General features: G+C 72.9%; 50 protein-coding genes (2 of these 50 cut by a window edge). 36 read left to right on the forward strand and 14 right to left on the reverse strand.

Annotated elements, in window-relative coordinates; translation table 11 throughout:
- Positions 1-33, reverse strand: partial view of a cytochrome b/b6 domain-containing protein gene (locus tag SCK26_RS25195; RefSeq protein WP_318203591.1) — the 5' portion only. Its footprint begins 1,227 nt before the window's first position; the window shows 33 of its 1,260 coding nt (coding positions 1-33); its start codon is at positions 31-33; the stop codon falls past the left edge of the window.
- 402 nt (positions 34-435) lie between these two features.
- Here SCK26_RS25195 and leuS point away from each other — a divergent pair, with 402 nt between their 5' ends.
- The 8 genes from leuS (at position 436) to holA (ending at position 11,899) form a co-directional block, all read left to right on the forward strand.
- Positions 436-3,318: a leucine--tRNA ligase gene (gene leuS / locus SCK26_RS25200; RefSeq protein WP_318203592.1), complete on the forward strand. Its 2,883-nt coding sequence runs from the start codon at positions 436-438 to the stop codon at positions 3,316-3,318.
- A 186-nt stretch (positions 3,319-3,504) separates the two neighbouring features.
- The gene (locus SCK26_RS25205; protein ID WP_318203593.1) at positions 3,505-4,236 is read left to right on the forward strand and encodes a hypothetical protein; all 732 of its coding nucleotides are present in this window, start codon (positions 3,505-3,507) and stop codon (positions 4,234-4,236) included.
- A gap of 72 nt (positions 4,237-4,308) precedes the next feature.
- On the forward strand, positions 4,309-5,154 hold the full coding sequence (locus SCK26_RS25210; RefSeq protein ID WP_318203594.1) for a DegV family protein: 846 nt from the start codon (positions 4,309-4,311) through the stop codon (positions 5,152-5,154).
- A gap of 128 nt (positions 5,155-5,282) precedes the next feature.
- Positions 5,283-6,518, forward strand: a complete 1,236-nt coding sequence (locus SCK26_RS25215) for a ComEA family DNA-binding protein (RefSeq protein WP_318203595.1) — start codon at positions 5,283-5,285, stop codon at positions 6,516-6,518.
- The gene (locus SCK26_RS25220; protein WP_318203596.1) at positions 6,515-9,184 is read left to right on the forward strand and encodes a ComEC/Rec2 family competence protein; all 2,670 of its coding nucleotides are present in this window, start codon (positions 6,515-6,517) and stop codon (positions 9,182-9,184) included. The genes SCK26_RS25215 and SCK26_RS25220 overlap by 4 nt, the downstream gene beginning before the upstream one ends.
- Positions 9,185-9,371: 187 nt before the next feature.
- A complete protein-coding gene (locus SCK26_RS25225; RefSeq protein WP_318203597.1) occupies positions 9,372-10,253 on the forward strand; it encodes a YceI family protein in 882 nt (293 codons plus the stop codon).
- A 323-nt stretch (positions 10,254-10,576) separates the two neighbouring features.
- Positions 10,577-10,822: a hypothetical protein gene (locus SCK26_RS25230; RefSeq protein ID WP_318203598.1), complete on the forward strand. Its 246-nt coding sequence runs from the start codon at positions 10,577-10,579 to the stop codon at positions 10,820-10,822.
- A gap of 87 nt (positions 10,823-10,909) precedes the next feature.
- The gene (holA, locus tag SCK26_RS25235) at positions 10,910-11,899 is read left to right on the forward strand and encodes a DNA polymerase III subunit delta (protein WP_318203599.1); all 990 of its coding nucleotides are present in this window, start codon (positions 10,910-10,912) and stop codon (positions 11,897-11,899) included.
- 336 nt (positions 11,900-12,235) lie between these two features.
- On the opposite strand, the gene rpsT is transcribed toward holA, so the two are convergent.
- Complete coding sequence (gene rpsT / locus SCK26_RS25240) at positions 12,236-12,502, reverse strand: 30S ribosomal protein S20 (protein WP_145878540.1); 267 nt, start codon at positions 12,500-12,502, stop codon at positions 12,236-12,238.
- Positions 12,503-12,727: 225 nt separating this feature from the next.
- On the opposite strand from rpsT, the gene lepA reads away from it, so the two are divergent.
- The 4 genes from lepA (at position 12,728) to hemW (ending at position 20,003) form a co-directional block, all read left to right on the forward strand.
- Positions 12,728-14,602, forward strand: coding sequence for a translation elongation factor 4 (gene lepA, locus SCK26_RS25245; protein WP_318203600.1), 1,875 nt, complete (start codon positions 12,728-12,730; stop codon positions 14,600-14,602).
- Between the two features lie 260 nt (positions 14,603-14,862).
- Positions 14,863-16,737 (forward strand): long-chain fatty acid--CoA ligase, encoded by a 1,875-nt coding sequence (locus SCK26_RS25250; protein ID WP_318203601.1) that lies wholly within the window; start codon positions 14,863-14,865, stop codon positions 16,735-16,737.
- 157 nt (positions 16,738-16,894) lie between these two features.
- Entirely contained in the window at positions 16,895-18,715 is a 1,821-nt protein-coding gene (locus SCK26_RS25255) for a SpoIIE family protein phosphatase (RefSeq protein WP_318206091.1), read from the forward strand.
- A gap of 55 nt (positions 18,716-18,770) precedes the next feature.
- The gene (hemW, locus tag SCK26_RS25260; protein WP_318203602.1) at positions 18,771-20,003 is read left to right on the forward strand and encodes a radical SAM family heme chaperone HemW; all 1,233 of its coding nucleotides are present in this window, start codon (positions 18,771-18,773) and stop codon (positions 20,001-20,003) included.
- A gap of 91 nt (positions 20,004-20,094) precedes the next feature.
- On the opposite strand, the gene SCK26_RS25265 is transcribed toward hemW, so the two are convergent.
- Both SCK26_RS25265 and SCK26_RS25270 read right to left on the reverse strand, forming a co-directional pair.
- Positions 20,095-20,910, reverse strand: a complete 816-nt coding sequence (locus SCK26_RS25265; RefSeq protein WP_318203603.1) for a DUF3097 domain-containing protein — start codon at positions 20,908-20,910, stop codon at positions 20,095-20,097.
- Between the two features lie 68 nt (positions 20,911-20,978).
- Entirely contained in the window at positions 20,979-21,701 is a 723-nt protein-coding gene (locus SCK26_RS25270) for an MBL fold metallo-hydrolase (RefSeq protein WP_318203604.1), read from the reverse strand.
- 161 nt (positions 21,702-21,862) lie between these two features.
- On the opposite strand from SCK26_RS25270, the gene hrcA reads away from it, so the two are divergent.
- From hrcA to SCK26_RS25355, 17 genes are all read left to right on the forward strand, one after another.
- Positions 21,863-22,879, forward strand: a complete 1,017-nt coding sequence (gene hrcA / locus SCK26_RS25275) for a heat-inducible transcriptional repressor HrcA (RefSeq protein ID WP_318203605.1) — start codon at positions 21,863-21,865, stop codon at positions 22,877-22,879.
- Positions 22,880-24,016 (forward strand): molecular chaperone DnaJ, encoded by a 1,137-nt coding sequence (gene dnaJ, locus SCK26_RS25280; protein ID WP_318203606.1) that lies wholly within the window; start codon positions 22,880-22,882, stop codon positions 24,014-24,016.
- Positions 24,017-24,205: 189 nt separating this feature from the next.
- The gene (locus SCK26_RS25285) at positions 24,206-25,294 is read left to right on the forward strand and encodes a nitronate monooxygenase (protein WP_318203607.1); all 1,089 of its coding nucleotides are present in this window, start codon (positions 24,206-24,208) and stop codon (positions 25,292-25,294) included.
- Positions 25,291-26,028, forward strand: a complete 738-nt coding sequence (locus SCK26_RS25290; RefSeq protein WP_318203608.1) for a 16S rRNA (uracil(1498)-N(3))-methyltransferase — start codon at positions 25,291-25,293, stop codon at positions 26,026-26,028. Before SCK26_RS25285 ends, SCK26_RS25290 begins: the two co-directional genes overlap by 4 nt.
- Positions 26,029-26,048: 20 nt before the next feature.
- Complete coding sequence (locus SCK26_RS25295; RefSeq protein ID WP_318203609.1) at positions 26,049-26,441, forward strand: VOC family protein; 393 nt, start codon at positions 26,049-26,051, stop codon at positions 26,439-26,441.
- Positions 26,442-26,497: 56 nt separating this feature from the next.
- Positions 26,498-29,764, forward strand: a complete 3,267-nt coding sequence (locus tag SCK26_RS25300; RefSeq protein WP_318203610.1) for a S41 family peptidase — start codon at positions 26,498-26,500, stop codon at positions 29,762-29,764.
- An 88-nt stretch (positions 29,765-29,852) separates the two neighbouring features.
- Positions 29,853-30,206 carry a histidine triad nucleotide-binding protein gene (locus SCK26_RS25305; protein ID WP_318203611.1) on the forward strand — a complete coding sequence of 118 codons (354 nt, stop codon included), beginning with the start codon at positions 29,853-29,855 and terminating at the stop codon, positions 30,204-30,206.
- A gap of 6 nt (positions 30,207-30,212) precedes the next feature.
- Positions 30,213-31,118, forward strand: coding sequence for a ribonuclease Z (locus SCK26_RS25310; protein ID WP_318203612.1), 906 nt, complete (start codon positions 30,213-30,215; stop codon positions 31,116-31,118).
- 20 nt (positions 31,119-31,138) lie between these two features.
- Entirely contained in the window at positions 31,139-32,143 is a 1,005-nt protein-coding gene (locus SCK26_RS25315; RefSeq protein WP_318203613.1) for an adenosine deaminase, read from the forward strand.
- A gap of 196 nt (positions 32,144-32,339) precedes the next feature.
- The gene (locus tag SCK26_RS25320; protein WP_318206092.1) at positions 32,340-33,230 is read left to right on the forward strand and encodes a 5-dehydro-4-deoxyglucarate dehydratase; all 891 of its coding nucleotides are present in this window, start codon (positions 32,340-32,342) and stop codon (positions 33,228-33,230) included.
- Positions 33,231-33,232: 2 nt separating this feature from the next.
- Positions 33,233-34,522, forward strand: coding sequence for a glucarate dehydratase family protein (locus SCK26_RS25325; RefSeq protein WP_318203614.1), 1,290 nt, complete (start codon positions 33,233-33,235; stop codon positions 34,520-34,522).
- Between the two features lie 92 nt (positions 34,523-34,614).
- On the forward strand, positions 34,615-35,772 hold the full coding sequence (locus SCK26_RS25330) for a carbohydrate kinase family protein (RefSeq protein WP_318203615.1): 1,158 nt from the start codon (positions 34,615-34,617) through the stop codon (positions 35,770-35,772).
- A gap of 129 nt (positions 35,773-35,901) precedes the next feature.
- Positions 35,902-36,984 carry a PhoH family protein gene (locus SCK26_RS25335; RefSeq protein ID WP_318203616.1) on the forward strand — a complete coding sequence of 361 codons (1,083 nt, stop codon included), beginning with the start codon at positions 35,902-35,904 and terminating at the stop codon, positions 36,982-36,984.
- A 12-nt stretch (positions 36,985-36,996) separates the two neighbouring features.
- The gene (gene ybeY / locus SCK26_RS25340) at positions 36,997-37,494 is read left to right on the forward strand and encodes an rRNA maturation RNase YbeY (RefSeq protein ID WP_318203617.1); all 498 of its coding nucleotides are present in this window, start codon (positions 36,997-36,999) and stop codon (positions 37,492-37,494) included.
- Positions 37,495-37,503: 9 nt separating this feature from the next.
- The gene (locus SCK26_RS25345; protein WP_318203618.1) at positions 37,504-38,805 is read left to right on the forward strand and encodes a hemolysin family protein; all 1,302 of its coding nucleotides are present in this window, start codon (positions 37,504-37,506) and stop codon (positions 38,803-38,805) included.
- On the forward strand, positions 38,802-39,161 hold the full coding sequence (locus tag SCK26_RS25350; protein WP_318203619.1) for an MmcQ/YjbR family DNA-binding protein: 360 nt from the start codon (positions 38,802-38,804) through the stop codon (positions 39,159-39,161). Before SCK26_RS25345 ends, SCK26_RS25350 begins: the two co-directional genes overlap by 4 nt.
- A 48-nt stretch (positions 39,162-39,209) precedes the next feature.
- The gene (locus SCK26_RS25355) at positions 39,210-39,563 is read left to right on the forward strand and encodes a cytidine deaminase (protein ID WP_318203620.1); all 354 of its coding nucleotides are present in this window, start codon (positions 39,210-39,212) and stop codon (positions 39,561-39,563) included.
- 116 nt (positions 39,564-39,679) lie between these two features.
- On the opposite strand, the gene SCK26_RS25360 is transcribed toward SCK26_RS25355, so the two are convergent.
- On the reverse strand, positions 39,680-40,018 hold the full coding sequence (locus SCK26_RS25360; protein WP_318203621.1) for a P-II family nitrogen regulator: 339 nt from the start codon (positions 40,016-40,018) through the stop codon (positions 39,680-39,682).
- Positions 40,015-41,322 (reverse strand): ammonium transporter, encoded by a 1,308-nt coding sequence (locus SCK26_RS25365; protein ID WP_318203622.1) that lies wholly within the window; start codon positions 41,320-41,322, stop codon positions 40,015-40,017. Before SCK26_RS25365 ends, SCK26_RS25360 begins: the two co-directional genes overlap by 4 nt.
- 174 nt (positions 41,323-41,496) lie before the next feature.
- Between SCK26_RS25365 and era the strand changes: the two genes are divergently transcribed.
- Positions 41,497-42,450, forward strand: coding sequence for a GTPase Era (gene era / locus SCK26_RS25370; RefSeq protein ID WP_318203623.1), 954 nt, complete (start codon positions 41,497-41,499; stop codon positions 42,448-42,450).
- A gap of 3 nt (positions 42,451-42,453) precedes the next feature.
- Here era and SCK26_RS25375 read toward each other — a convergent pair whose 3' ends face one another.
- From SCK26_RS25375 to SCK26_RS25385, 3 genes are read right to left on the reverse strand one after another with little or no spacing between them, the layout of a single operon-like run.
- Positions 42,454-43,770 carry a GH1 family beta-glucosidase gene (locus SCK26_RS25375; RefSeq protein WP_318203624.1) on the reverse strand — a complete coding sequence of 439 codons (1,317 nt, stop codon included), beginning with the start codon at positions 43,768-43,770 and terminating at the stop codon, positions 42,454-42,456.
- 43 nt (positions 43,771-43,813) lie between these two features.
- On the reverse strand, positions 43,814-44,080 hold the full coding sequence (locus SCK26_RS25380; RefSeq protein ID WP_318203625.1) for a protealysin inhibitor emfourin: 267 nt from the start codon (positions 44,078-44,080) through the stop codon (positions 43,814-43,816).
- Between the two features lie 20 nt (positions 44,081-44,100).
- Entirely contained in the window at positions 44,101-45,171 is a 1,071-nt protein-coding gene (locus SCK26_RS25385) for a M4 family metallopeptidase (RefSeq protein ID WP_318203626.1), read from the reverse strand.
- A gap of 342 nt (positions 45,172-45,513) precedes the next feature.
- Between SCK26_RS25385 and leuA the strand changes: the two genes are divergently transcribed.
- The 4 genes from leuA (at position 45,514) to SCK26_RS25405 (ending at position 50,377) form a co-directional block, all read left to right on the forward strand.
- Positions 45,514-47,235: a 2-isopropylmalate synthase gene (leuA, locus tag SCK26_RS25390; protein ID WP_318203627.1), complete on the forward strand. Its 1,722-nt coding sequence runs from the start codon at positions 45,514-45,516 to the stop codon at positions 47,233-47,235.
- A 163-nt stretch (positions 47,236-47,398) separates the two neighbouring features.
- On the forward strand, positions 47,399-48,094 hold the full coding sequence (locus SCK26_RS25395) for a TerB family tellurite resistance protein (protein ID WP_318203628.1): 696 nt from the start codon (positions 47,399-47,401) through the stop codon (positions 48,092-48,094).
- 50 nt (positions 48,095-48,144) lie between these two features.
- On the forward strand, positions 48,145-49,377 hold the full coding sequence (locus SCK26_RS25400; protein ID WP_318203629.1) for a sialidase family protein: 1,233 nt from the start codon (positions 48,145-48,147) through the stop codon (positions 49,375-49,377).
- Positions 49,378-49,453: 76 nt separating this feature from the next.
- Entirely contained in the window at positions 49,454-50,377 is a 924-nt protein-coding gene (locus SCK26_RS25405; RefSeq protein WP_318203630.1) for an RNA polymerase sigma-70 factor, read from the forward strand.
- A 54-nt stretch (positions 50,378-50,431) separates the two neighbouring features.
- Here SCK26_RS25405 and SCK26_RS25410 read toward each other — a convergent pair whose 3' ends face one another.
- The 5 genes from SCK26_RS25410 to SCK26_RS25430 are packed head-to-tail and all read right to left on the reverse strand — an operon-like array spanning position 50,432 to position 56,940.
- On the reverse strand, positions 50,432-51,379 hold the full coding sequence (locus tag SCK26_RS25410) for a dihydrodipicolinate synthase family protein (RefSeq protein ID WP_318203631.1): 948 nt from the start codon (positions 51,377-51,379) through the stop codon (positions 50,432-50,434).
- A complete protein-coding gene (locus tag SCK26_RS25415; RefSeq protein WP_318203632.1) occupies positions 51,380-52,384 on the reverse strand; it encodes an ABC transporter ATP-binding protein in 1,005 nt (334 codons plus the stop codon).
- Entirely contained in the window at positions 52,381-54,357 is a 1,977-nt protein-coding gene (locus SCK26_RS25420) for a dipeptide/oligopeptide/nickel ABC transporter permease/ATP-binding protein (RefSeq protein WP_318203633.1), read from the reverse strand. Before SCK26_RS25420 ends, SCK26_RS25415 begins: the two co-directional genes overlap by 4 nt.
- Positions 54,357-55,313: an ABC transporter permease gene (locus SCK26_RS25425; protein ID WP_318203634.1), complete on the reverse strand. Its 957-nt coding sequence runs from the start codon at positions 55,311-55,313 to the stop codon at positions 54,357-54,359. Before SCK26_RS25425 ends, SCK26_RS25420 begins: the two co-directional genes overlap by 1 nt.
- Before the next feature lie 4 nt (positions 55,314-55,317).
- Positions 55,318-56,940: an ABC transporter substrate-binding protein gene (locus SCK26_RS25430; protein WP_318203635.1), complete on the reverse strand. Its 1,623-nt coding sequence runs from the start codon at positions 56,938-56,940 to the stop codon at positions 55,318-55,320.
- Between the two features lie 463 nt (positions 56,941-57,403).
- On the opposite strand from SCK26_RS25430, the gene SCK26_RS25435 reads away from it, so the two are divergent.
- Positions 57,404-57,604 carry a hypothetical protein gene (locus SCK26_RS25435; RefSeq protein WP_318203636.1) on the forward strand — a complete coding sequence of 67 codons (201 nt, stop codon included), beginning with the start codon at positions 57,404-57,406 and terminating at the stop codon, positions 57,602-57,604.
- Positions 57,601-57,671 carry the start of a hypothetical protein gene (locus SCK26_RS25440; protein WP_318203637.1) on the forward strand. Its footprint extends 145 nt past the window's final position, so only the first 71 of its 216 coding nucleotides appear in the window; it begins with the start codon at positions 57,601-57,603; the stop codon falls past the right edge of the window. The genes SCK26_RS25435 and SCK26_RS25440 overlap by 4 nt, the downstream gene beginning before the upstream one ends.

Raw genomic sequence — 57,671 nt, forward strand, 5'->3', positions numbered from 1 at the left:
TTTGGGGAGCGAGCTGGTACTACGACGATTCATGGGGGCAACTCCGAGCAGTTCCGGGAAAGCGGTCCCGCTGCCGCACTCTAAGTGGCGCCATACCGATCAGTACGGGGTTCGAGTTATTGCGTTTGTTATCGACGGACAATCTGATGGGAGCGGTGTCCCATAGGAGGAGGTACGCGAAGTAATCGCTGATCTCTGTTCGGTTCCGGCGGGCTTCGTGACATGTCGATCAGGGATACGGAAGCGCGTCGCGGCTTGCTCAAGGGCTGCGGTACCCTAGCGCCATGCGTGCCGTACGCCTTCTGCTTAGCGGGCCGCGCTGATCAGTACCGACCCCGGCCCAGCCGTGAGGTCGGCATCGGCGCGGCGTCCCCTCCTGTGCGAGGGGTTTTTTCATTTCCGCAGGCAGAGACGATCGATGGAGCTTTGAGGATCATGAGCGAGACGAACCCCGCTGCCACCGCCGCCACGTCGGCGGAGGCCGCGCCGCACCGCTACACGGCCGCCATGGCAGCCGAGATCGAGGCACGCTGGCAGGACTTCTGGGACGCCGACGGCACCTATGCGGCGCCGAACCCCACGGGTGATCTCGCGGGCGACGCCGAGCTGGCGGCCAAGCCCAAGAAGTTCATCATGGACATGTTCCCGTACCCCTCGGGCGCGGGCCTGCACGTCGGCCACCCGCTGGGCTACATCGCCACCGACGTCTACGCCCGGTTCCAGCGCATGACCGGCCACAACGTCCTGCACACCCTGGGCTTCGACGCCTTCGGCCTGCCCGCCGAGCAGTACGCCGTGCAGACCGGCACGCACCCGCGCGTGTCCACCGAGGCCAACATCGAGAACATGAAGGCCCAGCTGCGCCGGCTGGGCCTGGGCCACGACAAGCGCCGGTCGTTCGCCACGATCGACCCGGAGTACTACAAGTGGACCCAATGGATCTTCCTGCAGATCTTCAACTCCTGGTACGACGAGGAAGCGCGCAAGGCCCGCCCGATCTCCGAGCTGATCGCCCAGTTCGAGTCCGGTGAACGCGCCGTCGCGGGCACCACGCGCGCGTGGAGCGAGCTGAGCGCCCGCGAACGCGCCGAAGTCCTGGGCGAGTACCGCCTGGCCTACGCCTCCGACGCGCCCGTCAACTGGTGCCCCGGCCTGGGCACCGTACTGGCCAACGAGGAGGTCACCGCCGACGGCCGTTCCGAGCGCGGCAACTACCCCGTCTTCAAGGCCAAGCTGCGCCAGTGGAACATGCGCATCACCGCCTACGCCGACCGGCTGCTGGAGGACCTGGAGGAGCTGGACTGGCCCGAGGCCATCAAGCTGCAGCAGCGCAACTGGATCGGCCGCAGCGAGGGCGCCCGCATCGACTTCCCGATCGACGGCGAGCGCATCACGGTCTTCACCACCCGCCCCGACACGTTGTTCGGCGCCACCTACATGGTGCTGGCGCCCGAACACCCGCTGGTCGAGAAGTTCACCCCCGAGGCATGGCCCGAGGGCACGCACGAGGTGTGGACCGGCGGCCACGCCACCCCCGCCGAGGCCGTCGCCGCCTACCGCGCGCAGGCCGCCTCGAAGTCCGACGTCGAGCGGCAGGCCGAGGCCAAGGACAAGACCGGCGTCTTCACCGGCGCGTTCGCGACCAACCCGGTCAGCGGCGAGCGGGTCCCGGTCTTCATCGCCGACTACGTCCTGATGGGCTACGGCACCGGCGCGATCATGGCCGTCCCGGGCCACGACAGCCGCGACTTCGCCTTCGCGCGCGCCTTCGAGCTGCCCATCCGCTGCGTGGTCGAGCCGACCGACGGCCGCGGCACCGACCCGTCCGCCTGGGACGACGCCTTCGTCTCCTACGACGCGAAGATCGTCAACTCCGACAGCGACGACCTCAGCCTGAACGGCCTGGGAGTCGCCGACGCCAAGGCGCGCATCACCGAGTGGCTGGCCGGCAAGGGCATCGGCGAGGGCACCGTCAACTTCCGGCTGCGCGACTGGCTGTTCAGCCGCCAGCGGTACTGGGGCGAGCCCTTCCCGATCGTCTACGACGAGGACGGCGTCGCCCACGCGCTGCCCGAGTCGATGCTGCCGCTGGAGCTGCCCGAGGTCGAGGACTACAGCCCGCGCACCTTCGACCCGGACGACTCCGACACCCAGCCGGAAACCCCGCTGTCGCGCAACGAGGACTGGGTCAACGTCACCCTGGACCTGGGCGACGGCCCCAAGAAGTACCGCCGCGAGACCAACACCATGCCCAACTGGGCCGGTTCCTGCTGGTACGAGTTCCGCTACCTGGACCCGCACAACGACCGCTCGCTGGTCGACCCGGAGATCGAGCGGTACTGGATGGGCCCGCGCGAGGGCCTGCCGCACGGAGGTGTCGACCTGTACGTCGGCGGCGCCGAGCACGCCGTGCTGCACCTGCTGTACGCGCGCTTCTGGTCCAAGGTCCTGTTCGACCTGGGCTATGTCTCCTCCTCGGAGCCGTTCCACAAGCTGTTCAACCAGGGCATGATCCAGGCCTACGTCTACCGCGACAGCCGGGGCATCGCGGTGCCGGCCGCCGAGGTGGAGGAGCGCGACGGCGCGTACTACTACCAGGGCGAGCAGGTCAGCCGCCTGCTGGGCAAGATGGGCAAGTCCCTGAAGAACGCGGTGACCCCGGACGAGATCGCCGCCGAGTACGGCGCCGACACGCTGCGCCTGTACGAGATGGCCATGGGCCCGCTGGACGTCTCCCGCCCGTGGGACACGCGCGCGGTGGTCGGCCAGTTCCGGCTGCTGCAGCGGCTGTGGCGCAACATCGTCGACGAGAGCACCGGCGAGGTCACCGTCACCGACGCCGAGCCCGACGAGGAGACCCTGCGGGCCCTGCACAAGGCCATCGACGGCGTGCGCCAGGACCTGGAGGGCCTGCGCTTCAACACCGCCATCGCCAAGGTCACCGAGCTGAACAACCACCTGACCAAGACCGGTGGCGCGGTGCCGCGGTCCGTGGCCGAGCCGCTGGTGCTGATGGTCGCCCCGCTGGCCCCGCACATCGCCGAGGAACTGTGGCGCAGGCTGGGCCACACCGGCTCCGTCGTCCACCGGGACTTCCCGGTCGCCGACCCGGCCTACGTCGTCGACGAGACCGTGACCTGCGTCGTGCAGATCAAGGGCAAGGTCAAGGCCCGGCTGGAGGTGCCGCCCGCCATCTCCGAGGAGGAGCTGGAGAAGGTCGCGCTGGCCGACGAGAAGGTGATCGCGGCGCTGGGCGGCGCGGGCATCCGCAAGGTGATCGTGCGGGCGCCGAAGCTGGTCAACATCGTTCCCGCGTAGATCGCGTCGACTCCGCGCGCAGCCGCGCCGCGTCGATGACGCGCGGAGGAGACGGGGCGCCTGCGCGGGTTCGGGGTGGTCCCCTACGGGCAGGTTCGGGGTTCGGACGGAACTCCGGGCCTGCCCGCTGCGTTTACCGTGGAGAAGCGCAGCGGGCCGTACCGCACCGACCGGAGGAGGAGCGCCATGGACGTAGTGCTCACCGTGTTCGCCCTGCTCTTCCTGGTCTTCGCCGGGATGGGCGCCTACGCCACGGTCAAGGCCGTCCGCGCCACCAAGCGCGGCGTGGACCGGACCATCGCGCAGGCCCGCCGCACGGTCGAGGACCACACCCTGCGCGCCAAGTCCGTCGCCCAGCCCGGGCCGGCCGGCGAGATCGCCCGGCTGCGGCTCACGCTGCGCACCTCGATGCGCGCCACGCAGGACGCGCTGCACGCGGGCGTTGCCGAGGACGAGTCGCTGAAGGAGTCCCTCGGCCTCTTCGAACGGCTCAGCGCGCACGGGCACGAGCTGGACGCCGACCTCAAGCGCCTGGAGACCGAGCCGGACCGGGCCGCGCTCGCCGCGCGCCTGCCCGAACTCCGCGCCCGCACCGAGCGCATCACCCGGTCCGCGGACTCCCTGCGCTGGGCCGTACGCGACCGGGCCCAACGCTTTTCCGACGACGACCTGGACACCCTCAGCGCCCAGATCCACATCGAGGCGGACGCCCTGCGCCACTGGACGAGAACCGAGCCCGGCCCGGCCTCCTCCCGCTGGACCGACGCGCCCGCCGCCGACCCGGCCACGGGAGGGACGCGGACCGAGGCGGCCGGGGCCCAGGCCACCGCGGGACCCGGTCCCGACGCGATCGCCTCACGCTCCTGGCGTCCCACCGTCCCGTGGCAGAAGAAGCCCCGCCCCGAGAGCACCACATGAGCGGACCGCTTCCCGGGCACACGACAGGGGCGGGGCTGCCGAGCGAGCGCTACGCCAGGTAACCTCCAGCTCATGTCCCGCCATGTCGCGATCGTTACCGATTCAACGGCCTACCTGCCGCCCCGGGCGATGGAGCGTCACGGCATCACCGCGGTCCCGCTGACCGTGGTCCTCGGCGACCAGGCGCTCGAAGAGGGCACCGAGATCTCCACCCGCTCCCTGGCCCAGGCGCTGCAGAAGCGGCGCTCCGTCACCACCTCCCGCCCCAGCCCTCAGGTGTTCGCCGAGACCTACCGCAAGGTCGCCGAGTCCGGTGTCAGCGGCATCGTCTCCCTGCACCTGTCCGCCGAGCTGTCCGGCACCTACGACGCGGCGGTCCTCGCGGCGCGCGAGGCACCGGTGCCCGTGCGGGTGGTGGACACCGGAATGGTCGCGATGGCGCTCGGCTTCTGCGCGCTCACCGCGGCCGAGACCGCGGAGGCGGGCGGCACGATGGACGAGGCCGTCACGGCCGCCGAGAAGCGGGCCGCCGACACATCCGCCGTCTTCTACGTCGACACCCTCGACTATCTGCGCCGCGGTGGCCGCATCGGCGCCGCGCAGAAGCTGCTGGGTTCCGCGCTCGCCGTCAAGCCCCTGCTCCAGCTCGGCGACGGCCGTATCGAGCCGCTGGAAAAGGTGCGTACGGCGTCCAAGGCGATCGCGCGCCTGGAAGAACTCACGGCGGAGCGGGCGGGCAACGCGGAGGTCGACATCGCCGTCCACCATCTCGCCGCCGCCGACCGGGCCGCCGCACTCGCCGACCGGCTGCGGGCACGCGTCCCGGGCCTGGCCGACCTGCATGTCAGCGAGGTGGGAGCGGTGATCGGGGCGCACACCGGGCCCGGTCTGCTGGGGGCGGTCGTTTCGCCCCGCTGAGGCCGGGGCGGGCCTGTCGGCCTCTCGGTTTCACTCGTGCGGGTGGCGGAGTTATCCACAACCGGGCGGCCATGCACGGGAATTCACCAAGATCATCACGATCGGGCGGCGTGCTCCATCCTCGTCGCATGGCACTTCGATCCCGTTCCCGCATCGCGACCCCGACCAGCGGCCCCGGCCGTGGCCCGGCTTCCGACGGCCGCGTCCGTCACCGCCGCTCCACCGAACACCGCCGCTCCACCGAATACCGCCGCTCCACCGAACACCGCCGCTCCACCGAACACCGCCGGGCCCGTGGTCGCCCGTCCGCGCCGGCGGAGGAGCTGCGCCGCCGAGCGGAACTGCTCTTCGGCGAACGAGCGGTGCAGTGGCGGGAGTCCGGGAACGCGCCGCCGGGGCCGGACGGCTCGGGGAGTACGCCGGTTCCGGCGGGACGGAGGAGGCGGCTGTCGCCGCGGACGGCGAGGACGGCGAGGACGGTCACCACGGCGGTGCCGGAGCCGGTCCCGGCGCGCTCACCGGCCGGCTCGGCCTTGCCGTCCGCGCGGTCGGACGCTGTGCCGGAGGCCGGAAAAGCCGATGTCGCGCAGCCGCAGACCGGTGTCGCGCAGTCGACGGAACCGGAGGAGCCGGAAGAAGCGCGGGCGCTCGCGGCCGCGGGCTGGCGGGAGCGTGCCGGGCTGGCGCTGCGGGAGCGGATGCCGGTGTGGCTCCAGGCGCGGTACGGCGTGGAGCGGCGAGCCGTCGTGGCGCTCGCCGCGGTCCTCGTGGTCGCGGCCGTCTTCGCCGTGCAGCACTTCTGGTCGGGCCGGACCCAGTCCGTGAGCGCCCCGCGAGTGGTCCGTCCTCAGGCGCCGTTCGCCAAGAAGGACGAGGACACGGCGACCGGAGCGGCCGGCGTCGCCGCGGCGACTCCCCGTGCGGAGATCGTCGTGGACGTCAGCGGCAAGGTCCGCGCACCCGGGATCCGGCGGCTGCCCGCCGGTGCCCGGGTGGCCGACGCCTTGCGAGCCGCGGGCGGGGTCCGGCCGGGCGTGAGCACGGAGGGGCTCAACCGCGCCCGTTTCCTGGTCGACGGCGAGCAGGTCGTCGTCGGCACCTCCGCCGGAGCCGTCCCTCCAGCCGGGCCGGCGGCCGGACGGCTCTCCGGCGCCACCGGCACGGCCCCGGCCGCGCCGGTCTCCCTCAACACCGCCACCGCGGAACAGCTCGACACCCTGCCCGGGGTCGGTCCGGTGCTGGCCCGGCACATCATCGACTACCGCACCCAGCACGGCGGTTTCCGCTCGGTGGACGAACTGCGCGAGGTCGACGGCATCGGCGACAGCCGGTTCACCGACCTGCGCGACCTGGTACGGCCATGAACCGCGCGCTCGCCGCGGCCGGCCCGCACGCCGGGCCCGGGCAGAGCACGGCCGCGCAGGCCGACCGGAACGGCCCCCTGGACCTGCGCCTGGTGCCGCCCGCGGTCGCGGCCTGGGGCACGGCGGCCCTGACCCTGGAAACGCCGGTGGCCTGGACCGCCGGAACGGTCGTCGTCTGCCTGCTCGGCGGTGTCCTGCTGCTGTCGGTGCGGCGACCGGGACGGCCCGGACGGATCAGGCGGGCCGGTGGAGCGCGGGGCCGGTTCCGCTGGGCGCGGGCCACCGTCGCCGCGGCGCTGCTCTGTTCCGCTGCGGCGGCCTTCTCCGCCGGGCTGCACGGAGCCGATGTCCGGCGTGGGCCGGTGCCCGAGCTGGCCCGGCGGTCCGCGGCCGTCACCGCCGAGGTCGAGATGACCGGTGACCCCTGGCTGAGCGGGCCACGGGTGCGCGGCGACCACATGGCACCGGTGGCGGTGCTGGCGCGGGCCGACATCCGGAGCGTGGAGGCGTCCGACGGGCAGCGGGCGCGGACCCGGACGCCCGTGCTGCTGATCGTCGACGCGGAGGTCCCGCCGGCGGAAGAAGCGGAGGCCCCGGCACCGGCGGCAAGGGACGGGGGAAACCGGCGTCCCGGCCCGCCTGCCGGAGCCGAACGGCACGGGCCGGGCGGACGGTCCGCCTGGCTCGGGCTGCTGCCCTCCACGCGGCTCCGGGTCGGCGGGCGGCTGGCACCCGCGCTCACGGGCGGCGACCGGACGGCGGCCGTGCTCCGGGTGCGCGGCCGGCCGGTGCCCCGGGTGGTGGCGGGGCCGAGCGGACCGCAACGGCTCGCCGGGCGGCTCAGAGCCGGCTTGCGGGAGGCGACCGAGGACCTGCCGGGGGACGCGCGGGCGCTGCTTCCCGGGCTGGTCGTCGGAGACACCTCGCGGATCACTCCCGAGCTGGACCACGCCTTCGAGCAGACCGACCTGGCACACACGCTCGCCGTCTCCGGCAGCAACCTCACCGTCCTGCTGGTGCTGCTCATCGGACCGCCGGGCCTGGCCCAGCGCGCCGAACGCCGTGGCCTGGCGCCGCGCCTGGGGCTGTCGCTGCGGGTGACGGCCCTGCTCGCGGGGGCGCTGACACTGGGCTTCGTGATCGTCTGCCGGCCCGACCCAAGCGTTCTGCGGGCCGCGGCCTGCGGCGCGGTCGCGCTGCTGGCCCTGGCCACCGGGCGTCGCAGATCCCTGATCCCGGCGCTGGCCACGGCCGTACTCCTGCTGGTGCTGTACGACCCGTGGCTGGCCCGTAGTTACGGCTTCCTGCTGTCGGTGCTGGCCACCGGTGCGCTGCTGGTGCTGGCGCCGGGCTGGAGCGAGGCGTTGCGGCGGCGCCGGGTGCCTCCGCGGCTCGCCGAGGCGCTGGCGGTGGCCGCCGCGGCGCAGGTCGTGTGCGCGCCGGTCGTGGCGGTGCTGTCGGCGTCGGTGAGCCTGGTGGGGGTGCCGTGCAATCTGCTGGCCGAGGTGGCGGTGGCACCGGCCACGGTACTGGGGTTCGCGGCGCTCGCGACGGCGCCGGTGATGATGCCGGTGGCCAAGGTGCTGGCGTGGTGCGCGAGTTGGCCGGCCGGATGGATCGCCGGGATCGCCCGGGCGGGGGCGGCGCTGCCCGGTGCGGGCGTGGAGTGGCCGGGCGGCTGGCCGGGCGCCCTGGCGCTCGCGACGGTCACCGTGGCCGTCGTCCTCGCCGGCCGGCGACTGCTGCGGCATCCCGTGTGGTGCGGCCTGCTCGGTGTGCTCCTCGTGCTGGCCGTGACCCGGCCGGCACCGCTGACCCGGGTGATCACGGGCTGGCCGCCGCCGGGCTGGCGGTTCGCGATGTGCGACGTCGGGCAGGGCGACGCGACGGTGCTGGCGGCGGGCGAGGGAGCCGGGGTGGTCGTGGACGCCGGACCCGATCCGGCGCTGGCGGACCGCTGTCTGCGCCGGCTGGGCATCACCCGCGTCCCCCTCCTGATCCTGACCCACTTCCACGCCGACCACGTGGCGGGCCTGCCCGGAGTCCTGCGGGGCCGTTCCGTGGCCGCGATCCAGACCACCGGGTTCGCGGAGCCGGCGGACCAGGCCGAGTTCGTGCGAAGGGAGGCGGCCGAACGGCACATCCCGGTCGTGACGGCCGCCGCCGGAGAGGAACGGCGCGTCGGACCGCTCACCTGGCGGGTCCTGTGGCCCCCGGCCCAGAGCGCGCGCATGCCCCCGGGATCACGAGCGCCCGCCTCCGCGCCCGGCCCGGCCTTCCTGCCGGAAGGGCCGAACGACGCCAGCGTCGCGCTGCTCGCGCGCACGGGCGGGCTGCGGCTGCTGCTGCTCGGCGACCTCGAACCCCCGGCCCAGCAGGCCCTGCTGCGCTCCCCGGCGGCGGCCGACCTGGCCGGGGTGGACGCCCTGAAGGTGGCCCACCACGGCTCGGCCTACCAGGACCCCCGATTGCTGCGCCTCGCCGCGCCCCGGGTGGCACTCGTCTCCGCCGGCGCCGGCAACCCCTACGGCCACCCGGCACCGGCGACCGTGGCCGCGCTGCGCACCGGCGGAACGACGGTCCTGCGCACCGACCGGGACGGGGCGCTCGCGCTCACCGGGCCAGGAGGGAGGGACGGGGAGCTGCGGGTGGCGAGCGAGCGCTGAGGGGCCTCCTCACGGGGTGAGCCGCGTGCGGGCTGTGTGAAGGCCTGACCTGAACGGCCAATTCCCCTCAGTCCCGGCGCATGCAGCGGATTGCTGTGATGTGGGCTCGTGTTGCCTCGAAAGCCGCATCAGTGATCGAATGAACCTTCGGCAATGGATCATGTCGGGGGGTACAGGGGTGTCGTGGATGTTCGGCCGTTGGTGGGGTAACCGGAGAAACCGCGTGCAACGGACGAATCCCCTGGCGGGGGTGCGGATGCCGCCGCGTGCCGGAGTGCTCAGCTGCCGGGTGGTCGACCCGGTCAACGAGCCGGTGCCGGGCGCGGAGCTGGCGGTCAGCGACTCCGTGGGCCGCCGGGTGGTGACCGGGGGCACGGACCCCTATGGCCTGTTCCTGACCATGGTGCCGGCGGGGGAGTACCGGCTCGCGGTGGCGGCCGAGGGCTACGCGCCGTACCGGGCCACCGCGCTGGTCGCGGAGAACTCCCTCGCCTCGCTGGGCGATGTGACGCTTCAGGTGGCCCAGCCGCCGGAGCCGCCGGCGCCGGGCGACTGGAACATCGAGCCCGCGCACTCCTCCATCGGCTTCACCGCACGGCACATCGGACTGGCCCGCATCCACGGGCGGTTCAGCTCCTTCGCCGGGGTGGTGCGGATCGCCGAGCGGATGGAACAGTCGATGATGCACGTCGTGATCGACGCGTCCTCCATCGACACCGGGGTCCGGATGCGCGACGACCACTTGAGGTCCGGGGACTTCCTGGACGTGCGGCGGTTCCCGACGCTGGAGTTCTACAGCGACCGGTTCGTGCACAAGGGCGGCAACCGGTGGGCGGTCACCGGCGCGCTGTCGCTGCACGGCGTGACCCGCACGGTCACGCTCGACACCGAGTACCTCGGGCTCGGCAACGGCATGGAGGGCGAGACCCGGGCGGCCTGCCGGGCCACCACCGAGCTGCACCGGGACGACTTCACGGTCAGCTGGCAGTCGATGCTGGCCCGGGGCATCGCGGCGATCGGGCCGAGCATCCGCGTCGACCTCGACGTGCAGATCGTCCCGAAGAGCTGACCGCGCGGAGCACACCGCCGCGAAGCCGGCCGGGTGGACGGGAGGCGAGAGGCGAGAGGCACAGCCCGGTGTCGGACCGCGCGTGCCGCTGATCCCGGCCTACGGTCCCGGCCCGTGGTTGCCGGCTGACCCCGGCCTACGGTCCCGGCCCGTGGCTGCCGGCTGACTCCGCCCCATGGCCCCGGCCCGTGGCTGCCGGCTGACCGCAGCCGAGGTACAGCGGCTGACCTCGGCCTATGCGCACCGGCCGGCTCCGCTCCGGCGGACCCAGGGCGCCACCGGCCCGGTCCCGAGGCCCGCGCGGGGTGCCGGAGAATGGGCCCGTGAGCGATGTGAGACACGTGCTGGTGCTGCCCGACCGCGATGCCGCCGAGGAGGCGGCCGAGGTGCTCGGGGAACGGTTCGGGATCGACGAGGAGCCGCGGCTCGTCCGGGACGCGCTGGCCGGCGAGGACGATGCCGAGGACGCCCAGTGGCTGGTGGTCCTGCGGGACGCGCACGACCGGCTCGACCCCGCCGAGCTGGACGCGTTCGCGGGGGAATGGGACGGCTGGCGCGAGGAGCCGTGACCCCGAGCCGCCCTCGGGGTCCGCTCCGGGACCGGTCAGGGTGGCGGGGCCGGTTGGCTGTCGGTGCCGCGTGGGATGCTGTAAGCGATGGCCAGGAAGACTGCGAATGACGACCCTCTCGCCCCGGTGACCCTTGCCGTGGGCCAGGAGGACCTCCTGCTCGACCGTGCCGTGCGGGAGGTGGTGGCCGCCGCCAGGGCCGCCGACGCCGACACGGACGTACGTGACCTGACCCCGGACCAGCTGCAGCCCGGCACGCTCGCCGAGCTGACCAGCCCGTCGCTCTTCGCGGAGCGCAAGGTCGTGGTCGTACGCAACGCGCAGGACCTGTCCGCCGACACGGTCAAGGACGTGAAGGCGTACCTCGGTTCGCCCGCCGAGGAGATCACGCTCGTGCTGCTGCACGCCGGCGGCGCCAAGGGCAAGGGGCTGCTGGACGCGGCGCGCAAGGCGGGCGCGCGGGAGGTGGCCTGCCCGAAGATGACCAAGCCGGCGGACCGGCTGGCCTTCGTGCGAGGAGAGTTCCGCTCCCTCGGGCGGTCGGCCACACCCGAGGCGTGCCAGGCGCTCTGCGACGCCATCGGGAGCGATCTGCGGGAGCTGGCCTCGGCGGTCTCGCAGTTGGTCGCCGACGTGGAAGGGACGATCGACGAGGCGATCGTCGGGCGGTACTACACCGGCCGCGCCGAGGCCTCCAGCTTCACGGTCGCCGACCGGGCCGTGGAGGGGCGTACGGCGGAGGCGCTGGAGGCCCTGAGGTGGTCGCTGGCGACGGGCGTGGCGCCGGTGCTGATCACCAGCGCGCTGGCACAGGGCGTGCGGGCGATCGGCAAGCTGTCCTCGGCCCGGGGCGGCCGGCCGGCCGACCTGGCGCGTGAGCTGGGCATGCCGCCGTGGAAGATCGACCGGGTGCGCCAGCAGATGCGCGGCTGGACGCCGGACGGGGTCGCGGTGGCACTCAGAGCCGTCGCGGAGGCCGACGCGGGAGTGAAGGGCGGCGGCGACGACCCCGGGTACGCCTTGGAGAAGGCGGTCGTGACGATCGCCCGGGCCGCCCGCTCCAGAGGCCGGGCCTGACCGGACGGCCTGCCCGCCCACCGAAGAGCCACACCACGGGGAGGCCCGGCTCCGCTCGCCGAAGAGCCGGGTACCGGATGTCGGCCCCGGCCCGTCCTGCCCGTCGAAACGCCGGCGCCGGCAACCGCCTCCCCGGGGCGCCGGGAACACGCGCGCATGCCAAAAACCCCGGCATCCGCCTTGGGGAAGGCGACGTACCGGGGTCATCGGATCACGCTTCTGGATCCACGCCCGCGTGGCGAACGCAGGCCGCGCGTGGATCCGGGGGTGCCGGCCGGGAGCGGATGAGAGAGGGCCCGCTCTGGGTCCTTCCGGCGGTCAGATCAGAAAGGAGGTTCAGCCCTTGAGGGACGTGACCTTGGAAGCAAGCGCCGACTTCTTGTTGGCGGCCTGGTTCTTGTGGATGACGCCCTTCGAGACGGCCTTGTCGAGAGCACGCGCGGCAACGCGCTGCAGCTCGGTGGCCTTCTCGACGTCACCCGCGGCAGCGGCCTCGCGAGCCTTGCGGATCGCGGTCTTCAGGGAGGACTTGACGGCCTTGTTGCGCAGCCGGGCCTTCTCGTTGGTCTTGATCCGCTTGATCTGGGACTTGATGTTCGCCACGAAGGAGCCTTTTCAGGTTCAGGCCCGGGGCCGCGAGGGTCCCGTGCCGGTGATCCAAACTTGTCTGTCGCGCCTCGCGCTGAGAGGACATGAGGCGCAGCCATCTACAGTACCAGTGGCCCTCCGGACGGCCCAAAACGGCCCCCGGTCCCTGCCCGTGGGACCATGGAGACTACGTAACGATCCGACCCGAGGCATAAGGCGCCTCAAGAGACAGGACCCTGCGTGCCCGCGACCCCTAACCATGTGCCCGAGCCGAGCCGTACCGCCCCGGCTCTGATCCGCAACTTCTGCATCATCGCGCACATCGACCACGGCAAGTCCACGCTCGCCGACCGGATGCTCCAGCTGACCGGTGTGGTCGAGCAGCGGCAGATGCGTGCTCAGTACCTCGACCGGATGGACATCGAGCGCGAGCGCGGCATCACGATCAAGTCCCAGGCGGTGCGTCTGCCCTGGGCCCCGACCGAGGGCCCCGACCAGGGCACGACCCACATCCTCAACATGATCGACACCCCGGGGCACGTCGACTTCACCTACGAGGTCTCGCGGTCGCTGGCCGCCTGCGAGGGGACCATCCTCCTGGTCGACGCCGCCCAGGGCATCGAGGCGCAGACCCTCGCCAACCTCTACCTGGCGATGGAGAACGACCTCACGATCATCCCGGTGCTGAACAAGATCGACCTTCCGGCGGCGCAGCCGGAGAAGTTCGCCGAGGAGCTGGCGAACCTGGTCGGCTGCGAACCGGACGACGTGCTCAAGGTCTCGGCGAAGACCGGTCTCGGCGTGGACGCGCTGCTGAACAAGGTCGTCAAGGAGATCCCGGCGCCGGTCGGTGTCGCCGACGCGCCCGCCCGCGCGATGATCTTCGACTCGGTCTACGACTCCTACCGCGGTGTCGTGACGTACGTCCGTGTCATCGACGGCCAGCTCAACAGGCGCGAGCGCATCAAGATGATGTCGACCGGCGCCACCCACGAGCTGCTGGAGATCGGCGTCAGCTCGCCGGAGATGCTGCCGGCCGACGGCCTCGGCGTCGGTGAGGTGGGGTATCTCATCACCGGTGTGAAGGACGTCCGCCAGTCCAAGGTCGGTGACACCGTCACCCGGCAGAACAAGGGCGCCACCGAGGCGCTCGGCGGTTACAAGGACCCGAAGCCGATGGTCTTCTCCGGTCTGTACCCGCTGGACGGCTCCGACTACCCGGAGCTGCGCGAGGCCCTGGACAAGCTCCAGCTCAACGACGCCGCGCTGGTCTACGAACCGGAGACCTCCGCCGCGCTCGGCTTCGGTTTCCGCGTCGGCTTCCTCGGCCTGCTGCACCTGGACGTGATCCGGGAGCGGCTGGAGCGCGAGTTCGGTCTCGACCTGATCGCCACCGCTCCCAACGTGGTCTACCGCGTGATCCTGGAGGACGGCAGCGAGGTCACCGTCACCAACCCGAGCGAGTTCCCCGAGGGCAAGATCGACGAGGTGTTCGAGCCGGTCGTGCGGGCGACGATCCTCGCGCCCACCGAGTTCATCGGCGCGATCATGGAGCTGTGCCAGACCCGGCGCGGCACGCTGCTGGGCATGGACTACCTCTCCGAGGACCGCGTCGAGATCCGCTACACGCTGCCGCTCGCGGAGATCGTCTTCGACTTCTTCGACCAGCTGAAGTCGAAGACGCGCGGTTACGCCTCGCTGGACTACGAGCCCACCGGCGAGCAGAGCAGCTCCCTGGTCAAGGTCGACATCCTGCTGCACGGCGACAAGGTGGACGCCTTCTCGGCGATCACCCACAAGGACCAGGCGTACGCGTACGGCGTGCGGCTCGTCGCCAAGCTCAAGGAGCTGATCCCGCGGCAGAACTTCGAGGTGCCGGTGCAGGCCGCCATCGGCTCCCGGGTCATCGCCCGCGAGACCATCCGCGCCATCCGCAAGGACGTCCTCGCCAAGTGCTACGGCGGTGACATCTCCCGTAAGCGGAAGCTGCTGGAGAAGCAGAAGGAAGGCAAGAAGCGGATGAAGATGGTGGGTTCCGTGGAGGTTCCGCAGGAAGCCTTCATCGCCGTCCTGTCCAGCGATGACGGTGCGGGGTCGGCCAAGGGCAAGAAGTGACCGCCGGTTACGGCTGGTGACGTCCGCAAAGCGGGCATGCGGGGGCCCGTCGTGCGAAAGCGCGGCGGGCCCCCGCGCGCGAGCGGCGCGGCCCCGCGTCGAAAAGTGTCGGGCCGATGCCCCTTACGCGGCGGGCGGTCGCCCCTTACCCTGATGCCTGCTCACTAGTTACTCGTGAGTTAAACAACGTCCGCACCCCCACCGTGAGTCAAGCCAGCCGCACCTAGTCAGCCGCACCGTCGCGGGCCCCGGAGGATGTCGTGAGCGACACACAGACCCTGATCGAGAACCGTCCGCCGTCCGTGGCGGCCCTCTTCCTGGAGCGCGTGGCGGCCACACCGGACGCCGAGGCCTACCGCCACCCCGTCCCGCCGGCCGCGGGCGAGGGTCCCGACGACTGGGCGTCGCTGAGCTGGGCGCAGGCGGCCGAGAGGGTGTACGCGATCGCGGCCGGGCTCATCGAGCTGGGCATCGAGCCCGAGCAGCGGGTGGCGCTCGCCTCCTCCACCCGCGTGGAGTGGATCCTCGCCGACCTCGGCATCATGTGCGCCGGCGGCGCCACCACGACCGTCTACCCGCAGACCAACGCCGACGAGTCCGCGTTCATCCTCTCCGACTCCGAGAGCCGCGTGCTGGTCGCCGAGGACGCGGCACAGCTCGCCAAGGCCGTGGAGAAGCGCCCCGAGCTGCCCGCGCTGACCAAGGTCGTGGTGATCGACCCGGCAGGCGTGCAGACCGGCGACTGGGTGATCAGCCTCGCCGAGCTGGAGGAGCGCGGCGCCGCCTACCTGGAGCAGCACCCGCAGCTGATCAAGGAGCGGGTCGGCGCGATCACCAGGGACCAGCTCGCCACCCTCATCTACACCTCCGGCACCACCGGCCGGCCCAAGGGCGTGCGCCTGCCGCACGACAACTGGGCGTACATGGCCAAGGCCATCGCCGCGACCGGCCTGGTCACCATCGACGACGTGCAGTACCTGTGGCTGCCGCTCGCGCACGTCTTCGGCAAGGTGCTGACCTCCGGCCAGATCGAGGTCGGGCACGTCACCGCCGTGGACGGCCGTGTCGACAAGATCATCGAGAACCTCCCGGTGGTGCGGCCCACGTACATGGCGGCCGTACCGCGCATCTTCGAGAAGGTCTACAACGGCGTGGCGGCCAAGGCCCGCGAGGGCGGCGCGGCCAAGTACAAGATCTTCCAGTGGGCCGCCGACGTGGCCCGCGAGTACGCCAAGACCACCCAGGACAACTTCCGCCGCACCGGCGTCGCCTCGGCCCCCTTCGGACTCGCCGCCAAGCACAAGGTCGCCGACACCCTCGTCTACGCCAAGCTCCGCGAGGCCTTCGGCGGCCGGCTGCGCGCCTGTGTCTCCGGCGCCTCCGCGCTCGCGCCCGAGATCGGCTACTTCTTCGCCGGCGCCGGCATCCACATCCTGGAGGGCTACGGCCTCACCGAGACCTCCGCCGCCTCCTTCGTCAACCCCGGCGAGGCCTACCGCACCGGCACCGTCGGCAAGCCGCTGCCCGGCACCGAGGTGCGCATCGCCGACGACGGCGAGATCCTGCTGCGCGGCCCCGGCATCATGCAGGGCTACCACCAGCAGCCCGAGAAGACCGCCGAGGTGCTGGAGTCCGACGGCTGGTTCCACACCGGCGACATCGGCGAGCTGTCGCCCGACGGCTACCTGCGCATCACCGACCGCAAGAAGGACCTCATCAAGACATCCGGCGGCAAGTACGTCGCCCCGGCCGAGGTCGAGGGCCAGTTCAAGGCGGTGTGCCCGTACGTGTCCAACATCCTCGTGCACGGCGCCGACCGGAACTACTGCACCGCCCTCATCGCCCTCGACGAACCCGCGATCCTCCAGTGGGCCAAGGAGAACGGCCTGGAGGGCAGGTCGTACGCCGAGATCGTCGCCGCGCCGCAGACGGTGGAGATGGTCGACGGATACGTGCGGCAGCTCAACGCCGGCCTCCAGCGCTGGCAGACCATCAAGAAGTTCCGGCTGCTGCCGCGCGACCTCGATGTGGAGCACGGCGAGATCACGCCGAGCCTGAAGCTGAAGCGGCCGGTGGTGGAGCGGACGTACAAGAACCTGATCGACGAGATGTACACCGGCACGCGGGAGGCATAGCCGCCGTCCGGCTCGTACGGCCGTCCGCGCGGGCGGTATCCGGACAGAGTCCGCGTCCCTTTTCCGCTCACCGGCGCTCGAAAGGTTCTGTCTTCCGGTCAGTTCCGTGACTTAGCGCATCTGGGCGGGTCCGGTCTGTCACCCTGACCGCATGGACATGGCGGCCATACCCACACAGCGGGACGGCGAGTCCCGGCCAGGTGCGGCACGGGGGCGGGCCACCCTGGCCGGCAGTCCCCTTGCCCCCGGGACGGCCCGCGCGCTGGTGCGGGCCGCGCTGGCCGGGGTGCCCGGGGTCCCGGCGCGGCTCGCCGACGACGCCATGGCCGTCGTCAGCGAACTCGTCACCAACGCCGTCGTGCACGCCGGCACCGACGTGCACGTCGAGTGGCGGCTGGAGGAGAGCGGCGCGTTCGTGATCGAGGTGCGCGACCGGCACCCCTCCCGCGCCCCGCGGGACGCCCTGAGCGGCGAGGCGTCGTACGACACTCCGGAGTACGGGCGCGGTCTGCGCCTCGTCGCGACGCTCGCCGAGTCCTGGGGCGTCACCTACCGCACGGGCGCCAAGACCGTCTGGGCCCGGCTGCCGCCGGATGGCAGCGACGCCTTGGACGGACCCGCCGCCGACCCCGCCCTGGAGGTCGCCGAGGACCTCGCCCCGCAGCCCCACCGGGCCGACGGCGACCGCGACTGGCTCGGCCGGGGCGCCCTGTCCTTCCTCGCCGAGGCCTCCGACCTGCTCGCCGGGCAGCTCGACGAGAACCTGGTCGCCGCGCTCACCGGCCAGCTGATCGTGCCCCGGCTCGCCGACTGGTGCGCGGTCTGGCTGGAGGACGAGGCGACCGTCCGCGGCGGCGCCTGCGACGGCCCCGTCCGGGTCTGGCACGCCAGCGAGGCCCGCATCGAGGAACTGCGCGCCGCCCTGGAGAAGGAGCCGCCGCGCCCGCCGGACGGCACGCGCTGCGGCCCCGGGCCCTACCCCTGGCCCGGTCACGCGCTCGGCCCGCACGGCACCGACGGCACCGCGCTGGCCTACCGGCTGATCGCGGGCGGCCGGCCGCTCGGCACGCTGGTCCTCGGCCGCTGCGGGCCGGCCGGCTTCCCGGACGAGATCACCGGCCTGGTGGAGGACCTGAGCCGGCGGGTCGCCCTGGCCATCGGCGCGGCCCGCCAGTACGCCCGCCAGGCCACCATCAGCGCCGTCCTCCAGCGCGGCCTGCTGCCCGGAGCCGTCGCCGAGATCCCCGGCGTGCGCAGCGCTCTCGTCTACGAACCCTGCGACCAGGGCGGCCCCAGCGGCGACTTCTACGACCTGTTCCCGGCGGGCGACGGACGCTGGTGCTTCGCCGTCGGCGACGTCCAGGGCAAGGGCCCCGAGGCGGCCGTGGTCATCGGCCTCGCCCGGCCCTGGCTGCGGCTGCTCGCCCGAGAGGGATACGGCGTCGGCGGCGTCCTGGACCGCCTCAACCAGCTTCTGCTGGACGACGCCACCGAGGCCGCCGACGCCGCGGCCCGCGCCCTGGTCGCGGCCGGCGGCCGGCCACCGGGCCTGGGAGACGGCCCGCAGACCCGCTTCCTCTCCCTCCTCTACGGCGAGCTGACCCCGCACGCCGGCGGGGTCCGCTGCACCCTCGCCTCCGCCGGCCACCCGCTGCCGCTCGTCCTCGCGCCCGACGGCACCGTGCGCACCGCCGCCGCCCCGCAGACGCTGCTCGGCGTGGTGGAGGACGAGACGTACACCAGCGAGACCGTGGAGCTGCGACCCGGCGACAGCCTGCTGTGCGTCACCGACGGGGTCACCGAGCGGCGCTGCGGCACCCGCCAGTTCGACGACGGCGACGGCCTCGCCCGCGCCCTGTCCGGCTGCGCCGGCCTCGGCGCCGAGCGGATCGCGGAGCGCATCCGCCGCCTGGTCCACGACTTCGGCGCCGACCTGCCCACGGACGACCTGGCCCTGCTGGTGCTCCAGGCCGAGTGACGCCTCCGGTTTCCGGGCGGCGGGGCCGGGTCCGCGGTGCTGGACAATGGAGGACATGCCTTCCGCACTCCCCGACGGCGAGCCCGTCCCCGCCGACGGCGCGCTGCCCGCGTCCGCGCTCGCCGGGGCCGCCGCCCGCCCGCTCGGTTTCTACCTGCACGTCCCGTACTGCGCGACCCGCTGCGGCTACTGCGACTTCAACACCTACACCGCGACCGAGCTGCGCGGCACCGGCGGAGTGCTCGCCTCCCGGGACAACTACGCGGACACCCTCGTGGAGGAGGTCCGGCTGGCGCGCAAGGTGCTGGGCGACGACCCGCGCCGGGTCCGTACGGTCTTCGTCGGCGGCGGTACGCCGACGCTGCTGGCCGCCGGCGACCTCGTACGGATGCTGGGGGCGATCCGCGAGGAGTTCGGTCTCGCGCCGGACGCGGAGATCACCACGGAGGCGAACCCGGAGTCCGTCGACCCCGCCTACCTCGCCACCCTGCGCGAGGGCGGCTTCAACCGGATCTCCTTCGGCATGCAGAGCGCCCGGCGGCACGTGCTGAGGATCCTGGACCGCACGCACACGCCCGGCCGGCCCGAGGCGTGCGTGGCGGAGGCGAGGGCGGCCGGCTTCGACCACGTGAACCTGGACCTGATCTACGGCACGCCGGGGGAGAGCGACGACGACTGGCGGGCCTCCCTGGAAGCCGCCGTGGGCGCCGGGCCCGACCATGTCAGCGCCTACGCGCTCATCGTGGAGGAGGGTACGCAACTGGCCCGCCGGATCCGCCGCGGCGAGGTCCCGATGACCGACGACGACGTGCACGCCGACCGGTACCTGATCGCGGAGGAGATGCTGGGCCGGGCGGGCTTCGAGTGGTACGAGGTCTCCAACTGGGCCACCTCCGAGGCGGGCCGCTGCCTGCACAACGAGCTGTACTGGCGCGGCGCGGACTGGTGGGGCGCCGGGCCGGGGGCGCACTCGCACGTGGGCGGCGTGCGCTGGTGGAACGTGAAGCACCCCGGCGCGTACGCGGCGGCGCTCGCCGACGGACGCTCTCCGGGCGCCGGCCGCGAGATCCTGTCGGAGGAGGACCGCCGGGTGGAACGCATCCTCCTGGAACTGCGACTGCGCGAGGGCGTCCCCCTGTCCCTGCTGAAGGAGGAGGGCCTCGCGGCGTCCCGGCGCGCCCTGACGGACGGACTCCTCCAGCAGGGCCCGTACGAGCGGGGCCACGCCGTGCTCACCCTGCGCGGACGCCTCCTGGCGGACGCGGTGGTACGGGACCTGGTGGACTGATCACACGGGTGAGTGAATCCCCCCGGAGCGCCGGTCCGGTCCCTGACCTGGTGTGCCGGAGAGATGCTCGAACTCGGCACCCGCGAGGACGTCAGGCCCCACCGCTGCCCGTGACGAAGTCGATCAGTTCCTCCACGCGTCCGAGCAGCTCCGGCTCCAGGTCCTTGTAGGACCCCACCCGCTTCAGGATCGCCTGCCACACCGCGCCGGTGTTCTCCGGCGGCCAGCCCAGCGCCCGGCACACGCCCGTCTTCCAGTCCTGGCCCTTCGGTACGACCGGCCACGCCTCGATGCCGAGTGAGGCCGGCTTCACCGCCTGCCAGATGTCGATGTACGGGTGGCCGACGACCAGGGCGTGCTCGCTGGTGACCGACCGCGCGATCCGCCATTCCTTCGTGCCCGGCACCAGGTGGTCCACGAGGACGCCGAGGCGGGCGTCGGGTCCCGGGGCGAAGGAGTCCACGACGGCCGGCAGGTCGTCCACGCCCTCCAGGTACTCCACCACCACGCCCTCGACGCGCAGGTCGTCGCCCCACACCTTCTCGACCAGCTCGGCGTCGTGCCGGCCCTCGACGTAGATCCGGCCGGCCCGGGCCACGCGTGCGCGCGCCTGGGGGACGGCGACCGAGCCGGAGGCCGTACGGGCGGGCCGGGCCGGGGCCGGGGCCGGCCGGACCAGCGTCACCACCTTGCCCTCCAGCAGGAAGCCGCGCGGTTCCAGCGGGAAGACGCGGTGCTTGCCGAAGCGGTCCTCCAGCGTCACCGTGCCCGCCTCGCAGCGGATCACCGCTCCGCAGAACCCGGTGCCGGCCTCCTCCACCACCAGGCCCGGTTCGGCGGCGACCTCCGGTACCGGCTGCGGCTTCTTCTTCCAGGGAGGGGTCAGATCGGGCGAGTACTGGCGCATTCGGATGACGATAGGAGAAGCCGCGCGGCGACCAGCGCGACACGCCGGAATCCGGGCGGAGACGCCGTTCAGATCACGCCGAACCGCGCCGCCAGATCGTCCCGTTGACGCCGTACGAACGCCGCGTCCACCACCGCTCCGTGGCCGGGCACGTAGACCGCGTCCTCGCCGCCCAGCGCCAGCAGCCGGTCGAGCGCGTCCGGCCAGCGGGCGGGGACCGCGTCCGGGCCGGCCTGGGGCTCGCCGGACTCCTCGACCAGGTCGCCGCAGAAGACGATCTCCGGTGAGCCGGGGACCAGGACCGCGAGGTCGTGGGCGGTGTGGCCCGGGCCCACGTTGGCCAGCAGCGCCTGGCGGCCGCCGCCGAGGTCGAGCGTCCACTCGCCGGACACCAGGTGCCGCGGTGCGGCCAGCGCGTCCACCGCCTCGTCGGCGTCGGCGACCGGCAGCCCGTTGCGCACCGCGTCCAGCCGCAGTTCCGCCCGCTCGGACGCGAGCACGGCGTCCAGCCCGACCGCTCCGTACACCTCCGCCCCGGCGAACACCGCCGAGCCGAACACGTGGTCGAAATGAGGGTGGGTGAGCGCGAGATGGGTCACACGGCCGCCCGCCAGCTCCTCCGCCCGCGCCCGCAGCCGGGCCCCCTCCGCCAGGCTCGAACCGGCGTCCACGAGCAGCGCCGTCCCCTCGCCCACGACCAGCCCCACCGTGCAGTCCCAGCCCGGCAGCCGGCACCGCCCCACCCCGGCCGCCAGCCGTTCCCACCCCAGCTCTTCCCAAGTCACGGTCATACCCGCGACGCTAGCGGTAGGACCCGGTACGGCGGACCGACCTTGCCCGGTGTGGACCGGACGGCCGTACACTGGGCCGGGGAATGCTGGCACTCGTGTGGGAGGAGTGCCAGGCGGACGACCCGATGGGACGACGGACGACGTGCTGGAGGTGCGCGCGAATGCTGAGTGAACGCAGGCTTCAGGTACTGCGCGCCATCGTCCAGGACTACGTGGGCACCGAGGAGCCGGTCGGTTCCAAGGCGCTCACCGAGCGGCACAACCTCGGCGTCTCCCCGGCCACCGTCCGCAACGACATGGCGGCCCTGGAGGACGAGGGGTACATCGCGCAGCCGCACACCAGCGCGGGGCGCATCCCCACCGACAAGGGCTACCGCCTGTTCGTGGACAAGCTCGCGGGCGTGAAGCCGATGACCGCGCCGGAGCGGCGGGCGATCCAGAACTTCCTGGAGGGCGCCGTCGACCTCGACGACGTCGTGGCGCGCACGGTGCGGCTGCTCGCGCAGCTGACCCGGCAGGTCGCCGTCGTGCAGTACCCGTCGCTGACCCGGTCCACGGTCCGGCACGTGGAGTTGCTCTCGCTCGCCCCGGCGCGCGTGATGCTCGTGCTGATCACCGACACCGGCCGGGTCGAGCAGCGTATGGTCGACTGCCCGGCCCCGTTCGGCGAGGCCTCGCTGGCGGATCTGCGGGCCCGGCTGAACAGCAGGGTCGCGGGCCGCCGGTTCACGGACGTGCCGAGGCTGGTCGAGGACCTGCCGGACGCCTTCGAGCCGGAGGACCGCGGTACGGTCTCCACGGTGCTCTCCACTTTGCTGGAGACACTGGTGGAGGAGAACGAGGAGCGGCTGATGATCGGCGGCACCGCCAATCTCACCCGCTTCGGGCACGACTTCCCCCTCACGATCCGGCCCGTCCTGGAGGCACTGGAGGAGCAGGTCGTGCTCCTCAAGCTCCTCGGCGAGGCGAAGGAACCGGGCGTGACCGTGCGTATCGGGCACGAGAACGCCCATGAAGGACTCAACTCCACCTCCGTCGTGTCGGTCGGCTACGGTTCGGGCGGCGAGGCGGTTGCCAAGCTCGGCGTGGTCGGACCGACCCGCATGGACTACCCGGGAACGATGGGAGCGGTACGCGCAGTGGCACGGTACGTCGGACAGATCCTGGCGGAGTCGTAAGTGGCCACGGACTACTACGCCGTTCTCGGCGTGCGCCGCGACGCGTCGCAGGATGAGATCAAGAAGGCGTTCCGTCGGCTCGCGCGCGAGCTGCACCCGGACGTCAACCCCGATCCGAAGACCCAGGAGCGGTTCAAGGAGATCAACGCCGCCTACGAGGTGCTGTCGGACCCGCAGAAGAAGCAGGTCTACGACCTCGGCGGCGACCCGCTCTCGCAGTCCGGCGGCGCCGGCGCGGGCGGCTTCGGGGCCGGCGGCTTCGGCAACTTCTCCGACATCATGGACGCGTTCTTCGGCACGGCGTCGCAGCGCGGGCCGCGCTCGCGCACCCGGCGCGGCCAGGACGCGATGATCCGGATCGAGATCGAGCTGGACGAGGCGGCCTTCGGGACGACCAAGGACATCCAGGTCGACACCGCCGTCGTCTGCGCCACCTGCAACGGCGAGGGCGCGGCCCCGGGCACGTCCCCGCAGACGTGTGACATGTGCCGCGGCCGGGGTGAGGTCTCGCAGGTCACCCGGTCCTTCCTGGGCCAGGTCATGACCTCCCGGCCGTGCCCGCAGTGCCAGGGCTTCGGCACGGTCGTGCCGACCCCGTGCCCGGAGTGCGCCGGCGACGGCCGCGTCCGCTCCCGCCGCACGCTCACCGTGAAGATCCCGGCCGGTGTCGACAACGGCACCCGGATCCAGCTCGCGGGCGAGGGCGAGGTCGGTCCCGGCGGCGGCCCGGCCGGCGATCTGTACGTGGAGATCCACGAGCTGCCGCACCCGACCTTCCAGCGGCGCGGCGACGACCTGCACTGCACGGTCACCATCCCGATGACGGCCGCGGCGCTCGGCACCAAGGTGCCGCTGGAGACCCTGGACGGCATGGAGGAGGTCGACATCCGGCCCGGCACCCAGTCCGGCCAGTCGATCCCGCTGCACGACCGCGGTGTCACCCATCTGCGCGGCGGCGGCCGGGGCGACCTGATCGTGCACGTCGAGGTGCAGACCCCGACCAAGCTGGACCCCGAGCAGGAACGCCTCCTGCGCGAACTGGCCAAGCTCCGCGGCGAGGAACGCCCCCAGGGCCAGTTCCAGCCGGGTCAGCAGGGTCTGTTCTCGCGGCTGAAGGACGCCTTCAACGGGCGCTGAGGCGGGCGGCGGCCGGGGGCCCGGGGGTCGTCCCCCGGGCAGACGCGGCGGCCGGGGGACGACCCCCGGCCGGGCCTGTTCCCGCGGCCGAGGGACGCCTTCGACGGGCGCCGAACCATGAGGGTGCCCCGGGTGTGTGCCGGGGCGCCCGGATTCGGAGCGGTCCGAGGGACGTGACACCATGCGGTCATGTCCTCCGCACTGACCGATCTCTTCCCCCTCCCGATCGTGCAGGCCCCCATGGCGGGCGGAGTCTCCGTCCCGCAGCTCGCCGCCGCCGTCTCCGAGGCCGGTGGCCTCGGGTTCCTCGCCGCCGGTTACAAGACCGCCGACGGGATGTACCAGGAGATCAAGCAGCTGCGCGGGCTCACGAACCGCCCCTTCGGCGTCAACGTGTTCATGCCGCAGCCCGAGCACGCGGAGTCCGGCGCCGTCGAGGTCTACGCCCACCAGCTGGCCGGTGAGGCCGCCTGGTACGAGACCGAGCTGGGCGACCCGGACGGCGGCCGGGACGACGGCTACGACGCCAAGCTCGCCGTCCTCCTCGACAACCCGGTCCCGGTGGTCTCCTTCCACTTCGGCGTGCCGGACCGCGAGGTTCTCGCGCGGCTGCGCCGGGCCGGCACCCTCACCCTGGTCACCGCCACCACCGCGGAGGAGGCCCGCGCGGTCGAGGCGGCCGGGGCGGACGCGGTGATCGCGCAGGGCGTGGAGGCCGGCGGCCACCAGGGCACCCATCGCGACTCGCCGGAGAACGACGGCGCCGGCGTCGGACTGCTGTCGCTGCTCGCGCAGGTCCGCGAGGCCGTGCGCGTCCCGGTCGTCGCCGCCGGCGGCATCATGCGCGGCGGCCAGATCGCCGCCGTCCTCGCGGCCGGCGCCGACGCGGCCCAGCTCGGCACCGCCTTCCTCGCCACCCCCGAGTCCGGCGCGCCCGACCCGCACAAACAGGCGCTGACCGACCCCCTCTTCACCCGCACCGAGCTGACCCGCGCCTTCACCGGCCGCCCGGCCCGCTCCCTGGTCAACCGCTTCCTGCGCGAGCACGGCCCGTACGCGCCCGTCGCCTACCCGGAGGTCCACCACCTCACCTCGCCGCTGCGCAAGGCCGCCGCCCGGGCCGGGGACGCGCAGGGCATGGCGCTGTGGGCGGGACAGGGCCACCGGATGGCCCGGGAGCTGCCGGCCAGACGGCTGGTGGAGGTGCTGGCGGACGAACTCGCCGAGGCCCGCGCCGCGTTGCCGGACTCCGGGCGTGCGGGGGGTGAGGGCGCGTGACCGCTCCCGTCTTCGTCGTGGACCGCTTCGAGCCGGACGGCGACCGGTATGTCCTGGAGGGCGCCGAGGGCCGCCACGCGGTCTCCGTGAAGCGGCTGCGGCCCGGCGAGGAGGTCGTCCTCACCGACGGCGCCGGGCGCTACGCGGTGGGCGAGGTGACCGGCACCGAGGGCAAGGACCGGCTGCTGGTCCGCCTGGCCCCGGTGTCCGAGGAGCCGGCGCCCAGCCCGCGGATCACCGTCGTCCAGGCCCTGCCCAAGGGCGACCGCGGGGAGGTCGCCGTGGAGACCATGACCGAGGTCGGCGTCGACGCGATCGTGCCCTGGCAGGCGTCCCGCTGCATCACCCAGTGGAAGGGCGACCGCGGGCTGAAGGCCCTCGGCAAGTGGCGGGCCACCGCCCGCGAGGCCGGCAAGCAGTCCCGCCGGGTCCGCTTCCCCGAGGTCGCGGACGCGGCGACGACCAGGCAGGTGGCCGCGCTGCTGGCCCGCGCCGACTTCGCCGCCGTGCTCCACGAGAGCGGCACGCGGCGCCTGGCCACCGCCGAACTGCCCGCCGAGGGCGAGATCGTGCTCGTCGTCGGCCCCGAGGGAGGCGTCTCCCCGGAGGAGCTGGCGCTCTTCGCCGAGGCCGGCGCCACGCCGTACGTCCTCGGGCCGACCGTCCTGCGCACCTCCACCGCCGGCACCGCCGCCGCGGCCCTGCTGCTGGGGCGCACCGGCCGCTGGTCTTAGCAAACCCACTCGGAGACCCCGTGGAACTCGCCCAGGTCCGGCTCCTCGTCAGCGACTTCGCCGCCTGCTACCACTTCTACGCCGAAGTCCTCGGGCTCAAGCCGCAGTCCGGCGCGAGCGAGGGACCGTACGAGAAGTTCAGCCCGCACACCGGCTCCGCCGGGATCGCGCTCCAGGACCGGTCGATGATGGCCGGGGTCCTGGCCGAACTGGGCGAGACCGCGACCGGCCACCGGTCGCTGGTCGTGCTGCGCGTCGACGACCTCGACGCCTACTGCGCCGCGATCACCGCCCGGGGCGCGGTCCTGCTGCGCGGCCCGGCCCTCCTGACGGACCGCATGCGCGTGGCCCACCTGAAGGACCCGGAGGGCAACCTCGTGGAACTCCAGGAGTGGCTGCTGCTGCGCGGCTGACCGCGAGTGACCGGAAACCGGGGGCGGGGGCGCCGGTCGCTGCGTACAGTGACGGAGTGACTCAGGGTGCTTCGACGGGAACCACGGGAACCTCCGGCTATCTCCGATTCCCCCATCTGCGCGGCGACTTGGTGACCTTCGTCGCCGAGGACGACGTATGGCTCGCCCCGCTGGACGGCGGCCGGGCCTGGCGGGTCAGCGCCGACAACAGACCGGTGACCCAGCCCCGGCTGTCGCCGGACGGACGGCACCTCGCCTGGACCTCGACCCGGGACGGCGCCCCCGAGGTGCATGTCGCCCCGGTCGACGGCGGCCCCGCGAGACGGCTGACCTACTGGGGCAACCACCGCACGGAGGTGCGCGGCTGGACCCCGGACGGGCGGGTGCTCGCGCTCGGCGCGCACGGCCGGCACAGCTTCCGGCACACCTGGGCGCACGCCGTCCCGCTGGACGGCGGACCGGCCGAGACCCTGCCCTACGGCCCGGTCGGCGGCGTCGCCTTCGGCCCGGCCACCGTGCTGCTGTCCGCGCCGATGGGCCGCGAGGCCGCCCACTGGAAGCGCTACCGGGGCGGCACGGCGGGCAAGCTGTGGATCGACCGGGCCGCCGAAGGCGGAGAAGGCGCCGGGGAGTTCGTGCGGCTGCACGAGGACCTCGACGGGAACATCGAGTGCCCGGTGTGGGCCGGGGACCGTATCGCGTTCCTCTCCGACCACGAGGGCACCGGAGCGCTCTACTCCTCCCTCGCCGACGGCTCCGACCTGCGCCGCCACACCCCCCTCGGGGGCACCTCCCGCGCGAGCGAAGCCGAGCGCGGGGGAGGCTTCTACGCCCGGCACGCGGCCGGCGACGGCACCCGGGTCGTCTACAGCTCGGCCGGTGAACTCTGGCTGCTGGACGACCTGGAGGGCGCCGAGCCGCGCCGGCTGGAGGTGCGGCTCGGCGGCCCCCGCGTCGACCTGCGGCCGTACCCGGTCAACGCCTCCCGCTGGTTCGGCGAGGCGTCTCCCGGCCACACCGCGCGCGGCAGCGCCGTCTGCGTGCGCGGCGGTGTCCACTGGGTCACGCACCGCTCGGGCCCCGCCCGCGCCCTGGCCGCCACCCCCGGCGTCCGCGCCCGGATGCCGCGCGCCTTCCGCGCCGAGGGCGAGGAGTGGGTGGTGTGGGTGACGGACGCCGAGGGCGAGGACGCCCTGGAGTTCGCCCCCGCGACCGGCACCGTGCCCGGCGCCCCGCCGCGCCGGCTCGCCGCCGGGCAGCTCGGCCGGGTCCTCGGACTGGCCATGGCCCCCGACGGCAGCCGGGCCGCCGTCGCCGCGCACGACGGCAGGCTGCTGCTGGTCGAGCGGGAGACCGGCGAGGTCCGCGAGGTCGACCGCTGCGACGACGGCGAGGTCTCCGGTCTCGTCTTCTCCCCGGACTCCGCCTGGCTGGCCTGGTCCCACCCCGGCCCGCGCCCGCTGTCGCAGCTGCGCATCGCCCACACCACCGACCTGTCGGTCACCGAGGCGACCCCGCTGCGCTTCCAGGACTACGCGCCCGCCTTCACCCTCGACGGCAAACACCTCGCGTTCCTCTCCAACCGCGCCTTCGACCCGGTCTACGACGAACACGTCTTCGACCTCGCCTTCGTGGTCGGCGCCCGCCCGCACCTGATCACCCTGGCCGCCACCACTCCCTCGCCGTTCGGCCCGCAGCGCCACGGCCGCCCCTTCGAGACCCCCGACAAGGACGAGACCCCCGACAGCGAGGGCGCCCCGGCCACCCGGATCGACCTCGAAGGGCTCGCCGACCGCATAGTGCCCTTCCCGGTGGAGGCCGGCCGCTACTCGACGCTGCGCGCCGCCAAGGACGGCGTCCTGTGGCTGCGCCACCCCGTGCGGGGCGTCCTCGGCGCCTCCCGCGCCCACCCCGAGGACCCCGACCCGCACACCGAGCTGGAGCGCTACGACCTCGCCCAGCGCCGCCTGGAGCATCTCGCCGCCGACGCCGACCACTTCGAGGTCAGCGGCGACGGCAAACGCCTGCTGCTGTGGAGCGACGGCCGGCTGCGGGTCGTCCCCAGCGACCGCCGCACCGGCGGCGACGACGACGGGGACACCAGCGTCACCGTCGACCTCGCCCGGGTCCGCGGGACGGTCGACCCGGCCGCCGAGTGGCGGCAGATGTACGACGAGACCGGCCGCCTGATGCGCGACCACTTCTGGCGTCCCGACCTCGGCGGCGCCGACTGGCCCGGCATCCTCGACCGCTACCGCCCGCTGCTGTCCCGCCTCGCCACCCACAGCGACCTGGTCGACCTCCTGTGGGAGGTGCACGGCGAACTGGGCACCTCGCACGCCTACGTCACCCCGCGCGGCGGCTCCGGCCGCTCCCGGCACGGCCTGCTCGGCGCCGACATCTCCCGCCACGAGGACGGCAGCTGGCGCATCGACCGGATCCTGCCCGCGGAGACCTCCGACCCGGACGCCCGCTCCCCGCTCGCCGCGCCCGGCGTCGCCGTCCGTCCCGGCGACGCCGTCATCGCGGTGGCCGGCCACCCGGTCGACCCGGTGACGGGCCCGGGCCCGCTGCTGGCCGGCACGGCCGGCCACCCGGTGGAGCTGACCGTCTCCCCGGCCGGCGGCGGTGAACCCCGGCACACCGTCGTCGTCCCCATCGCCGACGAGGAGCCCCTGCGCTACCACGCCTGGGTCGCCGACCGCCGCGCCCACGTCCACGCCGCCTCCGCCGGCCGCCTCGGCTACCTCCACGTCCCCGACATGCAGGCCCCCGGCTGGGCCCAGATCCACCGCGACCTGCGCGTGGAGGTCGCCCGCGAAGGACTGGTGGTCGACGTCCGGGAGAACCGCGGCGGCCACACCTCCCAGCTGGTGGTCGAGAAGCTGGCCCGCCGGATCATCGGCTGGGACCTGCCGCGCGGCATGCGTCCCACCAGCTACCCGCTGGACGCGCCGCGCGGCCCGGTCGTCGCCGTGGCCAACGAGTTCTCCGGTTCCGACGGCGACATCGTCAACGCCGCGATCAAGGCCCTGGGCATCGGTCCGGTCGTCGGCACCCGCACCTGGGGCGGCGTCATCGGCATCGACAGCCGCTTCCGCCTGGTCGACGGCACCCTGGTCACCCAGCCGAAGTACGCGATGTGGCTGGAGGGCGTCGGCTGGGACGTGGAGAACCACGGTGTGGACCCGGACGTGGAGGTCGTACAGCGGCCCCAGGACTGGGCGCAAGGCCGCGACGTCCAGCTCGACGCGGCGATCCGGCTCGCGCTGGAAGCCCTGGAGGAGCGGCCGGCGAAGACCCCGCCGGGACTTCCCTCCTGAAGGGGCGCGGGGAGGGACCCAGGGCGGCCCGCGCCCGACCGACTACGATGCGAACCGTATCGATCACCGCCGAAAGCGAGCGCAGCGCATGGCCGGAGAGCCGCAGAACGACTGCCTGTTCTGCAAGATCGTCGCGGGCGAGATCCCGGCGACGATCGTCCGCGAGACAGAGACGACCGTGGCCTTCCGGGACATAAACCCCCAGGCCCCCACGCACGTCCTGGTCATCCCCAAGGCGCACTACGAGAACGCGGCCGAACTCGCCGCGGGTGCCCCGCGGATCGCCGCCGACGTGCTCGCCGAGACCAGGGCCGTGGCCGACGCGGAGGAACTCGACAGCTACCGCCTCGTCTTCAACACCGGCAGCGGCGCCGGCCAGACCGTCTGGCACGCCCACGCCCATGTCCTCGGCGGCCGCGGCCTCCAGTGGCCCCCCGGATAGGCACCCGTGTCCGTACGCGAACTGGTGGTCCTCGGCACCGCCAGCCAGGTCCCGACCCGGCACCGCAACCACAACGGCTATCTGCTGAGGTGGGACGGCGAGGGCATCCTCTTCGACCCCGGCGAGGGCACGCAGCGGCAGATGCTGCGCGCCGGGGTCGCCGCCCACGACCTGAACCGGATCTGCGTCACGCACTTCCACGGCGACCACTCCCTCGGCCTCGCCGGGGTCGTCCAGCGCATCAACCTGGACCAGGTGCCGCACGAGGTCACCGCGCACTATCCGCGCTCCGGCCAGCGCTTCTTCGACCGCCTGCGCTACGCGACCGCCTACCGCGAGACCGTCGGCCTGACCGAGGCCCCGGTCGACGCCGACGGCGTCATCGCGGTCACCGGGTCGTACCGCCTGGAGGCCCGTCGGCTCTCGCACCCCGTGGAGTCCTACGGCTACCGCCTCACCGAGCCCGACGGCCGCCGCATGCTGCCCGACCGGCTCGCCGCGCACGGCATCCAGGGACCGGACGTGGGCCGGCTCCAGCGCGCGGGACGGCTCGGGGACGTGCGGCTGGAGGACGTCAGCGAGGTGCGGCGCGGGCAGCGGTTCGCGTTCGTCATGGACACCCGGCTCTGCGACGGCGTGCACGCGCTGGCGGAGGGCTGTGACCTGCTGGTCATCGAGTCCACCTTCCTGGACGAGGACGCGGACCTCGCCGTCGAGCACGGGCACCTGACGGCCGGACAGGCCGCCGCGGCGGCGCGGGACGCCGGCGTCCGGCACCTGGTGCTGACCCACTTCAGCCAGCGCTACACCGAACCCGAGGAGTTCGAGCGGCAGGCGCGGGCGGCCGGGTTCACCGGGGAGCTGACCGTGGCCCACGACCTGCTGCGGGTGCCGGTTCCGAAACGGCGGTAAGACGCCCGTACGATGCTTTGATGCCCCTCCCGAAAGCAGAACTGCACCTCCACATCGAAGGCACTCTGGAGCCGGAGCTGGCGTTCGAGCTGGCCGCCCGCAACGGCGTGACCCTGCCGTACGCGGACACCGACGCCCTCCGCGAGGCCTACCGCTTCCAGGACCTCCAGTCCTTCCTCAACCTGTACTACGAACTGATGGCCGTCCTGCGCACCGAGGACGACTTCGCCGACCTGGCCGACGCCTACCTCGCCCGGGCCGCCGCGCAGGGCGTGCGGCACGCGGAGATCTTCTTCGACCCGCAGGCCCATGTGGCCCGGGGCGTGCCGATGGGCACGGTCGTGGAGGGGCTGTGGCGGGCGCTGGGGGAGAGCGAGGCCAACCACGGCGTCTCCACCAAGCTGATCATGTGCTTCCTGCGGGACGAGCCCGCCGAGTCGGCGCTGCTCACGCTCGAGGCCGCGCGGCCGTACCTGCACCGGATCACCGGTGTCGGCCTGGACTCCGCCGAGGTCGGGCATCCGGCGGCGAAGTTCCGGGAGGTGTTCGAGGCCGCCGCGGCGCTCGGGCTGCGCCGGGTCGCGCACGCCGGCGAGGAGGGGCCGCCGGCGTACGTCACCGAGGTGCTGGACGTGCTGGGCGTGGAGCGCGTCGACCACGGTCTGCGCTGCATGGAGGACCCGGCGCTGGTGGAGCGGCTGGTCCGCGAGCGCATCCCGCTCACCCTGTGCCCGCTGTCCAACGTGCGCCTGCGGACCGTCGACACCCTCGCCGACCATCCTCTGCCGGCCATGCTCGACGCCGGGCTGCTGTGCACGGTCAACTCCGACGACCCGGCGTACTTCGGCGGGTACGCGGGGGACAACTTCGCGGCCGTGCACGAGAGCCTGGGCCTGTCCCGGGACCGGCTGCGCGAGCTGGCCCGCAACTCCTTCCTCGCCTCCTTCCTGGAGGACGACGAGGAGCGCAGGGCCCGGTATCTGGCCGAGGTCGACGCGTACGAGTTCGGGGACGACGTGTCGTAGTCCGTCCGGGACGACGTGTCGGAAGGGCCGCCGTGGCCGGGATGTGATCCCGGCCACGGTGTCGTTTGGGGGTGGTGCCGAAGGGAAGAACCATCTAGCCTGCGTTCTCATATGTAGACGCAATTCATAAGAGGAGATGGTCAGCGTGGGTGGCGACCCGGGTCCGCAGGACGTGGCGCGACGGCTGCGGGAGGGCATGGCACGGGGCGTGCTCTCCTTTCCCCTCACGGCCTTCCACGACGACGGCACCCTCGACGCCGACGGCTTCCGCGCGCATGTCGCCGACCGGATCGCCACGGCGCCCGGCGCCCTCTTCCCGGCCTGCGGCACCGGCGAGTTCTTCTCGCTGGACGAGGACGAGTACCGCACGGTCGTCACCGTCGCCGTCCGCGAGGCGGCCGGCCGGGTGCCCGTCGTGGCCGGCACCGGATACGGCTGGGCGCAGGCCGCCCGGTTCGCGCGGATCGCCGAGGAGGCCGGCGCCGACGCCCTGCTCGTGCTGCCGCACTACCTCACCGAGGCACCGCAGGACGGCCTCGCCGCCCAGCTGGAGCACCTAGCCGCCCGCACCCGGCTGCCGCTCGTCGCCTACCAGCGCGGCCAGGTCGCCTACACCGCCGGCACCCTGCGGCGCGTCGCCCGGATCCCGAACGTCATCGGCCTCAAGGACGGCCACAGCGACCTGGACCGGCTCCAGCGCCTCACCCTGGCCGCGCCCGACGGCTTCCTCTTCTTCAACGGCGCCGCCACCGCCGAGATCCAGGCCCGGGCCTACGCCGCCGTCGGCGTCCCCGCCTACTCCTCCGCCGTGCACGCCTTCGCCCCGGAGATCGCCGGCGCCTTCTTCGCCGCGCTCCGCGCCGGCGACCACGGCACCGTCGACGAACTGCTGCGCGGCTTCTACGTCCCGTTCGTCGAACTCCGCGACCGCGCGCCCGGATACGCCGTGTCCCTGGTCAAGGCGGCGGCCCGGCTGCGCGGCCACCGGGTCGGGCCGGTGCGCGCCCCGCTCGCCGATCCGGCGCCCGCCGACCTCGCCGACCTCAAGGCCCTCCTGACCGCCGGACTCGACCTCGTAGGAGCCTGACTGTGACCCGTGACCTGACCATCACCGAGGTGCGGCTGACGCCGATCCTGGTCGCCGACCCGCCGCTGCTCAACACCCAGGGCGTGCACCAGCCGTACACCCCCCGGCTGATCGTGGAGATCGTCACCGCGGACGGGATCACCGGGCTCGGCGAGACCTACGGCGACGCGAAGTACCTGGAGCCGGCCCGGGCGCTGGCCGCACGGGTCACGGGACGCTCGGTCATGGATGTGAACGGACTGTTCGGGATCGACCTCGCCGTGGACGCCTCCCGGGTCGAGAGCGGGACGGACGCGGGCGGGCTGCGCGGTGTGCAGACCGCGGACAAGCTGCGGCTGTCGGTGCTGTCCGCCTTCGAGGTCGCCTGCCTCGACGCCCAGGGCAAGGCGCTCGGCCTGCCCGTGCACGCGCTGCTCGGCGGCAAGGTCCGCGACGCCGTCGAGTACAGCGCCTACCTCTTCTACAAGTGGGACGGGCATCCGGCGGGCGTCCGCGCCGAGCCGGACGAGTGGGGCGCCGCGCTCGACCCGGCCGGAGTGGTCGAACAGGCCCGCCGGCTGCGCGAGCGGCACGGCTTCGGCTCGTTCAAGCTCAAGGGCGGGGTCTTCCCGCCCGAGCGGGAGATCGCCGCCGTCCGCGCCCTCGCCGAGGCCTTCCCCGGACACCCGCTGCGGCTCGACCCCAACGGCGCCTGGTCGGTCGCCACGTCGCTGAAGGTCGCCGATGAGCTGGGGGACGTCCTCGAATACCTGGAGGACCCGGCGCTCGGCACGGCCGCCATGGCCGAGGTGGCCGCCGGCACCGACGTGCCGCTGGCCACCAACATGTGCGTGACCACCTTCGGCGAGATCAAGGAGGCGTTCACCAAGGACGCCGTCCAGGTCGTCCTGTCCGACCACCACTACTGGGGCGGGCTGCGCAACACCCAGCGGCTCGCCGCGATCTGCGCCGCCTTCGGGGTCGGGGTGTCCATGCACTCCAACACCCACCTCGGCATCAGCCTCGCCGCGATGACCCAGGTGGCGGCCACGGTCCCGGATCTCCATCACGCCTGCGACTCCCACTACCCCTGGCAGTCCGAGGACGTCCTCACCGAGCGGATCGCCTTCGACGGCGGCCGGGTCGCGGTGTCCGACGCGCCCGGCCTCGGCGTCGAACTGGACCGGGAGGAACTGGCCCGGCTGCACCGGCGCTGGACCGAGGACGACGGCGCGCTGCGGGACAGGGACGACGCGGCGGCGATGCGCGTCGCCGACCCCGCCTGGCGCACCCCGGCGATGCCCCGCTGGTGACCCGCCGGGCCCCGGCGATGACCCGCCCCCGGCGTCCCGGCGCGTGACCTGGTGCACACTGGCCAGAACCGCACCACGCCAGGGAGCGCACCGTGACGCCGTCGCACACCCTCACCGGAGAGGAACCGGAACACCTCACCCGGGCAGCGCGCCGCCGGGTCCACGTCGACCCGCTCGCCGCGCTGCGCGCACCCGGCGACCCGCCCTGGGACGTCTACCTCACCGGCACGGTCTTCCTCGACATCATCTTCACCGGCCTGGAGTCGGCGCCGGTGCGCGGCACCGAGTCCTGGGCCCGGGGCATGGGCTCCAGCCCCGGCGGGGTCGCCAACATGGCCGCCGCCCTGGCCCGGCTCGGCCTGCGCACCGCGCTCGCCGCCGCGTTCGGCGACGACCACTACGGCGAGTACTGCTGGGACGCGCTGGAACGGGGCGAGGGCATCGACCTCTCGGCCTCCCGGACCGTCCCCGGCTGGCACTCCCCGGTGACCGTCTCCATGGCCTACGAGGGCGAGCGGACCATGGTCTCGCACGGGCACGAGCCGCCGCCCGAGGCCGTTTTCGGCCAGGACGGCCTCCCCGCCCGGCCGCCCCGCGCGCGAGCCGCCGTCGCCTCCCTCACCCCCGGCCGCGGCGCCCCGTGGATCGCCGAGGCCGCCCGCGCGGGCACCCGGATCTTCGCCGACGTCGGCTGGGACGAGACGGGCGCGTGGGACCTGTCCGGCCTGCCCGACCTCCGGCACTGCGAGGCGTTCCTGCCCAACGCCGAGGAGGCCCGGCGCTACACCGGCGCCGACTGTCCCCGGGCCGCCGCGCACGCGCTCACCGCCTATGTGCCGGTGGCCGTGGTGACCCTCGGCGAGGAGGGCGCCTACGCGGTGGACCGGCGCACCGGAGAGGCCGCCGAGGTGCCCGCGATCGCCGTGGAGGCGCTGGACCCGACCGGGGCCGGGGACGTGTTCGTCGCCGGGTTCGTGACCGGTTCCCTGGCCGGCTGGCCGCTGGCCGACCGGCTGGCCTTCGCCGGGCTCACCGCCGCGCTGTCGGTGCAGGAGTTCGGCGGCTCGCTGTCCGCGCCCGGCTGGTCGGAGATCGGCGCCTGGTGGCGCAAGGTCCAGTCGCTGCCCGGACAGGACCCGATGGCGCTGCGCCGGTACGCCTTCCTGGAGGACCTCGTCCCGAAGCGGCTGGACCGGCCCTGGCCGCTGCGCCGGGCCGTGCCGACCATCGGGTTCGGCCGCTCGGCCTGAGGCCCGGAAAATGGTCATAGGAAAAGCCCTACGGCGTTGTCGGCCCCCCGTCGTACCCTGGACAGTGCGAGGCCGCCCTCAGCCGTGCGGCCGTGACGAGGAGGAAGCGCAGGCCTTCAGCGCCGGCCCATGACAGAGACACCCACAGCTCACACCCCCGCGCAGGAGCAGGCGAGAGCACAGTTCACCGTCCCCGCCCAGCACCCCATGGTGACCGTGCTGGGATCCGGCGACTCCCTCCTGCGCGTGATCGAGAGGGCCTTCCCGGCGGCCGACATCCACGTCCGGGGCAATGAGATCAGCGCGGTCGGCGACCCCGCCGACGTCGCCCTGATCTCCCGCGTGTTCGACGAGATGATGCTGGTGCTCCGCACCGGGCAGCCGATGACGGAGGACGCAGTGGAACGCTCGATCGCCATGCTCAAGGCGAGCGACAACGGCACGAGCGACGGGCCCGAGACCCCGGCGCAGGTGCTCACGCAGAACATCCTGTCCTCGCGTGGCCGCACCATCCGCCCCAAGACCCTCAACCAGAAGCGGTACGTCGACGCGATCGACCATCACACGATCGTCTTCGGCATCGGCCCCGCCGGCACCGGCAAGACCTACCTGGCCATGGCCAAGGCCGTGCAGGCCCTGCAGTCCAAGCAGGTCAACCGGATCATCCTGACCCGGCCGGCGGTGGAGGCGGGCGAGCGCCTGGGCTTCCTGCCCGGCACGCTCTACGAGAAGATCGACCCCTATCTGCGCCCGCTGTACGACGCGCTGCACGACATGATCGACCCGGACTCCATCCCCCGGCTGATGGCCGCCGGGACGATCGAGGTCGCGCCGCTCGCCTACATGCGCGGCCGCACGCTCAACGACGCCTTCATCATCCTGGACGAGGCCCAGAACACGAGCCCCGAACAGATGAAGATGTTCCTCACCCGCCTCGGCTTCGACTCGAAGATCGTGATCACGGGTGACGTGACGCAGGTCGACCTGCCCGGCGGGCAGAAGTCCGGTCTGCGGCAGGTGCAGGAGATCCTGGAGGGCGTCGAGGACGTCCACTTCTCCCGGCTGTCGTCCCACGATGTCGTACGGCACAAGCTGGTGGGCCGTATCGTCGACGCGTACGAGCAGTACGACAGCAAGCACGGCACCGAGAACGGCGGCTCCCCCACGGGTGGCCGCGGCAGGACCGGCGCCAAGGGCTCCAAGGGGAAGTAGACCAGCACGACCATGTCGATCGACGTCAACAACGAGTCCGGCACCGAGGTAGACGAGCAGGCGATCCTGGACATCGCCCGCTACGCGCTCGCGCGGATGCGCATCCACCCGCTCTCCGAGCTCTCGGTGATCGTCGTGGACGCCGACGCCATGGAGCAGCTGCACATCCAGTGGATGGACCTGCCGGGCCCCACCGATGTCATGTCGTTCCCGATGGACGAGCTGCGGCCGCCGTCCAAGGACGACGACGAGCCGCCGCAGGGGCTGCTCGGGGACATCGTGCTGTGCCCGGAGGTCGCCGCCCGGCAGGGCGCCGAGGCGCCCACCGGGCACTCCATGGACGAGGAGCTCCAGCTCCTCACCGTCCACGGCGTGCTGCACCTGCTCGGCTACGACCACGAGGAGCCCGACGAGAAGGCCGAGATGTTCGGGCTCCAGGCCGCCATCGTGGACGGCTGGCGGGCCGAGCGCGGCCTGACCGGCCCGTCCCCGGCGCCGACCGTCTCGTAAGCGGGCCGCATGTCCGCTCAGCTCGTGCTCGGCGCGATCGCGCTGACCGTCGTGGCCTGGCTCGCCGCCTGCGCGGAGGCGGGCCTCGCCCGTGTCTCCAGCTTCCGCGCCGAGGAGGCCGTGAAGTCCGGCCGGCGGGGCAGCGCCCGACTGGCCCAGATCGCCGCCGACCCCACCCGCTATCTGAACGTGGCCCTGCTGGTCCGCGTGGCCTGCGAGATGGCCGCCGCGGCCCTGGTCACCTACGCCTGCCTCCAGGAGTTCTCCGCCACCTGGCAGGCCCTGCTGGTCGCCATCGGCGTCATGGTCCTGGTGTCGTACGTCGCCGTCGGCGTCTCCCCGCGCACCATCGGCCGCCAGCACCCGCTGCACACCGCGACCGCGGCGGCCTACGTGCTGCTGCCGCTGGCCCGGATCATGGGCCCGGTGCCCTCCCTGCTGATCCTCATCGGCAACGCCCTCACGCCCGGCAAGGGCTTCCGGCACGGCCCCTTCGCCTCCGAGGCGGAGCTGCGCGCGCTGGTCGACCTCGCCGAGAAGGAGTCGCTGATCGAGGACGAGGAGCGCCGGATGGTGCACTCGGTGTTCGAGCTGGGCGACACCCTGGTGCGCGAGGTGATGGTGCCGCGCACCGACCTGGTCACCATCGAGCGCTTCAAGACCATCCGCCAGGCCCTCACCCTGGCCCTCCGGTCCGGCTTCTCGCGGATACCGGTCACCGGTGAGAGCGAGGACGACATCGTCGGGATCGTGTATCTGAAGGACCTGGTCCGCAAGACGCACATCAGCCGGGAGGCGGAGGGCGACCTGGTGTCCACGGCGATGCGTCCGGCCGTGTTCGTGCCCGACACCAAGAACGCCGGCGACCTGCTGCGCGAGATGCAGAAGGAACGCAACCACGTCGCCGTCGTCATCGACGAGTACGGCGGCACCGCCGGCATCGTCACCATCGAGGACATCCTGGAGGAGATCGTCGGCGAGATCACCGACGAGTACGACCGGGAGCTGCCGCCCGTGGAGGATCTCGGCGACGACCGGTTCCGGGTCACCGCCCGCCTGGACATCACCGACCTCGGCGAGCTGTACGGCCTGGAGGAGTACGACGACGAGGACGTGGAGACCGTCGGCGGACTGCTCGCCAAGGCGCTCGGCCGCGTGCCCATCGCCGGTGCGTCCGCCGAGGTCCCGCTGCCCGACGAACGCGTGCTGCGGCTGACCGCGGAGGCCGCGGCGGGCCGCCGGAACAAGATCGTCACGGTGCTGGTCGAGCCGGTTCCGGTGCCGGTCGCCGAGGAGGAGAAGGCCGAGTGACCCCCGAGGAGCTGCGCGCGCTGTGCCTCTCCTTCAACGCGGCGGTGGAGGACTTCCCGTTCGGCCCGGAGTTCTCGGTGTTCAAGGTGCTGGGCAGGATGTTCGCCCTGACGGCCCTGGACGCGCGGCCCCTGACGGTCAACCTCAAGTGCGACCCGGAGGACGCGGTCCGGCTGCGCGGCGAGCACGAGGGCCTGATCGTCCCGGGCTGGCACATGAACAAGCGGCACTGGAACACGGTGACGGCCGACGGGGCACTGCCGGACCGGCTGGTCCGGGAACTGGTCGAGGACTCCTACGACCTGGTCGTGGCGGGCCTGCCGAGGGCGGAGCGGCTCCGCCTCGACCGGCCCTGACGGCACCCGTGCCGGGGCGAGGCCGCCGCGCCTTCGTATGCTCGGGGCATGACCGAGAGCACCGGGCTTGACCCCGAGGACCGCAAGATCGTCACCCTGGCCCGTTCCGCGCGGGCCCGCAACGTCGTGCCCGAGGGGGCGGCCGTCCGGGACGAGACCGGGCGCACCTATGTCGCCGGGACGGTGGAGCTGCCCTCGCTGAGGCTGAGCGCGCTGCGGACCGCCGTCGCGATGGCCGCGGCCTCGGGGGCGCGGTCCCTGGAGGCGGCGGCCGTGGTGAGCGACGCGGACTCGGTACCGCCCGAGGACCTGTCGGCCGTGGCCGACCTCGGCGGAACCGGGACCCCCGTCCTGCTCGCCGCCCCCGACGGCACGGTCCGCGTCACGGTCCCGGCCACCTGACACACCTCGGACGCCGGCCGGGCGGACCGCGCAAGCGGCTGCGCGCCCGCCCGGTGTCCGTCGCGCCCGGCGGGACCCGGCGCGGGGTGCTCCGGGTGCGATCGGTGCGCCGCTGGTCAGAGCGCGTCGGGTCCGCGCTCGCCGGTCCGTACCCGGACGACCGTCTCGACGGGCACGGCCCAGACCTTGCCGTCGCCGATCTTGCCGGTCCGGGCGGCCCCGACCACCGCGTCGATCACGTCCTCGGCGACCGCGTCCTCCACGACCACCTCGATGCGCACCTTCGGCACCAGGTCGACCCGGTACTCGGCCCCCCGGTACACCTCGGTGTGACCGCGCTGCCGGCCGTAGCCGCTGGCCTCGGTCACGGTCAGTCCGTGCACCCCCAGTTCCCGCAGGGCGGTCTTGACCTCGTCCAGACGGTACGGCTTGACGATCGCGGTGATGAGCTTCATGCCTGGGTCTTGACCTTCTGGGCGGAGGGCACGGAGTGGGAGACCGGGGCGCCGTGGCCCAGGACGCCGTGATCGTATGCGGTCTCGGCGTGCACCGTAAGGTCCAGACCGGTGTACTCCTGCTCCTCGCTCGCCCGGAAGCCCAGCACCTTGTCGAGCAGCTTGCCCAGCCCGTACGTCACCGAGAACGCGTACGCCGCCACGGCCGCCACCGCCAGCAGCTGCCGGCCCAGCGGAGCGAGTCCGCCGCCGTGGAACAGGCCCTCGGCGCCGCCGGTCATCGCCTTGTCGGCGAACAGGCCGATCATCAGGGTGCCGATGATCCCGCCGACCAGGTGGACGCCGACGACGTCCAGGGAGTCGTCGTAGTCCAGCTTGAACTTCCAGCTCACCGCGTAGGAGCAGACGACACCGGCGGCCAGGCCCACGACCAGGGCGCCGAGCAGGGAGACCGTGCCGCAGGACGGGGTGATCGCGACCAGGCCGGCCACCGCGCCGGAGGCGGCGCCCAGGGTGGTCGGGTGGCCGTCGCGCCGCTGCTCGACGAAGAGCCAGCCGAGCAGGCCGGTGCAGCCGGCGGCGAGCGTGTTGAGGAACGCGGCGGCGGCGAGGCCGTTCGCGCCGAGCGCGGAACCGGCGTTGAAGCCGAACCAGCCGAACCAGAGCAGACCGGCGCCGAGGATCACCATCGGCAGGTTGTGCGGGCGCATGGCGTCCTTCTTGAAGCCCAGCCGGGGCCCGAGGACCAGGCACAGGGCGAGACCGGAGGCACCGGAGGTGATCTCGACGGGCAGCCCGCCGGCGAAGTCCAGGGCGCCGAGCCGGTCCAGGATCCAGCCGCCGGGGCCCCACACCCAGTGGGTGACCGGAACGTATACCAGCAGCGTCCACACCGGTACGAAGACCAGCCACGCCGAGAATTTCGTCCGGTCCGCGACCGCGCCGCTGACCAGCGCGGCCGTGATGACGGCGAAGGTCAGCTGGAAGGTGGCGAACAGCACGGCGGGGACCGTGCCGTGGACGCTGTCCGGGCCGAGGCCGCGCATCCCGGCGTGCTCCGGGCCGCCGAGCAGCCCGCCGCCGAGGTCGTCGCCGAAGGCGAGGGAGTAGCCGGCCGCCAGCCAGACCACCGTGACCAGCGCGATCGACACGAAGCTCATCATCAGCATGTTGAGGACGCTCTTCGTGCGGACCATGCCGCCGTAGAACAGGGCCAGGCCCGGGGTCATCAGCAGGACGAGGGCGGTCGCGGCGAGCAGCCAGGCGGTGTCGCCGGTGTCGATGTGTGCTGCGGCGAGGGTCACGGACGTCTCCAACGGGTGGGGGCTGCGTCAGAGGGTCACCGGTGTGCGTTTCCGGTCGCGTACGGGTGTGTTTCCGTGACGTTTCGTTGCCGGTGGGTTTCCGGAAGCTCACCGGTGCCGGCGGTCGGCGACGGTGGTACGGCGGGGCTCCGTGGATCAGGGACAATGGGCGGCATGAGCGTTCGTACCCAGACTTCCGAGCAGCCGGCCGAGACCGTCCACCGCGCCGGCTTCGCCTGCTTCGTGGGCCGCCCCAACGCGGGCAAGTCCACCCTGACGAACGCTCTGGTCGGGCAGAAGGTGGCGATCACCTCCAACCGCCCGCAGACGACCCGGCACACGGTCCGGGGCATCGTGCACCGGCCGGACGCGCAGCTGATCCTGGTCGACACCCCCGGACTGCACAAGCCGCGCACCCTGCTCGGCGAGCGGCTGAACGACGTGGTCCGCACGACCTGGGCCGAGGTCGACGTGATCGGCTTCTGCCTGCCGGCGGACCAGAAGCTCGGCCCCGGCGACCGGTTCATCGCCAAGGAACTGGCCGGGATCAAGAGGACGCCGAAGGTCGCGATCGTCACCAAGACCGACCTGGTCGACCCCAAGGCCCTCGCCGAGCAGTTGATCGCCGTCGACCAGCTCGGCAAGGAGCTGGGCATCGAGTGGGCGGAGATCGTGCCGGTGTCGGCGGTCGGCGACAAGCAGGTGAATCTGCTGGCCGACCTGCTGATCCCGCTGCTTCCCGAGGGGCCGGCGCTCTATCCCGAGGGCGATCTGACGGACGAGCCCGAGCAGGTGATGGTCGCCGAGCTGATCCGGGAGGCCGCGCTGGAAGGGGTGCGGGACGAGCTGCCGCACTCCATCGCGGTGGTCGTGGAGGAGATGCTCCCGCGGGAGGACCGGCCCGCGGACCGGCCGCTGCTGGACATCCACGCCAACGTCTACATCGAGCGGCCCAGCCAGAAGGGCATCATCATCGGCCCCAAGGGCAAGCGGCTGAAGGAGGTCGGCATCAAGTCCCGCAAGCACATCGAGGCACTGCTGGGCACGCCGGTCTTCCTGGACCTGCACGTCAAGGTGGCCAAGGACTGGCAGCGCGACCCCAGGCAGCTGCGCAAGCTGGGCTTCTGACCCTCACCCGCGCTGTGCCCGCAGCACCTTCCGGTACCAGTGGTACGACGACTTCGGTGTGCGGGTGAGCGTCGGGTAGTCGACGTGCACCAGGCCGAAGCGGCGGGTGTAGCCCTCGGCCCATTCGAAGTTGTCCAGCAGGGACCAGACGAAGTAGCCGCGGACGTCGACGCCGGCGGTGAGCGCGGTGTGGACGGCGCGGATGTGGGCGTCCAGGTAGGCGATGCGGTCCTGGTCGTCCACGCCGTCGTAGGAGCAGCCGTTCTCGGTGATGACGACGGGCGGGAGCCGGTCGCCGTAGCGGTCGTGGAAGCCGGTGAGGAGTTCGGTCAGCCCCTCGGGGACCACCGGCCAGCCGAAGCCGGTCACCGGTCGGCCCTCGATCTCCCGTACCGAGAAAGGCAGTTCGGCGGGCAGCTCAAGTCCTCCGTACCCGCCGTTGCCGTCTTCCGGAGCACCCACCAGGGACGGCGCGTAGTAGTTGACGCCGTACCAGTCGACGGGCTCGGCGATGACCGGCAGGTCCTCCGCCGCGTCCTCGGGCATCAGCCCGGCCATGCCCTCCGGGTACCTGCCGAGGAGCACCGGTTCGGCGAACAGCCGGTTCAGCAGGGTGTCGTAGAGGTCCGCCGCCGCCACGTCCGCCGGGTCCTTCGACGCGGGCCAGACCGGGCCGTGGGAGTTGGCGATGCCGATGTCCCCCGCGCCGGACGCGCGCAGCGCCCGTACGGCGAGGCCGTGGGCGAGGAGCTGGTGGTGGGCGGCCGGCAGGGCGTCGAAGAGCAGCCGCCGGCCGGGGGCGTGGGCGCCGATGGCGTGGCCCAGCAGGGTGTGTTCCGCCGGTTCGTTGAGAGTGATCCACTTGTTCACCCGGTCGCCGAGACGGTCCGCCACCACCGACACGTAATCGGCGAACCTGGACGCGGTGTCCCGGTCCAGCCAGTCCAGCGCGGCGGGCAGGTCCCAGTGGAAGAGGGTGGGCACGGGCCGTACGCCCGCCGCGCACAGCTCGTCCACCAGGCGGTCGTAGAAGTCCAGGCCGCCGGCGGAGTTCACCCGGGGCCAGGAGACGGAGAAGCGGTAGGCGTCCACGTCGAGGCCGGCGAGCAGGGCCACGTCCTCGGGATAGCGGTGGTAGTGGTCGCAGGCCACCGCCGCCGTCGAACCGTCCCTCACCCGTCCCGGCCCGGCCGTGAACACGTCCCACACGGACGGCTCCCGCTGCTCGGCCGCGCCCTCGATCTGATGGGCCGAGGTCGACACGCCCCAGAGGAAGCCGGCCGGGAACCGGGGGATCTCGGTGCCTGCGTCAGTCGCCATGGGCGGATCATCCGCAGCCCCGGCGACGGAAGTCAACGCCCCGTCACGCGCCTTCCTTCAGCACTCGTGTCACCAACTCCCTCTGGTCCGGGGACAGTCCGGGATCGGCCGCGTACACCGTGCGGCCGTCGACCGTGATCTCGTAGCTGAAGCCGTCCGGGACGCCCGCCGGAGGCGCGGCCCGGCCGGACGCGAGGACACGTCCGGCCAGGGACTGCCACTCCTCGGCATCGGACCGGTCCGAGGTGTCCACCTCGGCCCCGCGCTCGATGCCCGCGAAACCGCCCGTACGCCGTACTCGAATACGCATGGTCCGTGTCTAGTACGGAATCAGAGCGTGCGCACCCCCACCTGTTCCCAGGCCTTCTGCACGGCCCGCAGTTCGTCCCCGGCGCCGTACCGCTCCCGCGTCGCCTTCACCGTCAGCGTGGCGAAGTCGGCGAAGAGCGCGTCCTCCTTCAGGTCGCCGCCGGTCAGCACGTCGTACCAGACCTGCCCGGCCTTCTCCCAGGCGTAGCCGCCGAGGGCGGTGGCGGCCAGGTAGAAGGCGTGGTTGGGGATGCCGGAGTTGATGTGCACGCCGCCGTTGTCGCGGCCGGTGCGGACGTAGTCCTCCATCCGCGCCGGCTGCGGGTCCTTGCCGAGGACGTCGTCGTCGTACGCCGTGCCCGGGGCCTTCATCGAGCGCAGGGCCACGCCGGTGACGCGCGGGGCGAGCAGTCCGGCGCCGATCAGCCAGTCGGCCTCGGCGGCGGTCTGGCCGAGGGTGTACTGCTTGATCAGCGAGCCGAAGACATCGGAGAGCGATTCGTTGAGCGCGCCGGACTGGCCGTGGTAGTCCAGGTTGGCGGTGTGCTGGGTGACGCCGTGGGTCAGCTCGTGGCCGATGACGTCGACCGGGATGGTGAAGTCGAGGAAGACCTCGTTGTCCCCGTCGCCGAAGACCATCTGCTCGCCGTCCCAGAAGGCGTTGTCGTAGCCCTCGCCGAAGTGCACGGTGGCGTCCAGCGGTAGGCCGTTGCCGTCGATGGAGTGCCGGCCGTAGGCCTTCAGATACAGCTCGAAGGTGGCGCCGAGGCCGGCGTAGGCCCGGTTGACGGAGGCGTCGGAGCCGGGCTCGGAGCCCTCCTCGCGGACCTTGGTGCCGGGCAGGTCCTGGGTGTGCTCGGCGTCGTAGATGGTGCGGTGCGGCTGGTCGGGGGCGGCGCCCTCGGGCGCGGCGACGGCACTCGCGCCGATCACCGTGGTCAGGCGCCGCTTGGTGCGCTGGAAGGCGTCGTGCTCCAGGGACCGGCGGGCCGGGCCGGAGAGCGCGGGGTCGTCGTTGCGGGCGAGTTTGTCGAGGACGTGCGGCGGCACGATCGTGCAGAAGACGGGCTCGGAGCCCCCGGTGGTCGTCATATCCGGAACCATCGCATTGTGTGACTTCACTGTCACTACCTGCCACCATGATTGGTGAAATACCGGGACAACGGGCGCCACGCTGCGTGACGTTGTGGTAGGGCGATGTGATGCGGTGCACTTTTTGTCCAATTTCTCCGCCTGGTCCCGCATACTGGGACAGGCCCGCGCGCCCGGAACGGCTCGGCTAGGCTGCGGAGCATCATGCGCTCCTGGCTGCTTCTTCTTAGCTGCCGCGGCGAGGGTCTGTAGTCGAGGCCGACTCCCTCCCCGCGGAGCTCTGGCGTTGCGTCGTCGGCCGTCCACTCGGATTTCCGGGACACCCTGAGGAGCCCACGCGTCATGGCCAACCGCCAGCAGCCCAGCCCCATGCCGATCCACAAGTACGGTCGCTACGACCAGGTCGACATCCCGGACCGCACCTGGCCCGAGAAGCGGATCACCGCCGCCCCCCGCTGGCTCTCCACCGACCTGCGCGACGGCAACCAGGCCCTGATCGACCCCATGTCGCCCGAGCGCAAGCGCCGGATGTTCGACCAGCTGGTGAAGATGGGCTACAAGGAGATCGAGGTCGGCTTCCCCGCATCCGGCCAGACCGACTTCGACTTCGTGCGCTCGATCATCGAGGAAGAGGGCGCGATCCCGGACGACGTCACCATCTCGGTGCTGACCCAGGCCCGCGAGGATCTGATCGAGCGGACGGTGGAGTCCCTGAAGGGCGCCCGGCGCGCCACCGTCCACCTGTACAACGCCACCGCGCCGGTCTTCCGCCGGGTCGTCTTCCGCGGCTCCAAGGACGACATCAAGCAGATCGCCGTCGACGGCACCCGCCTGGTGATGGAGTACGCCGAGAAGCTGCTCGGCCCCGAGACCGAGTTCGGCTACCAGTACAGCCCGGAGATCTTCACCGACACCGAGCTGGACTTCGCCCTGGAGGTCTGCGAGGCGGTCATGGACGTCTGGCAGCCCGGCCCGGGCCGCGAGATCATCCTCAACCTGCCCGCCACCGTGGAGCGTTCCACCCCCTCCACGCACGCGGACCGCTTCGAGTGGATGCACCGCAACCTCTCCCGCCGCGAGCACGTCTGCCTGTCCGTCCACCCGCACAACGACCGCGGCACCGCCGTGGCCGCCGCCGAGCTGGCCCTGATGGCCGGCGCCGACCGCGTCGAAGGCTGCCTGTTCGGGCAGGGCGAGCGCACCGGCAACGTCGACCTGGTCACCCTGGGCATGAACCTGTTCTCCCAGGGCGTCGACCCGCAGATCGACTTCTCCGACATCGACGAGATCCGCCGTACGTGGGAGTACTGCAACCAGATGGAGGTCCACCCGCGCCACCCGTACGTGGGCGACCTGGTCTACACGTCCTTCTCCGGCTCCCACCAGGACGCCATCAAGAAGGGCTTCGACGCCATGGAGGCCGACGCGAGGGCCAGGGGCGTCACGGTCGACGACATCGAGTGGGCGGTGCCGTACCTGCCCATCGACCCCAAGGACGTCGGCCGCTCCTACGAGGCAGTCATCCGCGTCAACTCCCAGTCCGGCAAGGGCGGCATCGCCTACGTCCTGAAGAACGACCACAAGCTGGACCTGCCGCGCCGCATGCAGATCGAGTTCTCCAGGATCATCCAGGCGAAGACCGACGCCGAGGGCGGCGAGATCACGCCGAAGGACATCTGGGCCGTCTTCCAGGACGAGTACCTGCCCAACCCGGACAACCCCTGGGGCCGCATCCAGGTGCGGACCGGCCAGTCCACGACGGACACCGACGGCGTGGACACCCTCACCGTCGAGGCCACCGTCGACGGCCGGGACACCGTCCTGACCGGCTCCGGCAACGGTCCGATCTCGGCCTTCTTCGACGCCCTGCACGCCCTGGGCGTCGACGTACGCCTGCTGGACTACCAGGAGCACACGATGAGCGAGGGCGCCTCCGCGCAGGCCGCCTCGTACATCGAGTGCGCCATCGACGGCAAGGTCCTGTGGGGGATCGGCATCGACGCGAACACCACGCGCGCCTCGCTGAAGGCGGTCGTCTCCGCGGTCAACCGCGCCACCCGCTGACGGGTCCCCGCCCGCCGCACACCGGCGGGCGGGGTGCCGCTTTTCGGCCATCGCGTCCCTCAGGTCACGGAAAGGTCTCGTACGGGGTACTGACTCCGCCTCCCTGATGTGGCTAACATCACGCCAGCGCGGCGATGCTGCCGCGCCGTTACGGAGGTGCGACGTGCTGCCAGTACGGGGACGAGACGGCCGTGCCACCGGGGCCCTGCGCATCCTGGGCACCCGCACCGCGTGGACGCCCGTCGGCGACGGCGAGTTCTTCTGTCCCGGCTGCGGCGGCGACCGCAACTACCAGCGGCTCACCGGCCGCCGCCGGCTCACCCTGCTCGGCGTGCCCCTGCTGCCGCGCGGCGAGACCGGACCGGTGGTGGAGTGCGCCGCCTGCCGGCACCACTTCGGCACCGACGTCCTGGGCCACCCGACCACCCGCCGCTTCTCCGCGATGCTCCGCGACGCCGTGCACACCGTCGCCCTCGCGGTCCTCGCGGCGGGCGGCACCTCCTCCCGCACGGTCCTGGAGACGGCCTGCGCCACCGTCCGCGCGGCCGGCTCCGCCGACTGCACCGAGGAGCAGCTCGCCGCCCTGGTCGACGCCCTCGCCGCCGACACCGGCCGGTACTTCGAGCAGCCGTGCGGGGCCGGGCTGACCATAGAGCTGCACGAGGCCCTGGACCCGCTCGCCGCGCACCTCGCCCCGGCCGGCCGCGAGGCCCTGCTGCTCCAGGGCGCCCGCATCGCCCTCGCCGACGGCCCCTACACCCCCGCCGAACGCGACGCCCTCGCCACCGTCGGCGCGGCCCTCACCCTCCGCGCCGACGACGTCAACCGGCTGCTGGCCGCCGCCCGCACCCCCTCCTGATCACCCTGGTGGAGTAAGAGCGCGGCCGCCGTCGCGGGCAGCATCAGGGCGTGATCCCGCGCAGCCGCACCCTTCCGACCGTCCTCGCCCTCCTCACCGCACTCACCGCACTCACCGCACTCACCGCCGGGCAGCCCGCGCACGCCGCGCCCGGCGACTGCGAGTCCTCCGTCCCGTACGCCTCCGGACAGGACGGCTACGCCGTCTACCGCATCCCCGCCGTGGTGGAGACCCGGACCGGCACCCTCCTCGCCTTCGCCGAGGGCCGCCGCGGCGGCGTCGGCGACAGCGGGGACATCGACGTCGTCCTGCGCCGCTCCGCCGACGGCGGCTGCACCTGGGGCCCGCTGACCGTGGTCGCCGCCGGCCACGGCGACACCCGGGGCAACCCGGCGCCCGTCGTCGACCCGCGCACCGGCACCATCATCCTGGTGACCTGCGGCAACAGCGGCAGCGCGACCGAGGCGCGGATCATGCGCGGCGAGGTCGGCCCGGGACAGGGCCGCCGGGTCTACGTCCAGCGCAGCGCGGACGACGGCCGGCACTTCACCGATCCCCGGGACATCACCGACACGGTGAAGCGGCCGGACTGGCGCTGGTACGCCACCGGCCCCGGCCACGCCCTCGCCCTCACCCGCGGCCCGCACGCCGGCCGCCTGCTGATCCCCGCCAACCACTCCGCCGCCCCGCCCGCCGGCTCCTCCGACACCGGCCAGGAGGCCCGCTACTACGGCGGCCACGCCCTCTACAGCGACGACACCGGCCACACCTGGCACCTGGGCTTCGTCGACGCGGTGTACGACGGCGTGACCAACGCCAACGAGACCAGCGCCGCCCAGCTCCCCGACGGCCGCGTCTACCTCGGCGCCCGCGACCAGAACGGCACCGCCCCCGGCAACCGGCTCGACAGCCACTCCAGCGACGGCGGCCGCACCCTGGACCGCCCCTACGCCGTCCAGCACTCCCTGGACGCCGTCCCCGTGGTCCAGGGCAGCGTCCTGCAGCCCGACGCCCCGGGCGCGCCCCTGCTGTTCTCCGCGCCCTCCGTGCCCACCGCCCGCCGCGCCCTCGCCCTGTGGGCCAGCGCGGACGCCGGCCGCACCTTCGTCCGGCTGCTCACCCTCGGCGACCTGCGGGCCGCCTACTCCGACCTCGTCCCGCTCGGCAGCCGGCACGTCGGCGTCCTCTACGAGACCGGCATCGACAGCCCCTACGAGTCGCTGCAGTTCCGCCGGATCCCGCTGCCGTCGATGTCACAGGAGCGGGCGGCCGTCCCGTCGTGAAGGGGGTGGGCGTGGCCGGGCGGAGGAGTGGATGATGGGGTGCGGTGATCGGCTACGGCGAACGGGGGCGTCCGGCATGAGCACAACCGAGGAGTTCGAGGAGCTGCGGCCGCTGCTGTTCTCCATCGCCTACCGCATCCTCGGCAGCGTCGGCGAGGCCGAGGACGCCGTCCAGGAGACCTGGCTGCGCTTCTCCGCCTCCCCGGTCCGGCCGCGGTCGGCCAAGGCGTACCTGTCGGCCACGGTGACCCGGCTGTCCATCGACGTCCTGCGCTCGGCCCGGGTGCGCCGGGAGGCGTACGTCGGCCCCTGGTTCCCCGAGCCGCTGCTGGCCGACCCCTACGAGGACCCGGAGCGGTCGGCGGAGCTGGCCGACTCGGTGTCGATGGCCGCCCTGCTGCTCCTGGAGCGGCTCAGCCCGCCGGAGCGCGCGGTCTTCGTGCTGCGCGAGGTCTTCGACTTCGGCTTCCCGGAGATCGCCCGGGCGGTCGGCCGCTCGGAGGCGGCCTGCCGCCAGCTCCTGGTGCGGGCCCGGCGCCACATGACCGAGGGCCGGCCCCGCTTCGAGGCGGACCGCACCGAGCGGGACCACCTGGCCTCCCGCTTCTTCGACGCCCTGCGCGAGGGCGACGTCATCGCGCTGCGGGACCTGCTCGCCGCCGATGCGTCGATGGCCGGCGACGGCGGCGGCAAGGCTCCCCGGCTGGCCCGGACCGTCGTGGGCGCCGAGAACGTGGCCCGGCTGCTCGCCGCCCTCTTCGCCCGGCTCGACGACGTCGCCGTCACCTGCGAGCCGCACGAGGTCAACGGCGGGCCCGGCGCGGTCTTCCGCGACCGGGAGGGCCGCGTCCTCAACGTCATGGCGCTCGACGTCCTCGACGGGCGGGTCCGGGCCGTCCGCCTCGTGGCCAACCCCGACAAGCTCGGCCACCTCGGTCCCGTGGCGGACGCCTGGTCGGTGCACCACGCGTTGCGGGAGGCGCGCCGGAGAGCGCGGTGAGCGTCGTACGCGGGTGCGTGCGCCAATGTGCGGCGCACGCACCCGCGCCGGGTGTCAGCGCTCGTGCGCGTCCCGGCCGAGGAGGCCGGCCGCCGCCAGGAACTTGCCGACCTGTTCGACCTCCTCGCCGGACAGCGGGACCTGCGGCTCGGCGGTGATGGGGCAGTCGATGACGCCGCGCAGGTGCAGCGCCGCCTTGAACGCGCCCAGCGCCGCCGAACCGCCGCCCATCCGCGCCGGATCGCCGACGCCGACCATCCCGAACAGGGCGCACAGCCGCTCCTGTTCGGCCCGCGCGCCCTCCGGGTCGTCCGCCCGGCAGTGCCGGTACAGCCGCACGTACCCGTGCGGGTCGACGTTGGCCAGGCCCGGCACCGCCCCGTCCGCGCCCATCGCCAGCGCCGCGTCGGTGATCTGCTCCGAGCCGGTGAGCACGCCGAACCCGGGGTGGGCGCGGGAGCCCGTCACCAGCTCCCGGAAGGCCGCCAGATCCCCGCTGGAGTCCTTGATCCCGGCCAGGACACCGTCCCCGGCGAGCCCCAGCACCACCTCCGCGGGCAGCTTGGTGTGCACGGCGACCGGGATGTCGTAGGCGATCACCGGGACCGGGCTGGCGGCGGCGATCCGGCGGTAGTGGCGGACGATCTCCGCGGGATGGGTGCGGGCGTAGAACGGGGCGGTGACGACGACGGCCTCCGCGCCGGCCCCGGTGACCGCCGCGACATGCTCCAGGACGCGCGGCGTGGTCATGTCGATGGCGCCCGCGATGACCGGCAACTGCCCGCCGAGGTGCGCGGTCACGGCCGCCACCACCTGCCGGCGCTGCGCGTCCGTCAGGAACGCCGCCTCCGAGGTCGAGCCCAGCAGGAACAGCCCGTGCACCCCCGCCTCCACCAGGAAGTCCACCAGGCGCAGCAGGGACGGCACATCCACCTCGCGGTCCGGTGTCAGGGGTGTGCAGACGGGCGGGACGACACCGGTGAGCGGGGCGGGAAGGGTCATTCAGGGCTCCTGGCGCGCTAGATCTCGGGTCGACGTGTCCTCCTCCACAGGATGGTGACACCGGTAGCGGTGAGCGGGGTGTGACGCGGCCGAGAAGTCCGGCATCACCCGGGCGCACAGCTCGTCGGCCTTCCAGCACCGGGTGCGGAACGGGCAGCCGCTCGGCGGGCGGGTCGCCGAGGGCACCGGCCCGCTCAGCGGGATCGGCTCGATCGGGTCCAGCAGGCCGGGCGTGGCGGAGAACAGGGCCCGGGTGTACGGGTGCCGGGCCGCGTCGGTGACCCGGCCGGCCGGGGTCTCCTCCACGATCCGGCCCAGGTACATCGTGATCACCCGGTCGCTCATCCGCCGGACCGTCTGGATGTCGTGCGAGACGAACACCAGGGCCAGGCCGAGGCGTTCCTTCAGGTCCAGCAGCAGGTTCAGGATCTGCGCGCGGACCGAGACGTCCAGGGCGCTGGTCGGCTCGTCGGCGACCACGAGGGCCGGGTCCAGGGCGAGGGCGCGGGCGATGGCCACCCGCTGCCGCTGCCCGCCCGACAGCTGCCCCGGCAGCGCGTCGGCGAGCGCCCCGGGCAGTCCCACCAGCGCCATCAGTTCCCGCACCCGCTCCTCGCGCTGCGCGCGGCTGCCGCGCCGGTGCACGTCCAGCGGGTCGCGCAGGATGCGGCGGACGGTCAGCCGGCGGTTCAGCGCGGTCGACGGGTCCTGGAAGACCAGCCCGGTGCCCGCCCCCACGGTCGCCCGGCGCTCGGCGTCCGGCATCGCCCACAGGTCCCGGCCGCGGAACGCCACCGTCCCCGCGACCGGCCGCTGGATGCCCACCAGCACCTTCGCCAGCGTCGACTTCCCGCACCCCGACTCGCCGACCACGCCCACCGTCTCCCCGGCCGCCACGGACAGCCCGGCACCGGTCAGGGCGTACACCCGGTCCCGCCTGAAGAGCCCGCCGCTGCGCGCCTTGTGCACCACGTGCGCGTCCCGTACCTCCACCACCGCCGTCATTGCAGGGCCTCCTCGCTCTCCGCGGACGTCGGCTCCACCGCCGGGTGGTGGCAGGCGGCCGCATGGGTGGGGGTGCCGGTGAGCACGGGGGCGGTGGTGTGGCACACCTCGGTGGCCAGCGGGCAGCGGTCGGCGAACCGGCAGCCCGCCGGGAAGCCGGCCGGGGCCGGGACGATGCCCTTGATCTGCGTCATCCGCTCCTCGGCCGACTCCAGCGACAGCACGCTGCCCAGCAGGCCGCGCGTGTAGTGGTGGGCCGGCGCCGCCACCAGGTCGGCGGTCACCCCGGTCTCCACGATCCGCCCGCCGTACATCACCGCCACCCGGTCGGTGACGTCCGCGACCAGCGCCAGGTCGTGCGAGACCAGGACCAGCGCGAAACCCAGCTCCTCGCGCAGCCGCAGCAGCAGCTCCATGACCTGCGCCTGCACCGTGACGTCCAGGGCGGTGGTCGGCTCGTCGGCGACGATCAGCCGCGGCTCGCGGGAGAGCGCCATGGCGATCAGCACGCGCTGGCGCTGCCCGCCGGACAGCTCGTGCGGATAGCTGCGCAGGGTCCGCTCCGGGTCCAGCCCGACCAGCGACAGCAGCTCCGCGGGGCCGCGGCGGCCGCCGCGCCGGACGAGCTGCCGGAGCTGGGCGCGGATGGTCATGGCCGGGTTCAGCGAGGACAGGGCGTCCTGGTAGACCATGGCCATCTCGTGGCCGAGCAGCCGCCGCCGTGCCCGCACCGGCTCGGTGAGCAGGTCCCGCTGCCGGAACCGCACCTGCCCGCCGATCCGGGCGCCGCGGGGCTGGAGCCCCATGACGGTGAGCGCGGTCAGCGACTTGCCGCAGCCCGACTCGCCCACCAGGCCCAGCACCTCCCCGGGATACACCTCGAAGCTGACCCCGGCCACGATGTCCACACCCCGGTGCCGGTCCGGGAAGCCGATGGCGAGGTTCTCCACGGCGAGCACCGGCTGCCCGCTCCGGTCGGGCAGCGGCCGGGCCCGGGAACGCAGCCGCCGGGCGGCCTCGGCCAGACCGGGCAGCGGCAGGACACCGCCGGTGCCGGGCTCGGGCGCCTGGAGCCGGTCGGCGGGCGCGCGCACCTGCCTCGGGGCGGGCGCGGCCCAGGCGTCCGACACGCCCTCGGAGAGGACGTTCAGCGCCAGCACGGTGAGCAGGATCAGCAGCCCGGGGAAGACGGTCGCCCACCAGCCGCCGGTCAGCACCATGTTCCGGCCGTCGGCGATGACACTGCCCCAGGACGGGTCCGGGGGCCTGACGCCGGCGCCGATGAAGGAGAGGGACGCCTCGAAGACGATGGCCTCGGCGACCTGGACCGTGCAGAACACCAGGACCGGTGCGGCGCAGTTGACGGCCACGTGCCGCAGCACGATGTGCGGAGTGCGGGCGCCGATGACCCGCTCGGCGGTGACGTAGTCCTCGCCGTACTGGTCCAGCACGTTCGCCCGGACCACCCGCGCCACCGGCGGCGTGAACAGGAACGCGATGGCGCAGATCAGCACGCCGATGCCGCCGCCGAACACGGCCACCAGCACGGCGGCGAGCGCGATGCCGGGGAACGCCATCACCACGTCCAGACAGCGCATCAGCGTCTCGTCCACGGCCTTGCGGGAGGTGGCGGCCACGGCCCCGAGCAGGGCCCCGGCCACCAGCGCCAGCGCGGTCGCGCCCAGTCCGATGGCCAGCGACCAGCGGGCGCCGTACATCAGCCGGCTCAGGATGTCCCGGCCCAGGCTGTCCTGTCCCATCCAGTGCGCGGCGGACGGCGCTCCCGTGCCGCCGGCCGGGTCCTGCTGGTCCAGCGGATCGTCGGGCGCCAGGACCGGCGCGAGGACGGCGACCAGGACGACCACGGCCAGGAGGCAGAAGGCGGCCTTCGACGGCAGCGGCAGCCGGCGCCATCCGCGCAGCCGGAGGCCGGGCCGGGACAGCCGCTCGGTGAGCGTCGCGCGCGTGACCATCAGCCCGCCCTCAGTCGTGGGTTGACCAGCAGATACAGGATGTCGATGACGAGGTTGACGACGACGAACCCGGTCGCGGTGGTCAGCACGACGCCCTGCACCACCGCCGGGTCGCCGTTCTGCACCGCGTCGATCATCAGCTTGCCCATGCCGGGCAGCGAGAAGATCGTCTCGATGACGACGGCGCCGCCGAGCAGATAGCCGACCCGCAGCCCGAGCACGGTGAGCGGGTTGACCAGCGCGTTGCGCAGCACGTTCCGGCCGACGACCACGCGCGGCGGCAGCCCGCTGCCGATCGCCGTCCGTACGTAGTCCTTGTCCAGCTCCTCCACCACCGAGGTCCGCACGATCCGGGTGAGCTGGGCGGCCACCGGCAGGGACAGGGCGACGGCGGGCAGCGCCATGGTCCGCAGCCAGCCGGTGACCGAGTCGCCCGGGTTGACGTAGCCGCCGGTCGGGAACCAGCCCCGGTCCACGGCGAGGTACTGGATCATCAGCAGCGCCAGCCAGAAGCCGGGCGCGGCGACCCCGATCAGCGAGACGACCCGGATGAGCTGGTCCGGCAGCCGGTCCCGGTACACCGCCGCCGTCACCCCGCCCGCCAGCGCCAAGGCGACGGCCAGGGCGAGGCCGAGGAAGGTCAGCTGGAGGGTGAGCGGCAGGGCGGTGGTGACCTGCTCGGCCACGGGGGCGCGGGTGAGGGCGCTGGTGCCGAGGTCGCCGTGGAGGAGGTCGCCGACGAAGTGGACGTAGCGCACGGGCAGCGGGTCCAGCAGCCCGTTGCGCTCCCGGAAGTCGTGCAGCTGCCGCGGGCTGGGGTTGGCGCCCTGGAAGAACGCGGACGCCGGGTCGACGTCCGAGAACCGCATCACCAGGAACACGAACAGCACGATGCCGAGCAGCAGCGGCACCAGCAGGACGACCCGGCGGAGCAGGATGCGTACGACCGTGGTCATGCCGTCAGATCCAGCGGGCCCGGAGGAGGTTGACGCCCGGATAGGGCTGGGGCCTTATCCCGGACAGTTCGCGCGGGTCCCAGGCGGTCATCAGCTCGTTGTGGACGACCGGGTACAGGACGGCCTGTTCGGCGACGACGTCGATGTAGTCCTGGACCATCGCCTTCTTCCTCGCGGGGTCCGGCTCCCGGGTCGCCCGGTCCATGTCCTTGAAGAGCCGCCGGGCGGCCGGGTCGTCGGCCCACCGCGTGTACCGCATCCACAGGTTCCCGGGGCCGTAGTTGTAGTGCATGACCAGGTCGGCGTCGAGCCCGAACTGATTGGGGTTGGAGGCCGCCGCGACCACCTGGTAGTCCTGCTTCTGGTCCATCTTGGTGAACACGGCCGTGGTCTCCTGCGGCGCCAGGGTGGTGCGCACGCCGACGGCGTCCCAGCAGGCCTTGATGGTCGGCAGGCAGTCCACGATCCAGCTGACGTTGACGGCCATGATCTCGACCCGCAGACCCGTCACCCCGGCGGCCCTCAGCAGCGCCTTCGCCTTGCCGGGGTCGTAGTCGTAGACGGTTTTGGCCCGCCGGTAGCTCGGATTGCCCTCGTTGAGGAACGAGGACGCGGGCCTGCCGTGCCCCTTCAGGGCGACCCGCACCATCTTCTCGCTGTCGATGGCGTAGTGCAGGGCCTGGCGCACCCGGACGTCGTCGAAGGGCTTGTGCCGGGTGTTGAACATCAGGAACAGGTTGTTCATCCCGGCGCCGCCGGCCACCTTCAGCCCGCCCTGTTCCAGGCGGGGGATGTTGGCGTAGGGGATGTTGTCGGCGATCTGCGCGCCGGCTCCGGTCCCGGAGATCCGCGCGACGCGGGAGGACGCGTCCACGATGGTCAGCCAGTTCATCCTCCGGAAGACGGGCTTGCGCGGGCCGTTGTAGGCGGCGAACGCCTCGAAGGTGGTGTTCGACTTCGGGTGGTGCGCGGTCTGCCGGTACGGCCCCGAGCCCACGGCCAGTCCCTTGATCGCGTCGTCCCAGGCGCCGGGCCGGGAGTAGACGTGCGCGGGCATGATCTTGGCGAGGGTGAGCCGGGCGAGCCCGTCGGGGAACGGGAACCTGAGCTTCAGCTCGACGGTCCGCTCGCCGGTCTTGCGGACGGAGTCCAGCCAGGAGGCGAAGAACCCCTTGGCCAGCGTCTGGGTCTTCGGGTCCAGGATCCGGTCGTAGACGAACACCACGTCGTCGGCGGTGACGGGCTTGCCGTCGTGGAAGGTGGCACCGGCGCGGAGCGTGAACCGCCAGGTGGTGGCGTTCGGGTCGGCGGGGAGCGCGGTGGCGAGGGCGGGGTACGGCGCCCGGGTGATCGGGTCGGTGTCCAGCAGTCCCTCGTAGATGTGATTGTTGGCGGCCATCGCGAACGCGGAGGCGGTCTGGGTCGGGTCCCAGCTGCCGTCGTTGCCGTAGCCGATGACGGCGGTCAGCGTCCGGTCCTTGCCGCCGCCCCCGCCGCCCGTGTCGTTGGTCGACTCCGGCCCGGCGGAACACCCCGCCAGCACCGCGCCCGCGCCCACCGCTCCGGCACCCAGGAGAAACGCCCGGCGGCGCGGTGCCGGTACGTCGGGAATCACGTCGTCGCGCACGGGTCCTCCATCAGGTCGATGAACCGATGAACCGATGAGTCGATGAGGAAGAGGAGGAGTGGAGGGGGAAGTGGTGGGAGGAGGGGGATACGACGTCCAACGTCCTACGTCCGCTCGGTAGCGCGACGATAAGAGGGGCCGTGGGGGCGGTCAAGACAGCGCACACGAATGGGGGTAGCCCCGGCGCGGGCGCCGCCCTTCGCCAAGTCGCCGGGCCGCGCCGTGTATTGGCGAGGGGGTGCGGAGCCGGGCGACCCGGCTCCACCTGGGTGAATCGCGGGTTTTCCGCGTGGCGTCCGAGCCCCCGGCCAAAGGCCCCCCGCACCGGCCGCCGGGAAGCGGTGGCCGTGGTCAAACCCCTTCGGCGGCCGTGCGCCCGAGGGCGCGGACGCCTTCCGGGTGGAAAAGCGGAGCGTCACGCTTGATGTACAAAGCGTAAACTCGGAACAGGAAGGGGAGCTAAGTGAGCGGCATCGAAGAGGCGGAGGAGGCGTTGAGGGAATTGCGGTCGGCTCTCGAAAAGGCCGGGGTCGTACTCCCGTCGCTGGGGCTCGATCCGGTGAGTCTCGTGCGGGAGGTGCCCTGTCCGCTGGTGGACCTCGGGCGGTGTTCGGTCCGGACCGCGCGCCTGCTGGCGGCGGCCCTGGCGGGGGAGGAGCGGTGAAGCCCGTCATCGGCAGTCACGTGGTGGACACCCGCACCGGCAAGGTCGGCGTCGTGATGGGCCACGA

This window comes from Streptomyces sp. SCL15-4 (assembly GCF_033366695.1).
Lineage (GTDB): Bacteria > Actinomycetota > Actinomycetes > Streptomycetales > Streptomycetaceae > Streptomyces.

Excerpts from the sequence above, each read along its gene's own strand:
- SCK26_RS25375 (WP_318203624.1), bottom strand. The coding sequence starts at position 43,770 with ATGGCGACTGACGCAGGCACCGAGATCCCCCGGTTCCCGGCCGGCTTC.
- holA (WP_318203599.1), top strand. The coding sequence starts at position 10,910 with ATGGCCAGGAAGACTGCGAATGACGACCCTCTCGCCCCGGTGACCCTT.
- hemW (WP_318203602.1), top strand. The coding sequence starts at position 18,771 with ATGCCTTCCGCACTCCCCGACGGCGAGCCCGTCCCCGCCGACGGCGCG.
- SCK26_RS25385 (WP_318203626.1), bottom strand. The coding sequence starts at position 45,171 with ATGACGACCACCGGGGGCTCCGAGCCCGTCTTCTGCACGATCGTGCCG.
- SCK26_RS25205 (WP_318203593.1), top strand. The coding sequence starts at position 3,505 with ATGGACGTAGTGCTCACCGTGTTCGCCCTGCTCTTCCTGGTCTTCGCC.
- SCK26_RS25270 (WP_318203604.1), bottom strand. The coding sequence starts at position 21,701 with ATGACCGTGACTTGGGAAGAGCTGGGGTGGGAACGGCTGGCGGCCGGG.
- SCK26_RS25265 (WP_318203603.1), bottom strand. The coding sequence starts at position 20,910 with ATGCGCCAGTACTCGCCCGATCTGACCCCTCCCTGGAAGAAGAAGCCG.
- SCK26_RS25220 (WP_318203596.1), top strand. The coding sequence starts at position 6,515 with ATGAACCGCGCGCTCGCCGCGGCCGGCCCGCACGCCGGGCCCGGGCAG.
- SCK26_RS25335 (WP_318203616.1), top strand. The coding sequence starts at position 35,902 with ATGACAGAGACACCCACAGCTCACACCCCCGCGCAGGAGCAGGCGAGA.
- SCK26_RS25420 (WP_318203633.1), bottom strand. The coding sequence starts at position 54,357 with ATGGTCACGCGCGCGACGCTCACCGAGCGGCTGTCCCGGCCCGGCCTC.
- SCK26_RS25315 (WP_318203613.1), top strand. The coding sequence starts at position 31,139 with ATGCCCCTCCCGAAAGCAGAACTGCACCTCCACATCGAAGGCACTCTG.
- SCK26_RS25380 (WP_318203625.1), bottom strand. The coding sequence starts at position 44,080 with ATGCGTATTCGAGTACGGCGTACGGGCGGTTTCGCGGGCATCGAGCGC.
- SCK26_RS25405 (WP_318203630.1), top strand. The coding sequence starts at position 49,454 with ATGAGCACAACCGAGGAGTTCGAGGAGCTGCGGCCGCTGCTGTTCTCC.
- SCK26_RS25425 (WP_318203634.1), bottom strand. The coding sequence starts at position 55,313 with ATGACCACGGTCGTACGCATCCTGCTCCGCCGGGTCGTCCTGCTGGTG.
- leuS (WP_318203592.1), top strand. The coding sequence starts at position 436 with ATGAGCGAGACGAACCCCGCTGCCACCGCCGCCACGTCGGCGGAGGCC.
- SCK26_RS25355 (WP_318203620.1), top strand. The coding sequence starts at position 39,210 with ATGACCGAGAGCACCGGGCTTGACCCCGAGGACCGCAAGATCGTCACC.
- SCK26_RS25215 (WP_318203595.1), top strand. The coding sequence starts at position 5,283 with ATGGCACTTCGATCCCGTTCCCGCATCGCGACCCCGACCAGCGGCCCC.
- SCK26_RS25410 (WP_318203631.1), bottom strand. The coding sequence starts at position 51,379 with ATGACCCTTCCCGCCCCGCTCACCGGTGTCGTCCCGCCCGTCTGCACA.
- SCK26_RS25320 (WP_318206092.1), top strand. The coding sequence starts at position 32,340 with ATGGCACGGGGCGTGCTCTCCTTTCCCCTCACGGCCTTCCACGACGAC.
- SCK26_RS25305 (WP_318203611.1), top strand. The coding sequence starts at position 29,853 with ATGGCCGGAGAGCCGCAGAACGACTGCCTGTTCTGCAAGATCGTCGCG.
- era (WP_318203623.1), top strand. The coding sequence starts at position 41,497 with ATGAGCGTTCGTACCCAGACTTCCGAGCAGCCGGCCGAGACCGTCCAC.
- SCK26_RS25285 (WP_318203607.1), top strand. The coding sequence starts at position 24,206 with ATGTCCTCCGCACTGACCGATCTCTTCCCCCTCCCGATCGTGCAGGCC.
- SCK26_RS25360 (WP_318203621.1), bottom strand. The coding sequence starts at position 40,018 with ATGAAGCTCATCACCGCGATCGTCAAGCCGTACCGTCTGGACGAGGTC.
- hrcA (WP_318203605.1), top strand. The coding sequence starts at position 21,863 with ATGCTGAGTGAACGCAGGCTTCAGGTACTGCGCGCCATCGTCCAGGAC.
- SCK26_RS25415 (WP_318203632.1), bottom strand. The coding sequence starts at position 52,384 with ATGACGGCGGTGGTGGAGGTACGGGACGCGCACGTGGTGCACAAGGCG.
- SCK26_RS25255 (WP_318206091.1), top strand. The coding sequence starts at position 16,895 with ATGGCGGCCATACCCACACAGCGGGACGGCGAGTCCCGGCCAGGTGCG.
- SCK26_RS25210 (WP_318203594.1), top strand. The coding sequence starts at position 4,309 with ATGTCCCGCCATGTCGCGATCGTTACCGATTCAACGGCCTACCTGCCG.
- SCK26_RS25345 (WP_318203618.1), top strand. The coding sequence starts at position 37,504 with ATGTCCGCTCAGCTCGTGCTCGGCGCGATCGCGCTGACCGTCGTGGCC.
- leuA (WP_318203627.1), top strand. The coding sequence starts at position 45,514 with ATGGCCAACCGCCAGCAGCCCAGCCCCATGCCGATCCACAAGTACGGT.
- SCK26_RS25225 (WP_318203597.1), top strand. The coding sequence starts at position 9,372 with ATGTTCGGCCGTTGGTGGGGTAACCGGAGAAACCGCGTGCAACGGACG.
- ybeY (WP_318203617.1), top strand. The coding sequence starts at position 36,997 with ATGTCGATCGACGTCAACAACGAGTCCGGCACCGAGGTAGACGAGCAG.